43 protein-coding genes are annotated in these 53,266 nt (G+C 45.3%); 37 read left to right on the top strand and 6 right to left on the bottom strand.

Annotated elements, in window-relative coordinates; all coding sequences use genetic code 11:
- From ACZLMD_RS06440 to ACZLMD_RS06430, 3 genes are all read left to right on the top strand, one after another.
- On the top strand, positions 1-896 hold an 896-nt coding region (locus ACZLMD_RS06440), incomplete at its 5' end, for a helix-turn-helix transcriptional regulator (protein WP_489495382.1).
- A 12-nt stretch (positions 897-908) separates the two neighbouring features.
- Entirely contained in the window at positions 909-1,547 is a 639-nt protein-coding gene (locus ACZLMD_RS06435; protein WP_489495381.1) for an MmcQ/YjbR family DNA-binding protein, read from the top strand.
- Positions 1,537-2,169 (top strand): GyrI-like domain-containing protein, encoded by a 633-nt coding sequence (locus ACZLMD_RS06430; RefSeq protein ID WP_489495380.1) that lies wholly within the window; start codon positions 1,537-1,539, stop codon positions 2,167-2,169. Before ACZLMD_RS06435 ends, ACZLMD_RS06430 begins: the two co-directional genes overlap by 11 nt.
- 296 nt (positions 2,170-2,465) lie before the next feature.
- Here the strand turns inward: ACZLMD_RS06430 and ACZLMD_RS06425 are convergent, their stop codons facing one another.
- The gene (locus ACZLMD_RS06425; RefSeq protein ID WP_118560703.1) at positions 2,466-3,164 is read right to left on the bottom strand and encodes a TMEM165/GDT1 family protein; all 699 of its coding nucleotides are present in this window, start codon (positions 3,162-3,164) and stop codon (positions 2,466-2,468) included.
- 715 nt (positions 3,165-3,879) lie between these two features.
- On the opposite strand from ACZLMD_RS06425, the gene ACZLMD_RS06420 reads away from it, so the two are divergent.
- Together ACZLMD_RS06420 and ACZLMD_RS06415 are read left to right on the top strand one after the other, a co-directional pair.
- The gene (locus tag ACZLMD_RS06420; protein ID WP_118560701.1) at positions 3,880-6,282 is read left to right on the top strand and encodes a glycoside hydrolase family 94 protein; all 2,403 of its coding nucleotides are present in this window, start codon (positions 3,880-3,882) and stop codon (positions 6,280-6,282) included.
- A 124-nt stretch (positions 6,283-6,406) separates the two neighbouring features.
- Positions 6,407-6,919, top strand: a complete 513-nt coding sequence (locus tag ACZLMD_RS06415) for a hypothetical protein (protein WP_455057635.1) — start codon at positions 6,407-6,409, stop codon at positions 6,917-6,919.
- 231 nt (positions 6,920-7,150) lie between these two features.
- Here the strand turns inward: ACZLMD_RS06415 and ACZLMD_RS06410 are convergent, their stop codons facing one another.
- Positions 7,151-7,933, bottom strand: a complete 783-nt coding sequence (locus ACZLMD_RS06410) for a PocR ligand-binding domain-containing protein (protein ID WP_118560697.1) — start codon at positions 7,931-7,933, stop codon at positions 7,151-7,153.
- Between the two features lie 186 nt (positions 7,934-8,119).
- On the opposite strand from ACZLMD_RS06410, the gene galA reads away from it, so the two are divergent.
- From galA to ACZLMD_RS06330, 16 genes are all read left to right on the top strand, one after another.
- Complete coding sequence (galA, locus tag ACZLMD_RS06405) at positions 8,120-10,876, top strand: beta-galactosidase GalA (protein ID WP_489495379.1); 2,757 nt, start codon at positions 8,120-8,122, stop codon at positions 10,874-10,876.
- Positions 10,877-10,923: 47 nt separating this feature from the next.
- Positions 10,924-12,213, top strand: a complete 1,290-nt coding sequence (locus ACZLMD_RS06400) for an L-aspartate oxidase (RefSeq protein ID WP_489495378.1) — start codon at positions 10,924-10,926, stop codon at positions 12,211-12,213.
- The gene (gene nadC, locus ACZLMD_RS06395; protein ID WP_022305545.1) at positions 12,206-13,060 is read left to right on the top strand and encodes a carboxylating nicotinate-nucleotide diphosphorylase; all 855 of its coding nucleotides are present in this window, start codon (positions 12,206-12,208) and stop codon (positions 13,058-13,060) included. Before ACZLMD_RS06400 ends, nadC begins: the two co-directional genes overlap by 8 nt.
- A 95-nt stretch (positions 13,061-13,155) precedes the next feature.
- Entirely contained in the window at positions 13,156-14,082 is a 927-nt protein-coding gene (gene nadA / locus ACZLMD_RS06390; protein WP_118560742.1) for a quinolinate synthase NadA, read from the top strand.
- A gap of 22 nt (positions 14,083-14,104) precedes the next feature.
- Positions 14,105-15,151 (top strand): [FeFe] hydrogenase H-cluster radical SAM maturase HydE, encoded by a 1,047-nt coding sequence (gene hydE / locus ACZLMD_RS06385; protein WP_489495376.1) that lies wholly within the window; start codon positions 14,105-14,107, stop codon positions 15,149-15,151.
- Between the two features lie 173 nt (positions 15,152-15,324).
- Positions 15,325-18,177, top strand: a complete 2,853-nt coding sequence (uvrA, locus tag ACZLMD_RS06380; protein ID WP_489495374.1) for an excinuclease ABC subunit UvrA — start codon at positions 15,325-15,327, stop codon at positions 18,175-18,177.
- Between the two features lie 30 nt (positions 18,178-18,207).
- Positions 18,208-18,792: a 5'-deoxynucleotidase gene (yfbR, locus tag ACZLMD_RS06375; RefSeq protein ID WP_022305541.1), complete on the top strand. Its 585-nt coding sequence runs from the start codon at positions 18,208-18,210 to the stop codon at positions 18,790-18,792.
- 86 nt (positions 18,793-18,878) lie between these two features.
- On the top strand, positions 18,879-19,643 hold the full coding sequence (locus ACZLMD_RS06370) for a class I SAM-dependent DNA methyltransferase (RefSeq protein ID WP_022305540.1): 765 nt from the start codon (positions 18,879-18,881) through the stop codon (positions 19,641-19,643).
- Between the two features lie 113 nt (positions 19,644-19,756).
- Complete coding sequence (gene hslO, locus ACZLMD_RS06365; protein WP_022305539.1) at positions 19,757-20,635, top strand: Hsp33 family molecular chaperone HslO; 879 nt, start codon at positions 19,757-19,759, stop codon at positions 20,633-20,635.
- 15 nt (positions 20,636-20,650) lie between these two features.
- Positions 20,651-22,912, top strand: coding sequence for a hypothetical protein (locus ACZLMD_RS06360; RefSeq protein ID WP_482521503.1), 2,262 nt, complete (start codon positions 20,651-20,653; stop codon positions 22,910-22,912).
- 44 nt (positions 22,913-22,956) lie between these two features.
- A complete protein-coding gene (locus ACZLMD_RS06355) occupies positions 22,957-23,946 on the top strand; it encodes a hypothetical protein (RefSeq protein ID WP_482521504.1) in 990 nt (329 codons plus the stop codon).
- Between the two features lie 17 nt (positions 23,947-23,963).
- The gene (locus ACZLMD_RS06350; protein ID WP_482521505.1) at positions 23,964-26,405 is read left to right on the top strand and encodes an ATP-dependent Clp protease ATP-binding subunit; all 2,442 of its coding nucleotides are present in this window, start codon (positions 23,964-23,966) and stop codon (positions 26,403-26,405) included.
- Positions 26,406-26,477: 72 nt separating this feature from the next.
- Positions 26,478-26,891: a hypothetical protein gene (locus ACZLMD_RS06345; protein WP_022305535.1), complete on the top strand. Its 414-nt coding sequence runs from the start codon at positions 26,478-26,480 to the stop codon at positions 26,889-26,891.
- A gap of 3 nt (positions 26,892-26,894) precedes the next feature.
- On the top strand, positions 26,895-28,265 hold the full coding sequence (gene radA, locus ACZLMD_RS06340; RefSeq protein WP_022305534.1) for a DNA repair protein RadA: 1,371 nt from the start codon (positions 26,895-26,897) through the stop codon (positions 28,263-28,265).
- 66 nt (positions 28,266-28,331) lie between these two features.
- Positions 28,332-28,691, top strand: a complete 360-nt coding sequence (locus ACZLMD_RS06335) for a hypothetical protein (protein ID WP_482522913.1) — start codon at positions 28,332-28,334, stop codon at positions 28,689-28,691.
- A 48-nt stretch (positions 28,692-28,739) separates the two neighbouring features.
- Positions 28,740-29,204, top strand: coding sequence for a pyridoxamine 5'-phosphate oxidase family protein (locus tag ACZLMD_RS06330; RefSeq protein WP_482522914.1), 465 nt, complete (start codon positions 28,740-28,742; stop codon positions 29,202-29,204).
- A gap of 159 nt (positions 29,205-29,363) precedes the next feature.
- Here the strand turns inward: ACZLMD_RS06330 and ACZLMD_RS06325 are convergent, their stop codons facing one another.
- On the bottom strand, positions 29,364-30,521 hold the full coding sequence (locus ACZLMD_RS06325; RefSeq protein WP_178413581.1) for a THUMP domain-containing class I SAM-dependent RNA methyltransferase: 1,158 nt from the start codon (positions 30,519-30,521) through the stop codon (positions 29,364-29,366).
- Positions 30,522-30,661: 140 nt separating this feature from the next.
- On the opposite strand from ACZLMD_RS06325, the gene ACZLMD_RS06320 reads away from it, so the two are divergent.
- The 5 genes from ACZLMD_RS06320 (at position 30,662) to ACZLMD_RS06300 (ending at position 36,151) form a co-directional block, all read left to right on the top strand.
- Positions 30,662-31,327, top strand: coding sequence for a response regulator transcription factor (locus ACZLMD_RS06320; protein WP_022305530.1), 666 nt, complete (start codon positions 30,662-30,664; stop codon positions 31,325-31,327).
- The gene (locus ACZLMD_RS06315) at positions 31,324-32,355 is read left to right on the top strand and encodes a sensor histidine kinase (protein ID WP_489495368.1); all 1,032 of its coding nucleotides are present in this window, start codon (positions 31,324-31,326) and stop codon (positions 32,353-32,355) included. The genes ACZLMD_RS06320 and ACZLMD_RS06315 overlap by 4 nt, the downstream gene beginning before the upstream one ends.
- A 124-nt stretch (positions 32,356-32,479) precedes the next feature.
- On the top strand, positions 32,480-33,307 hold the full coding sequence (locus tag ACZLMD_RS06310; protein WP_489495366.1) for a CPBP family intramembrane glutamic endopeptidase: 828 nt from the start codon (positions 32,480-32,482) through the stop codon (positions 33,305-33,307).
- A 5-nt stretch (positions 33,308-33,312) separates the two neighbouring features.
- Complete coding sequence (locus tag ACZLMD_RS06305; RefSeq protein WP_489495364.1) at positions 33,313-34,095, top strand: ABC transporter ATP-binding protein; 783 nt, start codon at positions 33,313-33,315, stop codon at positions 34,093-34,095.
- On the top strand, positions 34,070-36,151 hold the full coding sequence (locus ACZLMD_RS06300; RefSeq protein ID WP_489495362.1) for an ABC transporter permease: 2,082 nt from the start codon (positions 34,070-34,072) through the stop codon (positions 36,149-36,151). Before ACZLMD_RS06305 ends, ACZLMD_RS06300 begins: the two co-directional genes overlap by 26 nt.
- 4 nt (positions 36,152-36,155) lie before the next feature.
- Here ACZLMD_RS06300 and rsmH read toward each other — a convergent pair whose 3' ends face one another.
- Positions 36,156-37,214, bottom strand: coding sequence for a 16S rRNA (cytosine(1402)-N(4))-methyltransferase RsmH (gene rsmH, locus ACZLMD_RS06295; RefSeq protein WP_489495360.1), 1,059 nt, complete (start codon positions 37,212-37,214; stop codon positions 36,156-36,158).
- A 316-nt stretch (positions 37,215-37,530) separates the two neighbouring features.
- Here rsmH and ACZLMD_RS06290 point away from each other — a divergent pair, with 316 nt between their 5' ends.
- From ACZLMD_RS06290 to ACZLMD_RS06275, 4 genes are all read left to right on the top strand, one after another.
- Complete coding sequence (locus ACZLMD_RS06290) at positions 37,531-39,291, top strand: ABC transporter ATP-binding protein (RefSeq protein ID WP_489495358.1); 1,761 nt, start codon at positions 37,531-37,533, stop codon at positions 39,289-39,291.
- 3 nt (positions 39,292-39,294) lie between these two features.
- Positions 39,295-41,055: an ABC transporter ATP-binding protein gene (locus ACZLMD_RS06285; protein ID WP_489495356.1), complete on the top strand. Its 1,761-nt coding sequence runs from the start codon at positions 39,295-39,297 to the stop codon at positions 41,053-41,055.
- Between the two features lie 32 nt (positions 41,056-41,087).
- Positions 41,088-41,930: a Cof-type HAD-IIB family hydrolase gene (locus ACZLMD_RS06280; protein WP_118560669.1), complete on the top strand. Its 843-nt coding sequence runs from the start codon at positions 41,088-41,090 to the stop codon at positions 41,928-41,930.
- 73 nt (positions 41,931-42,003) lie between these two features.
- Complete coding sequence (locus ACZLMD_RS06275; RefSeq protein WP_489495353.1) at positions 42,004-42,942, top strand: glycosyl hydrolase; 939 nt, start codon at positions 42,004-42,006, stop codon at positions 42,940-42,942.
- Between the two features lie 109 nt (positions 42,943-43,051).
- Here ACZLMD_RS06275 and ACZLMD_RS06270 read toward each other — a convergent pair whose 3' ends face one another.
- Complete coding sequence (locus ACZLMD_RS06270; protein WP_489495351.1) at positions 43,052-43,792, bottom strand: AraC family transcriptional regulator; 741 nt, start codon at positions 43,790-43,792, stop codon at positions 43,052-43,054.
- A 248-nt stretch (positions 43,793-44,040) separates the two neighbouring features.
- On the opposite strand from ACZLMD_RS06270, the gene ACZLMD_RS06265 reads away from it, so the two are divergent.
- Positions 44,041-45,072, top strand: coding sequence for a glycoside hydrolase family 5 protein (locus tag ACZLMD_RS06265; RefSeq protein WP_489495350.1), 1,032 nt, complete (start codon positions 44,041-44,043; stop codon positions 45,070-45,072).
- A gap of 119 nt (positions 45,073-45,191) precedes the next feature.
- Positions 45,192-46,544, top strand: a complete 1,353-nt coding sequence (locus ACZLMD_RS06260; RefSeq protein ID WP_489495348.1) for an MATE family efflux transporter — start codon at positions 45,192-45,194, stop codon at positions 46,542-46,544.
- A gap of 144 nt (positions 46,545-46,688) precedes the next feature.
- Here ACZLMD_RS06260 and ACZLMD_RS06255 read toward each other — a convergent pair whose 3' ends face one another.
- Positions 46,689-46,865: a toxin-antitoxin system HicB family antitoxin gene (locus ACZLMD_RS06255; protein ID WP_022306948.1), complete on the bottom strand. Its 177-nt coding sequence runs from the start codon at positions 46,863-46,865 to the stop codon at positions 46,689-46,691.
- A gap of 191 nt (positions 46,866-47,056) precedes the next feature.
- On the opposite strand from ACZLMD_RS06255, the gene ACZLMD_RS06250 reads away from it, so the two are divergent.
- The 5 genes from ACZLMD_RS06250 to ACZLMD_RS06230 form a co-directional block, all read left to right on the top strand.
- Positions 47,057-47,395 (top strand): hypothetical protein, encoded by a 339-nt coding sequence (locus ACZLMD_RS06250; RefSeq protein WP_489495346.1) that lies wholly within the window; start codon positions 47,057-47,059, stop codon positions 47,393-47,395.
- 27 nt (positions 47,396-47,422) lie between these two features.
- Positions 47,423-50,578, top strand: a complete 3,156-nt coding sequence (locus ACZLMD_RS06245; protein WP_489495344.1) for a leucine-rich repeat domain-containing protein — start codon at positions 47,423-47,425, stop codon at positions 50,576-50,578.
- A 139-nt stretch (positions 50,579-50,717) separates the two neighbouring features.
- Entirely contained in the window at positions 50,718-51,170 is a 453-nt protein-coding gene (locus ACZLMD_RS06240) for a hypothetical protein (RefSeq protein WP_022306946.1), read from the top strand.
- Entirely contained in the window at positions 51,167-52,006 is an 840-nt protein-coding gene (locus tag ACZLMD_RS06235; protein ID WP_022306945.1) for a hypothetical protein, read from the top strand. Before ACZLMD_RS06240 ends, ACZLMD_RS06235 begins: the two co-directional genes overlap by 4 nt.
- A gap of 214 nt (positions 52,007-52,220) precedes the next feature.
- Positions 52,221-53,266 (top strand): ATP-binding protein (locus ACZLMD_RS06230; RefSeq protein WP_489495342.1); only part of this gene is annotated, 1,046 nt, incomplete at its 3' end.

The following is a 53,266-nucleotide window of genomic DNA, read 5'->3' as shown; positions in this document are numbered from 1 at the left end:
TTTTATCCATACTATTACAGACAGAAACGGTTACAGCTCCATACTTGTCGGAAATATTTGAAGTGTCGAGAAGAACAATAAACAGAGATATTGAAGATTTATGTAAAGCAGGTATACCAATCGTAACACGACAAGGAAAAGACGGTGGGATTTCAATTATAGACGGCTATAAAATTGACAAAACAATGTTGACCCGTGATGAAATGCAGGATATCCTTGCAGGATTACGTAGTTTGGATAGTGTGAATGGGACTAATAGGTATGGACAGTTAATGGAAAAGCTGTCAATAGGATCTTCTGATTTCTTTGTGGGAAATCAATCGGTGTTGATTGACCTTTCTTCGTGGTATAAAGATTCTCTTGCATCGAAGATAGAAATGATAAGAAAGGCAATAGAGCAGCATAAGGAGTTAGAATTCTTTTATTATGCTCCAAATGGTGAGTCGCAGCGAACAATTGAACCATATTATTTGATTTTTCGATGGTCAAGTTGGTATGTGTGGGGGTGGTGCAAAAGTAGAGGAGATTACCGACTTTTTAAATTAAATCGTATGGATAAAGTATATTTATCTAAAAACTGTTTTTCGGAGAGAACGGTTCCTCTTCCGGACTTGAAAGATGAACGAATATTTCCCGGTGGAATTAAAGTAAAAGCTTTGTTTGAGGCAGATTGCAAATGGCGGTTGGTAGAAGAATTTGGACCGGATTGTTTTAGAGAACAAAAAGATGGAACGCTTCTTTTTCAGGCAGATTATACGAATAAGGAAAATCTGCTTACATGGCTATTGACCTTTCGAGATAAGGTAGAATTGCTAGAACCCAAAACAATGAGACAAGAATTGCGACAAAGTATTCTGCAAATGAAGAAAAAATATGACAATACAATGGAAGGCTAAGGAGAAATGTGAATGGAATCAAGGTGTGGTATTTTATGTAGCAAATGTGACTGGCAAAAGACTGAAAAATGTAAGGGCTGTTCTAATATTGACAAACCTTTCTGGGGAGTTTGTCCGGTAAAGAGCTGTTGTGAAGAGAAAAAGTTGGAGCATTGTGGGGAATGTACGGATTTCCCATGCACACAATTAAATGAGTTCGCTTATGATGAAAAAGAAGGTGACTGTGGAGTCCGACTTGATCAGTGTAAAATCTGGTCTGCATTAATACAGATGCGATATAGTTGGATTGACGATTTCCTTATGAAGAAAAACGGCGTGACAAAACTACCACCACAGTGGAACTGGATCCGTTATGCGGTAGGTGGAAAAATGTTTGCAGCAGTGTGTCTTGGCGAAGACAATAGACCATATTATATAACTTTGAAATTAGAGCCATCAGAGGGTAGCTTTTTGCGCGAAGAGTATGAGGATATCATACCGGGGTATTACATGAACAAGCAGCACTGGAATTCAATAAATCCAAACGGTGAAGTCGAAGACGATTTGCTAAAAGATTTATTGGATAAATCGTATCATCTTGTGCTTGGAGGTTTTAGTAAGAAGAAACAAAAAGAGATTTTAGAAAGTGGGGATGCAAAAAATGGCATTTGATTTTAAGAAAGAATATAAAGAGTTTTATTTACCCAAGAATAAGGCACAGATTGTAACAATGCCAAGGATGAATTATATAGCAGTTAGAGGTAAAGGAAACCCTAATGAAGAGGGCGGACAATATAAAACTGCGATTGGTGTTTTGTATTCTGTTGCTTACACTCTCAAGATGAGTTATAAAACGGATTACAAAATAAAAGGTTTCTTTGAATATGTAGTTCCACCACTTGAAGGATTTTGGTGGCAGGATCATGTTGAAGGTGTAGATTATTCCAATAAGTCAGATTTTAACTGGATTTCTGTTATTCGGTTGCCTGATTTTATTACAAAGAAAGATTTTGATTGGGCGGTAGACAACGCTTCAAAAAAGAAAAAGATGGATTGTTCCAGTGCAGAATTTCTGAGTATAGAGGAAGGCTTATGTGTACAGATTATGCATATTGGATCATTTGATAATGAGCCTGAAACAGTAGCAATAATGGATAAATATTTGGGAGAAAATGGATATGTGAATGATTTCACAGATGAACGTCACCATCACGAAATCTATTTATCAGACCCAAGAAAAGTTGCACCGGAAAGATGTAAAACGGTTATCAGACATCCGATAAAGAAATTGTAATTGGCCCTATGTCAAGATTTAGTACAAGTTAAAATGAGTTTTTCTCATAATATTTCTTATGTCCGGTTATTTAGAGATCCTACTGATCTGTGTCAATTTTTTAGTCATATTTCACGGATCAACTGATTTCTCAGGCAAAATTCATATTTTATTTTCCGGACATAAGAAATATTATGGGCATACATCAATTTGAGGTATGGGAAGACTTAGTTATTTGAAGCAACCCTGATATACATGATCTTGTTGACTGATTGTTTCTTTGAATCAGCTTTTATTCATAATGCCTTGCGGACGGATCACTCGTTTGGCTCAGCCTTATCCCTGTGGATACGCTTCATAAAGACGAAGGTGCTTGCCAGGATGAAAAGCACCGCAATGATCATTGTCACAGGAAATACTGCCGGATGATTTTTGCCGAGCAGAAGTCCAAGTCCTTCGTGCATGGTGATATTTCCGAAGATTGCAAAGATAAAGAATGCGAGAGTATTTAACATACCGTCCGGAGTCTTGCTTTTCAGAAGATAACCGATCAGCATACCGAGGATGTCTGCGGCAAAAAGACCGATCGAGCAGGCGAGCCAGACTGTGACGGCGGCATTCATACCCTCATTGGCACCGAAGGTGATTGCGGTAAGCTGTGTTTTGTCTCCGAGCTCGGCAACGAAAAATGTACAGAAAACCGTCAGTGGTGCGAAGCGAGAGACATTTTCTTCTTTGGTCTCTTCCTCCTCGTCATCATCGCCCTTCAGAGAGGTGATGGCAAAAAACAGAAATGCGGATGCGGCAACAAGTCGGATGAGCCATGTTGGAATGATCTCGCTGACCAGACCACCCAGAAGAACGGCTAGTCCGTTTAACACAAGAATGGCGGCTGCTGTGCCGATAATGATGTCGCGCAGCTTGAAGCGCGAGGTCAGTGCAACCAGCATGAGCTGTGTCTTATCACCCATCTCAGCGATAAATTCGGTGAACATAATCTGGAAAAATAAAAGCATAAGAAATCTCCTTACGTATTGTGTGAGGAACCGGTGGTAAAAAGGACAGAGCCGGAGTTTGCGTTACGGACACTTTCCGATCCGGTAAAAAAGAGACCCATGGCAGTGTAAAAACACTGCCATGAGTCTCATCATTTAAAGTATTACCGGGTATCAATACCAGTATGTCGATAATACTATACATTTCAAATCGCCGGAGCGTTATGCTTGTCCGTGCACTCATGTACCGATTACTCCCTCGTGACATGTTCCATATTGTAACATAGTTGAAAAAAATCGTCAATAAAAAACAGTAAGCCGGGAAAATAGATTGAAATTCGTCAATTGTTGGGGCGTTATACCCGTTATACCCAGTTGCTGATGAAAAAGGTGGGTATAATAAAGTAGAAAGTTGTGAGGATTTACTATTCACGGAGTTACCACCACAGCCCACAGACCGCCGCAAAAGCAGCGGCTAGAGTCCGCCCAAAACAGGCGTCCTCTGTCTGCGGGTGTGGGTGGTAACAGCCTGCCCGGCTGATTTTCCAAATAAACTACCACTTGTAAGCAAGCTTACGTGGTAGTTTCCTTGAAAAATCTATCCGTGAATAGTGACAAGATATCAAAATACTGTTAGAAAATGTTTGTTATGTTGTTGATACTTTTGGGGTGGTGTCGTATAATGATAATATGAGAAAATGGTGAAAACCGTTAGTAGAAAGAGGAGGATATTTTCATGAATTATGGTTACTTTGATGAGAAGAACCGCGAATATGTGATCACCAGACCGGATACACCGGCTCCTTGGTGTAACTATCTTGGTTCTCCGGAGTATGGTGCGATCATTTCCAACAATGCGGGTGGTTACAGCTTTGTTAAGAGCGGTGCCAATGGCCGTATCCTGCGTTATCATTTCAACAGTGATGATACACCGGGACGTTACATTTACATCAGAGACGATGAGACTGCTGATTTCTGGTCTGCTTCCTGGCAGCCGGTTGGCAAGGACCTGAATGAGTATAAGAGCGAGGTTCATCATGGAACTGCTTATACTACAATGTTCTCTGAGTATGCGGGCATTAAGACACAGGCAGATTACTATGTGCCTCTCGGAAAGGTATATGAGGTTTGGAGATGTAAGGTGACGAACACAACGGACAAGCCTCGTAAGATTTCTGTATTTGGTTATGCAGAGCTTTCTAATGATGATAATTACAATCAGGATCAGGTAAACCTGCAGTATTCTCTGTGTACAACGAACACAGTATTCCTTGGCAACAAGATTCTGCAGCAGATCAATCTGAACTGGTACAAGGGTCCGGACGGAAGCAACGGCAAGGAACGTTTCTTCGGTATGGCAGGACAGAAGGTTACTTCTTACAATGGTGATAAGGAAGCCTTCATCGGTATGTATCACGATTATGGCAATCCGGTTGCTGTAGAGCGTGGTGAGTGTGATGGCGTTCTCAACTACAACGAGAACAGCTGTGGTGCTCTTCATACTGCACTGGAGCTTGCTCCGGGCGAGACAAAGGAGCTGGCTTTCGTTCTGGGACGTTATAAGGCTTCTGATGCGGACAAGATCCTTGCATGCTATGAGGATGTTTCCGTATGTGATAAGGAGATTGATGAGCTGAAGAAGTTCTGGCATGCAAAGCTGGACAACTTCAAAATCAATACACCAAGCCCTGCTTTTAACAGCATGGTTAATACATGGAATGCATATCAGTGCTTCCTGACATTTACATGGTCAAGAGCAGCATCCTTCATCTACTGCGGTGAGCGTAACGGATATGGTTACAGAGATACCGTTCAGGATATTCAGGGTGTCATTCATACGGATCCGGAGGCTGCACTGGACAAGATCCGTTTCATGCTGTCTGCACAGGTAGACAACGGTGGCGGACTTCCACTGGTACGTTTCGATCACGATGAGCGTGCCGGTCATGAGGGGACACCGGATGATCCGGATTATGTAAAGGAGACAGGACATCCTGCATATCGTGCAGATGATGCACTGTGGCTCTTCCCTACTGTATTTAAGTATGTTTCAGAGACAGGTAATCTTGCATTTATGGATGAGGAGATCACCTGGTCTAACGTGCCGGAGAAGGCAACCGTATATGAGCATTTACAGAGAGCGATCGATTTCTCTATGAATCATCTGGGACCACACGGTCTGCCGGCCGGTCTTCATGCTGACTGGAATGACTGTCTGCGTCTTGGTGCACAGGGTGAGTCATCCTTCGTTGCAATGCAGTTATACTATGCATTCTCTATTATGCGTCTCTTCGCACAGAAGAAGAACGATACCGATTATATCGCTTATCTGGACAAGACCCAGAAGGAGATCGGTGACAAGATCAATGAGCTGTGGTGGGAGGATGACCGTTTCAACCGTGGCTTTAAGGATACAGGGGAACTGATCGGTTCCAAGAAGGATCCGGAGGCAAGTATGTGGCTGAATCCACAGTCATGGGCTGTTATTTCCGGTCTTGCTACAAAGGATCAGGCAGAGAAGGCTCTGGAATCTGTTGACCGCGAGCTGAACACAGCATATGGTGCAAAGGTAATGGCTCCATCTTATGTGGATCATTATTTCGATGGCGCACTGGCTGGTCTGTTCCCTCCATCAACAAAGGAGAACGGTGGTATCTTCTCTCAGACACAGGGATGGATCATTCTTGCAGAGTCTCTGATGGGACATGGTAATAAGGCATTCCAGTATTTTGAGGAGAGTTCACCATCCTCTCAGAATGATAAGGCTGAGATCCGTAAGCTGGAGCCATATGTACACGGACAGTACACAGAGGGTGATGAGAGCCCATTCCATGGACGTTCTCATGTACACTGGCTGACCGGTACAGCATCTACCTGTATGGTAGGCTGCGTAGAGGGTATCTGTGGTATCCGTCCTGATCTGGATGGTATCCGTATCGCACCTTCTATTCCAAGCGATTGGAAGGAATTTACCATGGAGAAGAATTTCCGTGGAAGCAAGCTTGAGATCAAGGTTGAGAATCCAAACGGCGCAGAGAGCGGTTTCAAGGAGTTCTATGTAAACGGTGAGAAGTTCGAGGATAATTATATCCCGGCTGACAAGCTGACTCCTGTTACCGAGGTTCGTCTGGTAATGTAATTGATATATTTGAGTGATAGAGACTTCACACATGGCATCTGCTGTGTGTGGAGTTTTTCGTTATATAGGAAAATGTTCGAAATGAGGAGAGATATTTTGCTATATAATATTGAGGAGAAAGTGTATGAAACAACCTAAGATACAAATGTGGGAGCATGTGATCTGGACCGGCTATCCATTATTGCTGCTTGGAATGTTCTTCCTGCCGGTGCTGAGCCTGCAAGGCTGCTTTTCATGTATCCTTTGGACCGGGTTTAAGCTGGCAGCAGGACTTCTACAACGGAAGAATGTTCCTTCGCAGTTTATTGCTGTCGTATGTCAGGGGATGATCGTGGTTCTTTTCATGCTGGTGATCCTTCAGATCCGGAATATATTCCGGTGCAGAAAAGGGAAATATCAGTGTAAAGGGACTCTGGCTGTTCGCGGTGGTTTGGTGATGATCTATCTGATATTGTCCGTTATCTGTGTTTGGCGTGTAAAATATATGCAGAATACTTATACGATAGATCTGCAGACCTGCCATAGCGGAAAATGGTGCAGTATTGCTCCTGCAAGTGGAGGGATTTTTCTTTTGTTATATGTGTGTTCGCTGTTTGCTTATCGGAGAGTCAGGAAACGGCCGGAGAACAGTGAATAAAGAACGCACACTTCGCATATCAACGGTTCAAATGCAATGAGCGCATCTACATATTATTGAATACATGAAGCTTGGGGAATAAAAAAGGGATGCCTGTATCGTCTCAACGGGTTCGTTATAAAATCGAACGATCGGAGCGGTACAGACGTCCCTGTTTGTTTTGAAGATTTAATGATGTGCGCCAACAATTTACGGAAGCGTTGCAAATTCCGAAACTCTTACCGGAATGATCTACTCTTCGAATAATGCGGCAACTTCGTTGATCGACTTGGTTACCTCGGCAACAGACTTCTCGATGTCGCCGTAGATCGTAGCAGACTGGGAAGAAAGTTCACCCATGCTTTTTGCAACAACGGCAAAACCAACGCCGGCTTCGCCACTGCGGGCAGCTTCGATGGATGCGTTGAGTGAAAGCATCTTCTGCTTGTTAGCGATGGACTTCAGAGAATGTGTGTTGGAGTTGATATCCTGAATGATCTCTGTGGTATGCATTACTTCAGTGTGTAACTGTGAAAAACGGTCTCCGTTGATGTGACGGAAATATTCCAGATTAACAAGCTGGTTGACGATGTCACCAAGAAGCTCTGCTGCGGCACGAATCCGCTTCTCGGAACTGATCGGAACCTGATGGAGCGCGGCAACATAAGCGTCCTCGTCAATGCCAAGCTCTCTTGCCGTCTGACGGAACTGCTCATCGTCCGGCTCGGAAGGAAGTACCTGACCACCGATGATCGCACCGACCTTCTCATCGTTTAACATAATGTCGAAGGCGAAATCCATGAGGCCGGCATGACAGTAATAGGTGCCGGTACATTCGTTGTCACACTTTACACAACGACGGTTGCCCTCAACGGAGTTGCGGGTATATTTCATGCAGAAATCCGTGAAATTGCTTCCTTCTGTGATGTATTCCCCGTTCTTGCCGACTGCGATCGCAGCGAGTCCGGTGGCATCGGAAAAAGCATCCTGAATCTTCTGCAGCTTGCTTAAATCCATAAAATCTTTTAATTCCATATGTATTCTCCTTTTCTCATTTATTTGCCGGTTACGGGCATTCAATGATAATTTAGATCACTAAGTATATTCTACTACAAATGGAGGATAAATGCAATTATTTACTGTCCGGAATCCTCTGTTTTCCTTGACGTTACAGTGGTGGTATGTTTTAATGATTAGAAGAAGATGCGGAGGTGTTTTTATATGAGTACAAGAGTTGCTTTGTCGATGGACAAGGACTGGAGTTTCCATCTGGGAGACGTGGATGAACCGGTCGAAAAAACTCATAGTTATATATATAATACTTCGAAAGCAGGAGCTTGTCCGGGTGTTCCGCAGGAGGACTTTGATGCAAGAGACTGGGAGACGGTCAATGTGCCTCATGACTGGGCGATCCGTCAGCCTTTCTCAGAGGATGGTGCTGCCAACTGGGGATATAAGCCGGGAGGAAAGGCGTGGTACCGAAAGGTGTTTGCAATTCCGGAGAAGTACAGGGACAAGGAGCTTACGATCGAATTTGAGGGGATTGCCTCACATGCAGTCGTGTATTTTAACGGATCTGTGATCCATCGCAGTTTTTCCGCATACACACCTTTTCAGATCGATATTTCGGACCGGGCGCATTTTGGGACGAGACCGAATGTGCTTGCGGTATTTGTAGATGCTGATGTCTGGGAGGGCTGGTGGTATGAAGGTGCCGGAATATACCGGCATGTATGGCTCAACATCAAGAATCCGATCCATATTCCGCAGTATGGTCTGTCGATCCGGATGGAGGAGATCGAGGAGAATACATGGAAGGTGAATCTGTTTACCAATATCTGCAACCAGACAGAGAAGGATACCGAGGTGCGGATTTCCACAACGCTGGTTGACCCGGATCAGGAATTAGAGGTCAATATCAATAACGAAGGCGTTGTCTGCGAAGCCGGGGAGGAGTCACAGGTTGAGACGGAATTTACGATTGAGGATCCGAAGGTATGGGATATCGAGGAACCTAATATATATGAAGTGATCACGAAGGTGTTTGTGGAGGATGAACTGGTTGATTCGGACAAGACGATCTGCGGCTTCCGCACGATCGCAATGGATCCGAAAAAAGGTTTTCTGCTGAACGGACGTCCGGTGAAGCTGTTTGGAACCTGCAACCATCAGGATTTTGGAGGAATCGGTGTTGCAGTGCCGGATGCACTTCATGAATATCGGATCGAACGATTGAAGGCGATGGGTTCCAACGCATATCGCTGCGCCCATGGCATGCCTCACAAAGAGTTGCTTGACGCGTGTGATAGAATGGGAATGTTAGTGATTGATGAGAACAGAAATTTTGAGACATCGGAGGAGGGGCTGACACAGCTTCGTACAATGGTTTTAAGAGACCGGAATCATCCGTCAGTGATCATGTATTCGATCTTTAACGAGGAGCCGCTGCAGGGAACAGAGGAAGGCAGGAGAATGGCACAGACCATGCGGGATGAGATCCGTGCACTGGATGATACCCGTTTTGTGACCGGTGCGATGCATGGCGGGCTGGACGCGGAGGAAAGTGCCGTGGATTCTCTGGATGTGTGTGGCATCAATTACCAGACAGATCAGTATGACTCGTTTCATGAGAAGCACCCGGACATGCCGGTGTTTGCAAGTGAATCGACATCTGCTTTTTCCGTGCGCAGCTGTTATGAGGATGATGATGAACGCCACCTGATCAGCTGCTATGATGAACGGTGTGCAGACTGGGGAAGTACCGTGCGTCAGACCTGGAAGGATATCATGGTGCGTGATTTTATGGCGGGGGCATTTATGTGGACCGGTTTTGATTACCTGGGAGAGCCGACCCCGTATACATGGCCGTCCGTATCCTCTTATTTTGGACTGATGGATACCTGTGGCTATGCGAAGGATGCGTTTTACATGGCGAAGGCGATCTTTTCCAGAAAGCCCGTGTGTCATGTGCTGCCGCACTGGAATCACCGGGGCAGAGAGGGTGAGCTGATCCGGGTGATGTCTCACACCAACTGTGATGAGGCGGAACTGATCGTGAACCGTAAGTCCTACGGCCGCAAGAAGATCAATCTGTACGAGCAGGCAGAGTGGGAGGTTCCATATCAGCCGGGCTACATTGAATTGATCGGTTATAAAGATGGCGTGAAAGCTGCCCATGATGTGAAGATCACAACCGGGGAGCCGGTGCGTCTGAAGATCGTGCCATGGCACAGAGGCATGTATAATGATGGAAGAGATGCCATGCCGGTTAATATTTATGCAGTGGATGAGAAGGGCAGAGGAGTGCCGGATGCTTCCTTTGAGATAGATATCTCGGTGGAGGGCGGTGTGATCCTTGGAACCTGCAATGGAGATCCGACCTGTCATGAAGATTTTGGATCCGGTCACAGAAGCTTGTTTAACGGACGGTGTCAGGCAATTGTGCAGGCTGAGGAGGGAGCCGGTCAGATGGTGATCTCTGCAGTTGCGCCGGAGGTTGAGTTTGGAAGCTTGATGATCCCTCTTTCCACAAGGAAAACGGAGCCGTTTGTAGAGAGCATCCGTCAGCAGTATCTGACCGGTTGGAAGATGACCTCAGAGTTGTTTGCCGAGAAGCCGGATGTCAATATGCATGTGGATGAGTTTGATATGAATACCTGGATGGATGTGCAGGTCGATGAGAAGTCGGGAACACCTGCAATCTTTGAGGATCAGGAAGGCAAATACGGCATTTACCGGATCCGCACGAAGATCCCGGAATCGATCAACGGAAGACTCCCGGTGCTGCATTTTGAGAGTGTCTGGGGGGAATGCAGTGTGTATATCAATGGTGAGCTTCGTGGGGAAACGGCACGGGAATGGCCGGGACCGCTGGATGTGGAGCTTAGGGAAAAGGATACCGGAACAGCAGAGATACGTGTTCTGGTCAAGAGCCTGAATTTTAATGCAGGGCTGCATTCCATGGTAGTATTTCGATAGAGAAGAATGAAAAAGAAATGAACCTGAGAAAGGAATATTTAATAAAAATGAACAGACAGACAGATGTTGTGATAGTTGGAACAGGTGCGGCAGGATTATTCTGTGCACTTAAGCTGCCGGTGGAGTATCAGATCCTGATGATCACCAAGGATGACGTGGATCAGAGCGATTCCTTTCTGGCACAGGGCGGTATGTGCATGCTGCGCGGCGAGGAGGACTATAACAGCTATTTTGAAGATACTATGAAAGCAGGACACTATGAGAATAATAAGGCATCCGTCGATGTCATGATCCGTTCCTCCAACCGGATCGCAGAGGATCTGCTGGGCTATGGTGTGGATTTTGAACGGAATGGCGATGAGCTTGCATTTACAAGAGAGGGTGGTCATTCCAGACCGCGTATCCTGTTTCATGAAGATATCACCGGCAAGGAGATTACAAGCAAGCTTCTTGCGAGAGCACAGGAGAGAGACAATATTACGATATTGGATCATACGATGATGCTCGATATCATTGACGGAGAAAACGGCTGCGAGGGACTTGTGATCCGCGAGGCGGACGGCAGCCTCGGCACGGTACAGGCGGGCTATACGGTTTTGGCGTGCGGAGGTCTTGGCGGACTGTATCAGCACTCGACGAATTTTCGGCATATCACGGGAGATGCGCTGGCGATCGCAATTCGTCACGGGATTGAGATGGAGCATATCGATTATATTCAGATCCATCCGACGACATTATATTCAGAGAAACCGGGACGACGTTTTCTGATCTCTGAGTCTGTGAGAGGCGAGGGGGCGATCCTTCTGAATAAGAACGGAGAGCGGTTTGTGGATGAGCTTTTGCCGAGAGATGTTGTTACGGCGGCAATCCATAAGCAGATGGCGGAGGATGATATGCCGTATGTGAGACTTTCGCTGGAGCGTATTCCGGAGGAGGAGATCCGCAGTCATTTTCCGAATATTTGCCAGAGATGTCTGGAGGAAGGCTATGATGTAACGAAAGAGCCGGTTCCTGTAGTGCCGGCACAGCATTATTTCATGGGAGGTATCAAAGTTAATCTTTCGAGCAGAACCTCCATGGATCGGTTGTACGCCGTCGGGGAGACCTCCTGCAACGGTGTTCACGGAGCAAACCGTCTGGCAAGCAATTCCCTGCTTGAGTCGATGGTATTTGCAGACCGCTGTGCGGGTGAAATCACGTCGTCTGAGCTTCCGGTGGCAAAGGATGTTACGGACCGTGTTGACTGGAGCCTGTATCAGAATCTGGAGCAGTTAAAGGAACAATACAAGAACATTGTTTTAGAGGAAATAGAAAAGGAGAAAAAGAGACATGAGTGATACAACATTTATGAAGATGAATGCGGACAGATATATCCGTATGGCGTTGGAGGAGGACATCACCAGCGAGGACATTTCTACGAACTGTGTCATGCCCGAATATCAGAAGGGACAGGTTGATCTGATCTGCAAGCAGGACGGAGTGATCTGTGGTCTGTGGGTATTCCAGCGTGTTTTTGAACTTCTGGATGATACGGTGACATTTGATATGAAGGTAAAGGAGGGCGATTTCGTTCACGCAGGAGATCTGATGGCAGTCGTGACAGGAGATATCCGCACTTTGTTATCCGGTGAGAGAACAGCACTGAATTATCTTCAGAGAATGAGTGGTATCGCTACTTATACTCATGAGATCGCACAACTTTTAGAGGGCAGTCACACAACACTTCTGGATACCAGAAAGACGACGCCGAATATGCGTCTGTTTGAGAAATATGCTGTTAAGGTTGGCGGAGGAAGCAACCACCGTTACAATCTGTCGGATGGTGTGATGCTCAAGGACAATCATATCGGTGCAGCAGGAAGTATTACAAAGGCAGTCAGAATGGCGAAAGAGTATGCGTCCTTTGTACACAAGATTGAGGTCGAGGTGGAGACACTGGAGCAGGTTAAGGAAGCGTGCGAGGCGGGTGCGGATATTATCATGCTGGATAATATGACACCGGATAAGATGAAGGAAGCGGTCAAGCTGATCGCTGGACGAGCGCTGACGGAGTGCTCCGGTAATGTGACAAGAGAGAATATCAAGAACATGATCGATGTGGGAGTGGATTATGTATCCAGCGGTGCGCTGACACATTCCGCACCGATCATGGATATTTCCCTGAAGAATCTTCATGCGGTTTAAGGAGACGGCATGAAAGGCATATGTTAATGGAGAGGCTTAAGATAAGCGTGTAGAGCAGGAGACGAATGACAGCATTCGGCCGGAAAGAGGAAAAGATGCAGGAGACAAATGTAGAACAGTTAAAAAAAGAGATACTTGAGTTAAAGGAAAAGCAGGATGCGGTTATCCTTGCGCATTATTATGTGGATGGGGAAGTACAGGCGATTGCGGATTATGTGGGAGATTCTTATTTCCTAAGCAAGCTGGCGATCGAGCTGAAGGAGCAGACGATCATTTTCTGCGGCGTATCCTTTATGGGAGAGAGTGCCAAGGTTTTAAATCCGGGCAAAAAGGTCGTTATGGCAGATGAATTTGCAGACTGTCCGATGGCGCATATGGCAGAGGTGGCAAAGATCGAGCAGGTCCGCAGTGAGTGGGATGATGTGGCAGTTGTATGTTATGTCAATTCAACCTCGGAGTTAAAGGCACATTCGGATGTCTGCGTAACCTCCTCCAATGCGATCAAGGTGGTAAGCAATCTCAAAGAGAAGAATATTTATTTCATTCCGGATGAGAATCTGGGACGTTATGTGGCAAAGCAGCTTCCGGAGAAGAATTTTATTTTCAATGACGGCTTCTGTCATGTACACAAGAGCATTCATGCCGATGAGCTTTTGAAGGCGAAGGCAGCACATCCTAAGGCGGAGGTGTTGACACATCCGGAGTGTACCGGAGATGTTCTGGAGCTTTCTGATTTTATCGGAAGCACTTCTCAGATTATTGATTATGCAACGCAGAGCGAGGCGCAGGAATTTATTATCTGTACCGAGATGGGTGTTTTCTATGAGCTGGGTCAGAAGAATCCGCAGAAGCGTTTTTATTCCGTGGGACACCGTCAGTTCTGTCCGAATATGAAGAAGATTACACTCGAAAAGGTCAAAAAGGCACTGGAGACATTGCAGCCGGAGATGATCGTGGATCCGGATATTGCAGAAAAGTCCTGCAGACCACTTGAGAAGATGTTGGAATTGGCAGCAAAGTAAAGGGACAGTGGAGGTTTCCGATATGTTTGATCTGATTGATAAGCTGGAAGATAAGGAGACTTTGGAGCGTGAGGAATGGATCACGCTCCTTTCTGCGTATCAGGACGATGCGCTCAGAGATTATGCCGCACAGAAGGCGAGAGCCGTGGCGCAGTCTGTTTACGGGCATGATGTATATGTCCGTGGACTGATTGAGTTTACCAATTACTGCAGGAACGACTGTTATTACTGCGGGATCCGCCGCAGTAATCCGGATGCGGACCGGTACCGCCTGACGAGGGAGGACATTCTTGCCTGCTGTGAGGAGGGCTGGGAGCTTGGTTTCCGGACCTTTGTCCTGCAGGGAGGCGAGGATGGATATTTCCGGGATGAATGGTATGAGGAGTTGATTCATGAGATTAAGCAGCGTTATCCGAAGTGTGCGGTGACGCTGTCAGTGGGAGAGCGTTCCGGGGAGACCTACCGCAGATGGTATGAGGCGGGGGCAGACCGTTATCTGCTGCGCCATGAGACGGCGGACGATGTGCATTACCGTTCCATGCATCCGCAGGAAATGTCGCCGGAGCATCGGAAGAAATGTCTGTATACGCTGCGTGAGATCGGTTATCAGGTGGGCTGTGGCTTTATGGTAGGCTCGCCGGGACAGGGACCGGAGCAGCTTGCACAGGATATGGAGTTTATTTATGAACTGAAACCGCATATGGTGGGGATCGGACCGTTTGTGCCGGCGGCGGGGACACCGTTTGCCGATAAGGCGCAGGGAAGTCTGGAACTGACGCTGTTTCTGTTAAGTCTGCTGCGTTTACAGGAGAAGAAGGTACTTCTTCCGGCGACAACAGCACTTGGAACAATCCATCCGCTGGGACGTGAGATGGGGATCCGGGCGGGTGCTAATGTTGTAATGCCGAACCTCTCTCCGGTTGCCGTGCGAAAGAAATATGCGCTGTATGATCACAAGATCTGTACCGGCGAGGAGGCGGCAGAGTGCCGTGGCTGCCTGAACCGCCGTATGGAATCGATCGGATACCGGATCGTGACGGACAGGGGCGACTCTCCGTATATCAGATAATGTGTGCGAAGGCAAAATGAAGCTTTTTCGATTTTTGCCGAAGCATTGTGATGTTTTGATTGACAAAATATACCGGATTTGGAAAATCGAACATATGTACTTGAAAAACGATTTAAAACATGCTATCATCGGCTTATGCAAAATGTGATGGATATAGAAAGGCATGGTTTATTATGGCAAAGCATGAGCAGTTAAAGAAATATATAAAGATACGAAAGGCAGCAGAGCACAATCTGAAGGAGATCGATCTGGACGTGCCGAGAGACGAGTTTGTTGTATTTACCGGACTCAGTGGTTCCGGGAAGTCTTCTCTGGCATTTGATACGATCTACGCAGAGGGACAGAGACGTTATATGGAGTCGCTGTCTTCTTATGCCCGCCAGTTTCTGGGACAGATGGAGAAGCCGAATGTGGATGCCATTGAGGGACTGCCGCCGGCGATCTCGATCGATCAGAAGTCGACGAACCGTAACCCGCGTTCCACGGTTGGTACGGTGACGGAGATTTACGACTATTTCCGCCTTCTGTATGCGAGGATCGGTATTCCGCATTGTCCGAAGTGTGGGAAGGAGATCTATGCGCAGACGGTCGATCAGATGGCAGATGAGATCATGGAGCTGCCGGAGGGGACGAGGCTTCAGCTTCTGGCTCCGGTTGTGCGTGGGCGCAAGGGACAGCATGTCAAGGTGTTCGAGTCTGCCCGCAAAAGCGGCTATGTCCGTGTTGTTGTCGATGGTCATTTGTATGAGTTATCTGAGGAGATTTCCCTCGAAAAGAATAAAAAACACAATATCGAAGTGATGGTGGATCGTCTTGTGGTTCGCGATGGTATTCAGAAGCGTCTGGTGGATTCCATCGAGAATGTACTGAAGCTGTCTGACGGGCTGATGATCGTGGATATCCCGGGAGGGGAGCAGATGAGCTTCAGCCAGAGCTTTTCCTGCCCGGACTGCGGAATCAGCGTTGACGAGCTGGAACCGCGTACCTTTTCATTTAATAATCCGTTTGGTGCCTGTCCGGTCTGTCACGGTATCGGTGTGAAGATGGAGTTTGATGAGGCGCTGATGATACCGGATCCATCGCTGAGTCTGGCGGATGGTGCGCTGACAGTGCTTGGCTGGCAGTCGGCAAAGGATACGACAAGCTACTGCAGAAGTATTCTGGATGCGCTGGCAGATTCCTATGGATTTGACATCAATACGCCGTATGAGGACCTGCCGAAGGAGATATGCCACATGCTCATGCATGGAACCGATGGACGTGTTGTCAAGGTTAAGTACCGCGGTCAGCGTGGTGTCGGTGTTTATGATGTCGCATTCGAGGGCGTGATCAAGAATGTGCAGAGACGTTACCGCGAGTGTGGTTCCGAACGTATGAAGAAGGAGTACGAGAGCTATATGCGTATCACTCCGTGTGCAGAGTGCGGCGGTAAGAGACTGAAGCCGGAGGCTCTGGCAGTGACGGTCGGAGATAAGAATATTGCAGAGGTAACAGAGCTGTCGATCAGCCATCTGATGGAGTTTATGCAGGGGCTGGAGCTGACACCGCATCAGCTTGCAATCGGTAAGCTTGTTCTCAGAGAGATCAAGGCACGTTTGCAGTTCCTGCTGGATGTCGGTCTGGAATATCTGACACTGGCGAGAGCGACCGGCACCCTGTCCGGTGGTGAAGCACAGAGAATACGTCTGGCGACACAGATCGGCTCCGGTCTGGTCGGTGTTGCATATATATTGGATGAGCCTAGTATCGGCCTGCATCAGAGAGATAATGACAAGCTGATCCAGACACTCAAGAAGCTAAAGGATCTTGGCAATACCCTGATCGTGGTAGAGCATGATGAGGATACGATGTTTGCGGCAGATTATATCGTGGATATCGGACCGGGAGCCGGAACGCACGGTGGTGAGGTGGTTGCTGCCGGCAGCGTAAAGGATATTATGAAATGCAAGGATTCCGTGACCGGTGCTTATCTGAGCGGACGGATCCGGATTCCGGTACCATCTGAGAGAAGAGAGCCGACCGGCTGGATCACAGTGCGGGGAGCAAGAGAGAATAATCTGAAGAATATTGACGTGTCCTTCCCGTTAGGTGTCATGACGTGTGTGACCGGTGTTTCCGGCTCCGGTAAGAGTTCGCTTGTCAATGAGATCCTGTATAAGGAGCTGGCAAGAAAGTTAAACCGCGCCCGCTTTGTGCCGGGCAAGCATGACTGCGTGGAGGGGCTCGCACAGTTAGACAAGGTTATCAATATTGATCAGTCACCGATCGGCAGAACGCCGCGTTCCAATCCGGCAACTTATACAGGTGTGTTTGATATGATCCGTGATCTTTTTGCATCCACCCCGGAGGCGAAGGCACGCGGTTACAAGAAAGGTCGTTTCAGCTTCAATGTCAAGGGTGGTCGCTGCGAGGCATGTCAGGGCGATGGTATCATCAAGATCGAGATGAACTTCCTGCCGGACATCTATGTGCCATGCGAGGTCTGCAATGGCAAGAGGTATAACAGAGAGACGCTCGATGTGAAGTATAAAGGGAAGAGTATCTTTGAGGTGCTCGACATGACGGTGGAGGAGGCACTTGGCTTTTTCGAGCCGATTCCGTCTATCTATCGTAAGATCAAGACGTTGTATGATGTCGGACTTTCTTATGTGAAGCTGGGACAGCCATCGACAACTCTGTCCGGTGGTGAGGCACAGCGTATCAAGCTGGCAACCGAGCTGAGCCGCAGAAGCACAGGTAAGACCGTGTATGTGCTGGACGAGCCGACGACAGGACTTCATTTTGCGGATGTCCATAAGCTGATCGATATTCTGCATCGTCTGGCAGAGGGCGGCAATACCGTGATCGTGATCGAACACAATCTGGATGTGATCAAGACGGCAGATTATATCATTGATATCGGTCCGGAGGGCGGTGACCGCGGAGGTACTGTGATCGCACAGGGGACGCCGGAGGAGGTGGCAAAGATGCCGCAGTCCTACACCGGAATTTACATTCAGAAGATGTTAGATAAAGCTCGGGAATGATCGAAGGATACAAAGAAGGGGGAGGAGACAATGGGATTGGAGAATACGTTTTTTGCAATTGTCACACGAATGAAGTTTATCAGCCGATGGTCTGTGATGCGTAATTCCTACACGCAGAATGATAGTGAGCATTCGATGGAGGTGGCGATGATCGCCCATGCGCTTGCCATCATAGGCAATAAGAGACTTGGAAGGGACTATCATCCGGAGCGGATCGCCGTGATGGGGCTGTATCATGATTTTACAGAGATCATCACCGGCGATCTGCCAACACCGGTCAAGTATCGCAATGATAAGATCAAGTCAGCTTTCAAGGAGATCGAGGAGGAGGCTGCTCAGGAGCTTTTGGAGCGTTTGCCGGAGGATTTGCGCGGAGAGTATGCCCCTTATCTGCAGGAATCTGAGTGGACACCGGAGGAGTACAAGTTAGTCAAGGCTGCTGATAAACTGTCGGCACTGATCAAGTGCATTGAGGAGCAGAAGGCAGGCAATCAGGAGTTTCAGAAGGCGAAGGAGGCGTCAGAGGCATATCTGAGGGATATGAACTGTCCGGAAGCAGATATTTTCTGTCAGGAATTTCTGCCGCATTATTATAAGACTTTGGACGAATTGTAGGTTGCGGGAACCATGCATGTATGCTAAAATTAAATTAACTATCTGGAATTTCAGGTGAAACAGCGACAGTGAGTGGAGACGAGAAGATGAGTGATAATTCATACAACGAAAATGCCTATAATGGATTTGCTTATTGTTATGATCTGTTTATGGATAATATTCCGTATGACATGTGGGCAGAGTATCTGTATAGCATCCTTACGGAATATGGTATTACCGAAGGAACACTTCTGGAGCTGGGCTGTGGTACGGGAAGCATGACGGAATGCATGATAGCAAAGGGCTACGATAGTATCATAGGTCTGGATTCTTCTGAGGACATGCTGATGATGGCGAGAGAGAAGAATCTGCCGGGTGTGTTGTTGATACAGCAGGACATGAGAGAACTGGAGCTGCCTGACGAAGTTGATGCCGTTTACTGTGTGTGTGACGGAATGAATTATTTATTGGAACCACAGGATCTGCAGAGAGTGTTTACACGGGTGAAGCGCTTTTTGAAAGCCGGTGGTGTTTTTGTATTTGATATGAAAACAGACTATTTCTACCGGGAGATATTAGGAGACCGTATGATCGCAGAGAACCGGGACGATGCCAGCTTTCTCTGGGAGAATGAATATCATCAGGATACCGGCATTAATGAGTATCTTCTGACGGTATATCAGTTGGAGGATCCGGACAACGATCTGTTCTCAAGATGTGATGAACTGCATTATCAGAGAGCATATGCTACGGAGCTGGTTCAGAGCTTGGCAGAGGAGGCAGGTCTTACCTGCAAGGCAGTGTATCAGGCATTTACACGGGAACCGGTGAAACCGGACAACGAAAGGATTTACTATATTTTTCAAAATTAACCATATGATGCGTGGATCAAAAGCAGACAGCAGTGATGTGATCCGGGGCATCCGTTGGGGAGAAATAATATCATTTGCCCCAATACATTATATAAACAGGAGTGACTAAAGAGATGACAGAATCAAAGGATTATATTGTTAGAGCGACAGCGGCGGATCAGCAGCTTCGTGTGTTTGCCTGTACAACAGGCAATCTGGTCGAGGAGGCAAGAAAGATTCATGACCTGAGTCCGGTGGCGACAGCCGCTTTGGGAAGACTTCTGACAGCCGGCAGCATGATGGGCTGTATGATGAAGGGAGATAAAGACGTTCTGACACTTCAGATCGAATGTGGGGGACCGATCGGTGGAATTACAGTGACGGCAGATTCAGCAGCCAATGTAAAGGGCTATGTCAAGAATCCGCAGGTAATGCTTCCTCCGAACAGCAAGGGTAAGCTTGATGTGTCAGGGGCAGTCGGACCGGGATTTCTGAATGTAATCCGTGATATCGGACTCAAGGAGCCATATAATGGACAGACCCATCTGGTGTCCGGTGAGATTGCAGAGGATCTGACTTATTACTATGCAGCCAGTGAGCAGGTGCCGTCTTCGGTAGGACTTGGCGTGCTGATGAATAAGGACAATCATGTCAGACAGGCGGGAGGATTTATTATTCAGGTTCTTCCGAATGCGGAGGATGCGGTGATCGATCGTCTGGAGAAGCGTCTGGGCGAGGTTGACTCCGTGACGAAGCTTTTGGAGGACGGAATGTCTCCGGAGGATATTGTACGATATCTGATGGACGGCATGGATGTGGATTTTCTGGATACGATACCAACCCAGTATCATTGTAACTGCTCCAGAGAGAGGGTATCCCGTGCAATTGCAAGTATTGGACGTAAGGATCTTGAGGAGATGATAAAGGATGGGGAGCCGGTAGAGGTCAACTGTGATTTCTGCGGCTCACACTATCTGTTTGATACAGAGGATTTAAAGCAGATGCTGAAATAAGAAATGAGGGAGAACATGGACAGAAGGTATAAGGGACTGATTATTGCCGGTGTGTTTTTGTTGGGCGTTGTCACATTCTGCAAGATACAGCAGAGAGGAGATATCACATATGCCACAGCAGTGGGAACCGTGCGCACGGGAAAGACTCTGGATGTCCGGAAAGGACCGGGAACTAAGTATGCCTGCGTCAAGAGTGGCAGTACAAAGGTCAGCCTGAAGAATGAAGAGCGGGTGACGATTCTTGCACAAAACAAAACCTGGTATAAGATACGCGTGAAAAAGGGCAGCCGGAAGACAACCGGTTATGTGCCGATGAAGAATCTGGCAGTCATGAGCGGTGACATGGAGACAGAGGTATACGGTAAGGCATATCCTTCGGCTGTGCTGGTCAGAAGCCGGGCAGTGAAAAGCGGCAGTCTGATGCGTGTGAATGGGGCAGCAGTCCGTCTGTCCAAGAATAAAAAGGTTCGGATCCAATCTGAATCTGTGATGTACGGCGTGAAGTATTACAAGGTATCCTTCAGCTATGATGGAGATCAGATGCAGGGCTATGTGCCGGCGGATTCGATCCGTGCCGAGTACAAGTCTGCTATGCAGGGAGTGATCACCACATCCAGACAGGTTACACTCCGCCGTAAAGCAGGATCTACAGAGATCGTGAAGGCAGTAGACGGCACTTCGATCGTTATGACGAATGGAACAGAGGTGCTGATGCTTTCCGAGAAGATCATTTCCGGTGTGAAGTACATATGCGTTGACGTGACCTACAACAAGAAGACGTACCGCGGCTATGTGACAGCGAATCTGGTGCGTTTCCTGACGATCAAGAGAGAAGATGTCGTAAATGGCGAGCAGGAGAATCTGTTTGTTGAGAAGACGACGCCGACTCCGGCAACAGCAGCTCCGGCAACAGCAGCTCCGTCAGGAGAGTCCTCTTCAGATTCCTCCTCCGGAAGCACCAAGGTGCTGACTGATACCGAGTTTAAGAAGGAGATGGTTAAGCAGGGCTTCCCAAGCAGTTATATTACGGCACTGCAGGCACTGCATGACAAGTATCCGAAGTGGACGTTTAAGGCTTATCAGACAGGAATTGACTGGTCTACTGCTGTAGACAATGAAGGGAAGGTCGGACTGAATCTGATCTCTAACAGTAAGTCCGGTGCATGGAAGTCCCAGGAGGAGGGGGCGTATGATGCATCCACCGGTACTTATATTCCGTTTGATGGCTCAACATGGGTGACAGCATCCGAGAAGGCGGTCCGTTACTATATGGATCCGAGAAACTTCCTGACAGAGAGCGGTATCTTCCAGTTCGAGAGTCTGGCATACCAGAAGGATGTACAGAACCAGAGTGGTGTTGAAAATGTATTAAAGAATACACCAATGTACAAGGCATCCTACGAATATACCGATGATGCCGGTAAGGCTTCAACGATTACATATTCCAGAACCTTTATGGATGCAGCGACACTCTCCGGAGTCAGTCCGTATCATCTTGCATCCCGCGTGAAGCAGGAGGTTGTTACCGGCCCGACAAGCATGAGTTCTTCGGTATCCGGTACCGTCAAGGGATATGAAGGTATTTACAATTTCTACAACATTGGTGCCAACAACAGCACAAAGGCCGGCGGAGCCGTGGCAAACGGCCTGTCATGGGCTAATAAGGACACGACATATATGCGTCCATGGACCACAAAGTATAAAGCGATTGTTGGTGGAGCACAGTATTTAGGCAGTAATTATATCAATATTGGACAGAATACATTGTATCTGCAGAAGTTCAATGTAACTGCCAATAACACATATAACCATCAGTATATGGCAAACATCGAGGCACCGTGGAGTGAAGCATTAAAGACAGCGGAAGCATATGGCAGTGATAAGGCAGATATGAGTCTTGTATTTTCAATTCCGGTATATTCCGGCATGCCATCTGAGATTTGTGCAATCCCATCCGGGGAGACACAGCAGAGTACGCAGACGGTTCAGACCGTCAGCAGCAACAATTATCTGAAGACACTATCCGTTAAGGGATATGCATTCAGTTCTCCGTTTAAATCCGGAGATGACGGGCATCAGACTTACAGTCTCAAGATTGGCAAAACAGTCGGATCGATCCGGATTGATGCAAGTCCGGTCAGCACGACAGCAAAGGTGTCCGGTCAAGGCAAAAAGAAATTAAGCAAAAAGAAAAAGACAAAGACATATGTTGTGAAGGTAAAGGCTCAGAGCGGCGATATCAGAAAATATAAGATCAAGGTAAACCGTAAGAAATAGACCATAACATATAGCATGGTTCCGGAGAGGTAAGAGGTGCAGCAATGAGTGGCAGATTCCGAAGATGGGGGATGATAGCATTTGTGGTATTTGCAGGTTTCATCTGCCGTGAGAATACCGCACAGGCCGCGATGGCACAGATCAGTCTTCAGAAGTCGGCGGATGAGATCGTAAAGTCGGATATCTTTTATGTTGTTATTACGGTGGCGGCAGATGAGGAGATCAATGGCTTTGATGGATATTTTTCCTACGATCAGGATATCATGCAGTATATTACCGGAGGCAGTGTTTCAAGCGGTAATGACGATGAGATCCATGTGAAGGATCTTGACAGGGAGACGGGGACGAAGAAAATCAAGTATTCTCTGCAGTTTCGGGCAAGAAAAGCAGGAAGCTGTACAGTGGCATTGAAGAAGTGCAGGAAGATACAGACTGCGGATGGCAGTGTAAAGATGTCGATCGGTTCCGCTTCTCTTGGAATACAGGTGTTAAGCAGAAAGGAATATAAGGCACGTCATACAGAGGCACCGTTTCCGGCGGATGCTTCGGACAATCCGGAATCACCGGCTTCGGATACAGATGAATCGATACAGACAGGAGATATCGGGGGAGATGAACCGACAGCCGAAGCAGCAGGTACGCAGGAACCGCCGGATCAGGGAATAACATCGGAAACCGGCATGGCAACAGGGCAGCCGGATCAGGGAATGATGCAGGGAAACAGTTCGACAACAGAGCCACCGGCGGCGACAGCAAGTGCATTGCCGGGGGATGCCCGGAATACACAGGGCTTTCTGGGCTTGACAAAGGGAATCTGTATTGTGATCCTGTGTCTGGCACTGGCTGGCTTTGTGATGGTCATGATACTCCTAAGGAGTGCATTAAAGCCTGTCGATGACTGGGGAGAAAATATGGAAGATGACAGCACTGTGGAGAGCGAGCCGGAGGAAGATATTCCTGAAGAGACGGAGCTTTCTATGGAAGAGATAGAGAAGCGGCTGGAAGAGAAACGCCGCTGGTTGAGAAAAGAGTAACAGGAGGATTTGAGAGGATGCAAAACCGTTTTACGAAAAAGGCACAGAAGGTGCTTCGTGATGCAGGAAAGGTTGCGCAGGAGCTGGGGCATAATTATGTGGGGACAGAACATCTGCTGGTGGCATTGATCCGCAATCCCGGTGTGGCATCAGAGGTGCTTAAGGCAAATGGTGTGGAAGAGCAGAAGATCTTGGATCTCATTGACGAGTCCATTTCCGCACAGAGCAGTGTGCTTGTGGCAGACGAAGGGGAGTTTACCCCGAGAACCCAGAAGGTTTTAGAAATAGCGCAGGAAGAGGCTTCAAGAATGGGGATTGCCGATGCAGGAACAGAGCATCTGCTGATCGCATTACTAAAGGAATCGGACTGTATTGCTGTTCGTCTGCTCAACACAAAGGGAATCAATGTACAGAAGCTTTATGTGGAAGCACTGACTGCGTCCGGACAGGACATGAACACCGCCAAGAACGAATACATGAAGCAGAAGAACAGAAAGAATAAATCAACAACGCCGATACTGGATCAGTACAGCCGTGATCTGACGGCACTGGCAAGAGAGGGAAAGCTGGATCCGGTGATCGGAAGAGAGCGTGAGATTGAGAGAATTGTTCAGATCCTAAGCCGCCGTACGAAGAACAATCCGTGTCTGATCGGTGAGCCTGGTGTCGGCAAGACGGCAGTTGTGGAAGGTCTTGCACGGAAGATCATCGAGGAGGATATTCCGGAGATCCTGCACAATAAACGTGTACTGACGCTTGATCTGGCAGGCATGGTAGCCGGTTCGAAATACCGCGGTGAGTTTGAGGAGAGAATCAAGCGTTCCCTCAAGGAAGTGATGCAGAGCGGTAATATTCTGCTGTTCATCGATGAGATCCACACGATCATCGGTGCAGGCGGTGCGGAGGGCGCGATCGATGCCGCCAATATTCTGAAGCCTTCGCTTGCGAGAGGAGAGCTTCAGCTCATCGGAGCAACGACCAGAGAGGAATATCGTAAATATATCGAGAAGGATGCTGCGCTGGAACGCCGTTTCCAGTCTGTTGTGGTAGAGGAGCCGACCGAGGAGGAGGCAATCGAGATCCTTCGCGGACTGGCACCGCGCTATGAGGAACATCATCATGTAAAGCTGACGGATGGTGCGGTGACAGGGGCAGTCAGACTGGCAGCCCGCTATGTCAATGACCGTTTTCTGCCGGACAAGGCGATCGATGCGATTGATGAGGCATGTGCCAGAGCCGGCTTGAAGAGATATATGATATCACCGGAGCTTCGTGGTCTCGAGGAGGAGCAGGTTCAGCTCGAGAAGGAGAAGGAGCAGGCAATCCGCAGCAAGGACTACACACATGCCGGTGAGGTCAAACGCCGGCAGGAGCAGTTAGAGCACAAGATTGACAAGATACGTAAGGAGCAGGAGAAGCACAGAGGTGCGAAGGAGCTTCAGGTGACAGAGAACGAGATTGCCGCAGTGATCGCTGACTGGACGAAGATACCGGTACAGAAGCTTCAGGAAGAGGAGATGGAACGTCTGCGTCATCTCGAGGAGATCCTTCATGAGAGAGTGGTCGGACAGGAGGAAGCCGTTTCGGCAGTTTCCAAGGCAGTCCGCCGTGGCAGGGTCGGTCTGAAGGATCCGCGTCGTCCGATCGGATCTTTCTTGTTCCTGGGACCAACCGGTGTTGGCAAGACAGAGCTTTCCAAGGCTCTGGCAGAGGCTGTTTTTGGCAAGGAGAATGACATTATCCGTGTAGACATGTCTGAATATATGGAAAAGCACAGCGTCTCCAAGATGATCGGATCGCCGCCGGGATATGTCGGTTATGAGGATGGAGGACAACTCAGTGAAAAAGTACGCCGTCATCCATATTCCGTTATCCTATTTGATGAGATCGAGAAGGCGCATGCAGACGTATTTAATATTCTGCTGCAGATCCTGGAGGATGGTCATGTGACCGATGCACAGGGACGTAAGGTCAGCTTCAAGAACACGATCATTATCATGACATCCAATGCCGGAGCACAGCGGATCATTGAGCCGAGACATTTGGGCTTTGGAGTGCAGGAGGATGCAGAAGCCGACTATCACAAGATGAAGGACGGCGTGATGGAGGAGGTCAAGAAGATCTTCAAGCCGGAGTTTATCAACCGAATTGATGAGATCCTTGTGTTCCACACATTGACGAAGGAGAATATCGAACAGATCGTCCGTATTATGCTTAATACACTGAATAAAAGGACGACTGCGCAGATGAATCTTACCATGGAAGTTACAGAGGAAGCGGTTGCGCATCTGGCGGAGAGCGGCTTTGATAAAAATTACGGAGCGCGTCCGGTACGAAGAGCAATCCAGACACAGCTTGAGGATGCACTGGCAGATGCACTGCTTGATGGAACGATCGCAGCAGGAGACAAGATAAAGGTAGACTGTAAGGATAAAAAGATCATATTTTCAAAACTTTAGCAGTAGAAAAAATACGCGAATTATGGTATGCTAGACATACGATAAAAGCACAAAATACGGAGGGATAACAAAATGGCAGTGATTACAGAATTGATCCGCAAGGAAGCAGATGGCACACTCAGCTTTGGCAACTTCGACTTTGATACCAAGCAGAAGAAGTCTGATTTTGAGTACGAGGGCGATATGTACAAGATCAAGACCTTCAAGGAGATTACCAAGCTTGAGAAAAACGGAATGTTTGTCTATGAGTCCGTACCGGGTACTGTTGTTACGAACATGAAGAGCACAGAGAACGAAGTGGTATTTAATGTAGAGGGCTGGGAAGATTCTTCAATTACACTGGAGCTTGAGCCGGAGCAGGAGTATAAGGTATTGGTTGACAATGCCGATATCGGAAGAATGAAGACAAATCTGGGCGGCAAGCTGAATATCAGCGTAGAACTCAATCCGGGACAGACCTCACAGGTAAAGGTGGAAAAGTTATAATATATGGCAAAAGCGAAAAAGACAGCGTATTTCTGTAAGGAATGTGGGATGGAATCCTCGAAATGGCTGGGACAGTGTCCGGGCTGTGGTGCCTGGGGAAGCTTTGTTGAGGAGCCGGTGGTGCGCACATCGACCGGAAAGGCGGTGGCGCACAAGGAGAGCAGACAGCCATCGAAGCTTTCGGAGGTTGAGTTTTCCGAGGATACAAGGATTGCCAGTGGTATTGAGGAGCTGGATCGTGTACTGGGCGGAGGGATCGTTGTGGGATCCCTCGTTCTGGTAGGCGGTGATCCGGGTATCGGTAAGTCCACACTTCTACTGCAGATGTGTCAGAAGCTGGTACAGCAGGGGAAGAAAGTCCTCTACGTGTCCGGAGAGGAGTCTGAGAAGCAGATTAAGATGAGGGCAGATCGGCTGGGGGTGTTTCAGTCGGATCTGCTGGTGATGAGCGAGACGGATCTGGATATTGTAGCGGAGACGATTACCAGAAGTACGCCGGATGTTGTCATTATTGATTCGATACAGACCATGTACCGCGAAGAGATCGGTTCGGCACCGGGAAGCGTGGGACAGGTCAGAGAGACGACAAGTACTCTTCTGCGTCTTGCCAAGGGCATGTCGATCTCCATTTTCATTGTGGGTCATGTGACCAAGGAGGGTGTCGTTGCAGGACCGAGAGTGTTAGAGCATATGGTGGATACCGTGCTTTATTTTGAGGGGGACGGAGGAGCGTCCTATCGTTTTCTGCGCGGCGTCAAGAACCGTTTTGGGTCAACCAATGAGGTGGGCGTTTTTGAGATGCGCGGTTCTGGTCTTGCTGAAGTGGCGAATCCATCTGAGTTTATGCTGCAGGGTAAGCCGGAGGATGCACCGGGATCTGTCGTGGCATGTTCTATGGAGGGAACCAGACCAATCCTTGTGGAAGTACAGGGGCTGGTATGCCAGACGAATTTCAATTATCCGAAACGAACAGCGGCAGGGATTGATTTTAACCGTGTGAATCTGTTGCTGGCAGTTCTGGAGAAGCGCCTCGGAGTGCGCATGAGTGACATGGATGCTTATATCAATGTGGCTGGCGGTATGCGGTTGAATGAGCCGGCGGTTGATATGGGAATTGTGCTGGCAATCTTATCCAGCTATCGCAATCAGGTCATTGACGGACGGACGATCTGTTTCGGAGAGATCGGTCTTGTCGGAGAGGTTCGTGCGGTCAGCATGGCAGAGGCAAGAGTGCAGGAGGCGGCAAAGCTTGGTTTTGAACGCTGTATTCTCCCGGAGGTCAACAGACGCCAGCTTGATCTGGATCAGATGGATCTAAAGGGACTGAAGCTTGTTGGAATTTCCAATGTGTATGAGCTTCTGGAGATCCTTTAATGTAGAATCAACGAGACAAAACATCATGCTTTGTCTCGTTTTCCTATTTAAGAAATGAGGAGAAGTATGGAAGAAATGAAATGGAAGGACACGGAATCGACGACAGAGCGGGTCGTGGAACGCATGGAGACCTCGATGTGTTCCATGGAGCAGATGTCGTTTGATGCCATCAACATCACTGATTCTCTGGTAACATTGACCAGTAAGGCGAGAGAGTATGCAGCCACGATGAAGAATGGGGATGTCAGCCAACGCGAGGAATCGTTCGAGCAGATCGGCAGGATTCTTGATCAGGTGCTTGAGAATGCATTTCAGATCAATAATGTGTCCCACGAACTGGAAAAGGAAGTATTATATCAGAGAGATACCACAGACAGCATCCGTCAGATCATTGAATTTTTATATGCGGTGAACAATGACAAGTAGAACGGCGGAGGCAGGATCAAACAGCAGGAGGAGAATATGTTTCGACCAATGAGAAGATTTAAACAGCAAATTTCTGAGGAGGAGTGCATTGAGGTGTTGACACAGGAACCGAGAGGAGTGTTATCCTTTGTTGGAGATAACGGTTATCCGTGCGGAATGCCAATGGATCACTGGTACAACAAGGAGGACGGAAAGCTGTACTTTCACGGCACGAAGGAGGGCTACAAGATCGACTCCTTAAAAAACTGTGATAAGGTTTCTTACTGCGTATATGATCAGGGCTACCGTGAGGAGGGAGATTGGCCTCTTCATATCAGAAGTGTGATCGTATTCGGTAGAATGCATTTCGTGGAGGATCCGGCGGAAATGGAGGAGATATGCCGGACATTGTGTACGAAGTTCTCGGAGGATCCGACCTATCCGGAGAAGGAATGGACGCGTGGAAAGGATCATGTATTGTGCTTGGAGCTGGATGTGGAGCATATGACCGGTAAACTGGTCAAGGAGTCATAAACATATAAAAGGCAAAAGCGGGGTAATCCGCTTTTGCCTTTTGGTTATTTATATCGAAAAATGCTCGTAACGAAGTATGATGCTCTTTTTATTGCATCGGAAAATGCTTGTAACGTAGCGAAAAAGGGTAAAACGCTTGGTTTTGCCTCTTATATTTCATTACTGTGATTCACGGTTTCTGCGCGGCGGCTTCGGACCCATATACTGATAGAAATAGGTCTTCATCATGCCGTTATAGATCTTGCGGTTCTTGTCTGCCTTGCGTCCGAGATAACGCTCTGCCTGATCAAATGCAGTGATCAGATAGAAGGACCAGCTGTCCAGATGAGAGAATGCTTCGCCGATCTCACGGTAGAGGGCTGGCATGTCCTCTTCTTCCTCAAGACGTTTGCCGTAAGGCGGGTTTGTGATAACAAAGCCGTATTTCTTGCGGTGGCTCAGCTTAGAGACAGGGCGCTGCTGGAAATGGATCAGATGATCGACCTCAGCAAGTCTTGCGTTCTCCATAGCCGCCTTGATGGCGCCCGGATCAATATCATAGCCCTGGATATCCATCTCAACATCCCGTCGGATCTGATCCTCCGCCTCACCGGCAGCATCGTACCAGATTTTTTTCGGGATAATGTGTGTCCAGTTCTCGGCAGAGAAGGAACGGTTCATGCCCGGAGCGATATTCGCACCGATCATGGCTGCCTCGATCGGGAAGGTTCCGCTGCCGCAGAACGGATCGACAAGAATGCGGTCCCATTTCCATGGGGTCAGCATGATCAGGGCTGCCGCAAGCGTTTCTGTGATCGGAGCCTTTACGGTTGCCTGACGGTATCCACGCTTGTGCAGGGAGTCACCGGAGGTATCCAGACCGACGGTGACGACATCCTTCATGATCGTCACACGCAGCGGAAAGCTGGCGCCGTCCTCAGGAAACCAGTTGACATTATAGTTCTTTTTCAGGCGGTCTACCATCGCCTTCTTCATAATCGACTGAATGTCGGAGGGACTGAAAAGCTTACTTTTGATCGAGGTTGCCTTTGCAACCCAGAACTTACCATCCTCCGGAATAAACTGCTCCCACGGGAGAGCCTTTGTTCCCTCGAAAAGCTCATCAAAGGTGCTTGCCTTAAAGCTTCCGATCTTGATCAGGATACGCTCTGTGGTGCGCAGGAAGATGTTGGCACGCACAATTGCAGACTCATCTCCGGCGAAGGTGACCTTTCCGTCCTCCACCTGAATAATCTTGTATCCGAGATTCTGTATTTCACGTTTTAATACCGCCTCAAGTCCAAAATGACAAGGGGCGATCAGTTCATAGTCAGCCATAATAATCTCCTTTTCTGAGTAGATACTGGATTTCGGTGATATCTTATCATATAATGGGGTTTAGTACAATGATTTTCAGGCAATAAAGATTGAAAATATACTACAGCAGTAGAAAAAAGTAACAGAAAAGAGGTTGCGGGATGCATATTTTTGTGGCAGAGGATGAGAAAACAATTCGCAGAGAATTGACTATATTATTGGAAAATGCAATGTATCAGGTTACGGCTCCGGAGAATTTTGAAAATATACCGGATTGGATCACAGAGGCGTCACCGGATCTGATCCTGCTGGATGTGAACCTTCCGGGAATGTCCGGGTTTGATATCTGCACCTCGCTCCGGCAAAGGGAAAATACCTGTCCGGTAATCTTTTTGACCAGCAGGACTGATTCTATGGATGAATTAAACGGGATGCTCCGGGGCGGCGACGATTATATTACAAAGCCGTATCAGGCACCAATCCTTCTGGCAAGGATTGCTGCGGTATTAAAGAGAACCCGGGGCAATACAGAAAAGACAAGCTATTCTTATGAAAATGTGCGGCTGGATCTCTTGAAATGTACGATCTCCTGTGATGAGAAGGAGGTGGAACTGACCAAAAATGAAATGAAGATATTACACCTTCTTTTTATGCATGCCGGAAACTATGTGGCAAGACAGGATCTGATCGAATCTTTATGGGATAATCAGATCTTTATTGATGATAATACCCTCAGTGTTCATGTGACCCGGATACGGGAAAAGCTTCGGGAGCTTGGTCGTGATAATTTTATACAGACGAAACGAGGGATGGGGTATCGTATATGAGATGGAGAGATTATTGGAAAGATAAGGCGCTTTTTCTGATCTTTGAGGGCTGTTGTATGGCGGTTACCTGCATTTTTCTGAGGCTTACCGGTTATGAAAAGGGTAATGTTATCCTATTACTGTTGTTTTGGACATTACTCTTGCTGCTTTGGATGTGTCGGGAATATATGGAACGCAGGAAATATTTCAAAAAGACAGCAGAAATTCTGGAGAAAATGGATCAGAGGTATTTGCTGGGAGAGCTGATGCCGCCGTCATGGCGTCTGGAGGACAGGATCTATCAGAATATGATCCGCAGATCCAACAAATCCGTCATTGAGAAAATAAGAAAACTGGAGGCGGAACAACAGGAATATAAAGAGTATATAGAAAGCTGGGTTCATGAGATCAAGGCACCAATCACAGGCATCAGTTTGCTCTGTGAAAATGGCAGGAAAGAGGAGACCGGTGCCCCGGAGAGATTCCGGCAGATCAGCATGGAGAATGCAAAGCTTGAAAATTATGTGGATATGGTGCTTTATTATGCGAGGTCGGAGCAGGTCTATAAGGATTATCTGATTCAAAGCTGCCATTTGCAGGAGATGGTGTACGACGTTTTAGAGCGGAACCGCTTTCTGTTGATCCGGAATGGAATCCGGGCAGAAGTGAATTGTGATGAGGATGTTTTTACCGATAAGAAATGGTTGGGTTTTATTGTCAATCAGATCGTATTAAACAGTGTCAAATATAAAAGAGAGAACTCACCCTGCATTTCCTTTTTGGCGCAAAAGACAACAGATCATACCTGCCTGATCATTGAGGATAATGGGATGGGGATACAGGAAAAGGATCTTCCCCGCATTTTTGAAAAGGGATTTACCGGGGAAAATGGGAGAAACCAAAAAAAATCCACGGGCATTGGTCTGTATCTGTGTAAAAAGCTTTGTGACCAGCTTGGGCTGGAAATATATGCACAGTCAAAAGCGGGCAGCTATACCAAAATCATTTTACAATTTCCACAAAATAATTATATTTCAGAGGTGCGTTAAAGTCTTAGAGAAATCTTTCGAAATCGTAAGATTTCTTTAAGCTTTTTTTATATGAACACCGGCGGGGATGAAGTATACTTTTGGAAAGAAAAGAGATACAATTGGAAAGGCAGGTTGATAAAACGTGGAAAGAAAAAATAGTTTGATCAGTGATTTTCTTATTCCGGTGGGGTATACTGTTCTGGTTTATGCAATATGGGAAGGAATTGGATTTTTTGTATCTTTTGTTGTTGGAAAAATGACAGAAAATTGGACGAACTCTTTAAATAATACATACGTTGTTATGCTGTTACAGGAAATTTCGGTATTTCTTATAATGTATGTATTATTTCACAAAAAAGTGGATTTTGTGAGGGACGGCAAAAGTAGTGTTTCTCTGCTGTCAGCATTTGCAATGCTTATTTTCCCTCTGATTCAGATCGGCGATGATCTGATGGCAATTTTTTATGGAAAAAGAGTATTTTCTCTATTCTCTGGGAAAGGAATCCAATTTTTTGTGATTTGCTGTATCGCGAGTTTAAGCATTGGACTGATGGAGGAATTTGTCTGGAGAGGAATCATCTTAAATGGATTTTTATCCGCTTGGAAAGATAAGAAAAAAGGAATTTATTTTGCGGTATTGATATCTTCCCTTTGCTTTGGGCTTTGTCATTATATGAATCTGCTGGCAGGACAGGAATTTTTGAGTACCACAAAACAGGTAATATCCGCAGTGTGTATGGGAGTGTTTTTATCCGCGCTTTATTTGCAGACAAACCACTTGGTATTTCCGATTCTGGTACATGGATTATGTAATTTTTCCAATTTCCTAATGAATGAAATTCTTGGGTGGGACTATTCTGTCTGGAAATATGATGATATATTACAATGGATATTAGCCGGAGGATATCTCCTTACGGGAATGTATTTTGTTTATCGTTATATAAAAAAAACAACAGGAAAAGGATGGTGAGACATTTGAAGAATTGTATCAGAGTATGTGATGTGGAGAAATACTACGGCAATGGCCAGAATATTACAAAGGCTGTGGACCGGGTAAGCTTTCAGGTGGAAAAGGGAGAATTTGTGGGTATTATGGGAGCGTCCGGTTCCGGAAAGACCACCTTATTAAACATGATGGCAGCGATCGATCATGTGACATCGGGGCATATTTATTATGATGATCTGGACATTACAGAAATGTCTGCAGATCAGTTGTCGGAATTTCGCAAGGAAAACCTCGGCTTTGTTTTTCAGGAGTACAATTTATTGGACACACTGACATTGGAGGAAAATATTATCCTTGCTTTGACGGTACAGGGAAAAAGGAGAAAAGAGATTCAAAAAATCTGTCAGGATATGATGGAACTTCTGGAGATTGAGGATGTAAAGGATCAATTTCCGTATGAGGTATCCGGCGGTCAGAAGCAAAGATGTGCCTGTGCCAGAGCTATGGCAAATGACCCCTCTCTTCTTCTTGCCGATGAGCCTACCGGAGCGTTGGATTCCCATGCTTCCCAGGTACTTTTAGAGACCTTTTGCCGTTTAAATGAAATGCAGAAGGCAACGATTCTGATGGTAACTCACGATGCATTTTCTGCAAGCTATTGCAGCAGGATACTTTTCTTGCGGGATGGGAAGATTTTTCATGAGCTGATCCGCGGAGAAAGGAACCGCAGAGCATTTCTTCAGGAGATTCTGGATGTATTGTCGTTGATGGGAGGTGAATCGTCTCATGATACGAAGACTGGCTTATCGTAATATGAAGCGTTTTGCAGGGGATTATCAGATCTATATGATCACGCTGGCGGTTGTGGCAGCGCTTCTGTATGCATTTGACAGCTTATTCTGGGATAAGGAGCTGGGAAGGTTTGACCAGATGAATCAGATGATGATGATTATGGTGGGGCTTGCTACAGGCTTTGTTGTGATCATTACGGCGTGGTTGATTTACTATATTATCCATTTTATGATGGAAAGACGTAGCAGGGAGTTTGGAATTTATCTGCTGTTAGGAATGAAAAAAGGACAGGTTGCCCGTGTTTATATCCGGGAGAATCTGATGCTGGGAGGCATCGCGCTTTTTGTGGGATCTGTCCTGGGAGTGTTTTTTCAGCAGATCTTACGATCTGTGATTGATTCTATGGTACGGATTCCCTATTCCTTCCGTCTTTCGTGGGACTATCGTATCTGGCTTATGACTTTTGGATGTTATGCAGGCTGTTATCTGCTGGCATTTTTCCGATGCGGTTTTTCTTTCCGTAAAATGAACATTAATGAGCTGATGAAACAGGACCGGAAAAATGAGGAGATTGTGGAAAAGCATGAAGAATGGAAGCGGATCTTACTTCCCCTGGCAGTGATATTTCTGATCCTGTTCTGGGGGATGTTTACTCATTTGAATTCGACGGGGGAGATCATATTGTTTCTGATCGGCCTGGTTCTGACGATCTATCTGTTTTATACAGGAGTGTCTGCCTGGATCATCTGTTATGTGAGAAGGCATGGAAAGGGGATTTATCATGGACAGCGATTATTTTTGCTGCGCCAGTTTGCATCAAAGATCAGGACAATGCAGTTTACTCTTGGAACTTTGACATCATTGTTTACTCTGGCACTTTTGGGGGCGAGTGTGGCACTTATGTTCTGCGATTTTGAAAATACGGCGTTAAAGGCGAAGTTTCCGTTTGATGTGCTGATCTACAGTGATCAGGTTCAGGATGATTTTCAGGATGAAAAGGAGGTACTGCAGCAGGAAGCGGATGTAAAAGAAATGCTTCGGTATCATATATATACGGATCAGAAGGATCAGATAAATACCTGGATGCTGACGCATCTGGAGCAGTATGGTACCATGTATCAGAATAAAAATGGGAAACCTGACCGAAAACGGGTTACAAAAATGTTAGAAAATGATGGAACCTATTGCCGGTATGATACTTATATGGGACAGACGGATTATAACCGTTTAAGGAAAATGCTGGGATATGAGCCGGTACATTTTGAATCTGACCAATATATCGTACAGACCAAGAAACGTTTACAAAAGGACGTTGCTTCTATAGGAAAAGATCTTCATTTAACAGCGGCAGATGAAAAAACAGAGCTGACCTTTGCGGGAGTTCAGGCAGAGCCGTTCGCACAGGATGGTCATAACGGAGGAGATTATATCGTCGTGGTGGGAGACAAGGTGCTTCAGAGAATGAAGCCGTATTATTCTGAGCTTGCGGTGGATCTGAAGGGAGAGACGCCACAAGGGCTGGAGCAGAAGCTGGATGCCCTGGCAGATCCCGATGACCGTGATTTTTCCGGACATACTGTATCATCCTTATCCGGAAATAGCTGCAGCGGTTCCGATACGGTACTGGTTTATACTGCTACCAATCTGGTACGGGATAATCTGATACCGGAGTTAAAGATGCTTCTTGCGTCCATGATCGTTCCGTTGTTTTATATGGGTCTTGTCTTTGTCTGTGTGGCATTAACGGTATTGTCCGTGCAGCAACTTAGCGATTCGTCGAAATATAAATTCCGGTATGATGTGTTGGAAAAAATCGGTCTGTCCCCAAAACAGGTCAGATCACTCCTGCTGTGGCAGATGGCGGGTTACTATTTGTGCCCGGCACTACTGGCATTGGTGATCAGTGGAAAAATGGTTTTGTATATCAGTGGAATTTTTGTCCGTGGGACAGGCGTGTCAAGCCGTGTGTCTACCTATTTTGTAGAGGGAACCCTGCTGTTTATGGGAATCTATTTGGTTTATTTTGCGGTGACATTTCTCTGTTTCCAGAGATCAATATTTTTAAAAGAACGGTGAGCAGCTAGGCCTTAACCGCCCAGCGCATTTTGGTAGAGCGTGCCCGTGGGTTCTGTGCACATTCCTGTGCAGAAGGGCGTACCACATCCTTGGAGTATTCACTGTAGATACCTGCCTTATAACCGGTCTTGAGCGCCTTTTTTACCAGTTTGTCCTCTCCGGAGTGGAAGGTCAGGATGGCAGCTCTGCCGCCGGGCTTTAAGGCGTCCGGCAGCTTTTCCATAAATTCATAGAGAACCTCGAATTCATTGTTGACATCGATTCGAAGTGCCTGAAAAACACGCTGGCATGTCTTTTTGACCGTGTCCTTTCGATCCTTTTCCGGAAGGAAGGACAACGTTTCTTCGATGATCTGACGCAGCTTTGTGGTCGTATCCACATGATTGCCGCGGCGGATGTATTCGGTGATCGCTTTTGCAATCTCGTCGCTGTAGGGCTCGTCGGAGTTTTCGTAAAACATGCCCGAAAGCTCTTCACGGCTGATATGCTCCAGACGCGAGGCAGCGCTGATGCCTTCTTTTTGATTCAGACGTAGATCAAGAGGTCCGTCAATTTTAAAAGAAAATCCGCGCTTTGGATTATCGATCTGCATGGAGGAGACACCGAGATCCGCCAGCAGAAAATCGAAGCCGCCGGCTTCCCTTGCAATCTCATCAATCGTACAGAAATTCTGCAGCTTGATTGTCAGTATGTCCTCGCCAAAGCCAAGGTCTGCCAGACGCTTTCTTGTCCTAGCGGACTCCTCGGGATCGACATCGGTGGCGTACATATGACCTTCACCGTTTAACTGCTCCAGCATGGCGCGTGTGTGACCGCCATAGCCGAGTGTGGCATCAAAGCCGGTCTGACCGGGCTTGATCTGCAGAAAATCAAGAATTTCAGGCACCATGATCGAAATGTGCATTCCCGCAGGCGTATTTCCCTTGCGGATCACATGCTGGATCGTATCCTGATATTTTTCCGGATTTAATTCTTTATATTTCTCTTCAAAACGTTTTGGATATTTTCCTTTATAGCGGACACGGCGTTTGTGCGGTGTCTGCTGTTTATTTTCATTTTCCATGGTGATCTCCATTTCTGATCGTTTATCCCAAAGGGGCGAAGTGAAAACGCCCTCCGGAATGCAATAGTTGACTTTTGTTGCAAGCATAACACGGTGGTCATGGGATGTCAAATGAGAGGATATGTGCATTTTACCCCGCCTCTTTTTGAAGATACTGCTGTTTTGATCGGTGTTCTGGCAATTTCCAATTCCATGAATACAGCAGGAATGCAGCCAGGTTGTGACTGTCTTTTTGTGCAGAGTATTGTTTTTTTCAAAGATACACGATACAATAAAAGTTGTGTCTTTTGGGCAAATTACTTTTAGGAGGCATCTGATGAAAAAATTATTGAAGTATATTACGGAGTACCGGAAGGAATGTATTCTGGGACCGTTGTTTAAATTGCTGGAAGCATGCTTTGACCTGACTGTGCCATTGGTAATGTCATGGCTGATCGACCGCGGTATTTCCCAGAATGATGCACCGTATATCTGGAAGATGGGCGGACTTTTGCTGATTCTGGCAGCAATCGGTCTGACCTGTTCGATCACGGCGCAGTATTTTGCCGCAAAGGCAGCTGTTGGTTTTGCAACGAAGCTTCGCCATGCAGTATTTAAACACATTGAATCCTTATCCTTTACGGAGATGGATGAGGCGGGAACTTCGATGATGATCACGCGAATGACGAGCGACATCAATCAGGTACAGTCGGGAACCAATCTGGCTCTTCGTCTGTTTCTGCGTTCACCGTTTATTGTATTTGGTGCGGCAGTAATGGCATTTACCATTGATGTGAAGGCGGCACTTGTATTTGCGGTTGTGATCCCGTTGCTGGCACTGGTTGTATTTGGTATCATGCTGATCACCATGCCGATGTATCAGAAGGTACAGGGGCATCTGGACCGTCTGCTTGGTGTGACGAGACAGAACTTAAGCGGTGTCCGCGTGATCCGTGCATTCAACAAGGAGCAGGCAGAGCGGGAAAGCTTTGGCAGAGAAAATGACCTTCTGACAAGAATGCAGCTTTTCGTGGGACGTATTTCCGCACTGATGAACCCGGTCACTTACATTATGATCAATGGTGCGCTGGTTGCACTGATCTGGACAGGTGCGGTTCGCATTGACATGGGTACGCTCAAACAGGGACAGATCGTTGCGCTGATCAATTATATGTCCCAGATCCTTGTCGAGCTTGTCAAAATGGCAAATACGATCATTATGTCTACCAAGTGCGTGGCATGTGGAAACCGTATACAGGCACTGCTTGAGGTAGAAAGCAGTCTGGAGGACGGCAGTCAGTCCTTTGAGGAAAACGGACAGGAGGTGACGCCGGCACGCGTTGAGTTTGACCATGTTTCCCTGACATATAAGGGGGCCGGTGGAGAATCCCTCGAGGATATTACATTTACGGCGGAGCCGGGAAAGACGATCGGCATCATCGGAGGAACCGGTTCCGGAAAGAGTTCTCTGGTGCATATGATTCCGAGATTTTATGATGCGACAGAGGGAAGTGTACGAATTAACGGACAGGATGTAAAATCCTACCAGATGGATGATTTAAGACAGCACATCGGTATTGTTATGCAGAAGGCGGTTCTGTTCCATGGAACGATCCGCGAGAATATCCGCTGGGGAGCACCGGAGGCGACCGATGAACAGATCAACGAAGCACTTGAGCTTGCACAGGCGGCAGAGGTCGTTGCCGGAAAGCCGGAGGGGCTTGACTATGAGATCGAACAGGGAGGACGCAACCTTTCCGGAGGACAAAGACAGCGATTTACCATTGCGAGAGCTCTGGTGCGCAAGCCTTCAGTTCTGATCCTTGATGACAGTGCATCGGCACTGGATTTTGCGACCGATGCCAAGCTTCGAAAAGCACTGGCAGGTCTGAAAAGTACTTCAACGATCTTTATTGTTTCGCAGAGAACCTCTTCAATCCAGCAGGCGGACAAGATTCTGGTGTTAGACGATGGAAAGCTTGTTGGTATGGGAACACATGAGGAATTGTTAAAAAACTGCAGTGTATATAAGGAAATCTATGATTCCCAGTTTAAGAAACCGGAGGAGGCAACACCTTCGCAGGGAAAGGAGCGATAATATATGGCAGGGAAAAATGAACTGAGCAGAGATGACCAGAAGAAAACGCTCGTTAAGGTAATGAAATATATTAAAAAGTACAGAATGCTTGTGGTACTGTCTCTGATATTTGCGGCAGTGACCGTAGTAACTACCTTGTATCTGCCGATCCTGACCGGTAATGCCGTGGATCTGATGGTGAAGAAGGGAAAGGTAGATTTTGTCGGTTTAAAACCGATCGTGAGGACGATGCTGATCGTTCTTGTGATCACAGGAGTCGCGCAGTGGATCATGAATATCTGTAACAACTACATCACCTATCATGTGGTGCAGGATATCCGAAAGGATGCCATGGACCGGATTCAGATCGTACCGTTAAAATATCTGGATGGTCATGCAGCAGGTGATATTGTCAGCCGTGTGATCGCAGATGCCGATCAGTTTGCAGATGGTCTGCTGATGGGGTTTACGCAGGCATTTACCGGTGTTATGACGATCATCGGAACTCTCGGCTTCATGCTCTGGATCAATGGATGGATTACACTTGTCGTTATTCTTGTTACGCCGTTGTCCTTTTTTGTGGCGGGCTTTATTGCAAAGAAATCCTACAGCATGTTCCAGCTCCAGTCCAAGGCGAGAGGTGAGCAGACCGCGCTGATCGATGAGATGATCGGTAATCAGAGAGTTGTGCAGGCATATGGTCATGAAAAGCGTTCGTTGGAGCAGTTTGATGAGATCAACGGCAGACTGGAGAAGTATTCGCTCAAAGCCACTTTCTTCTCCTCAATTACAAATCCGGCAACCCGTTTTGTCAACAATCTGGTATATGCCGGAGTCGGTATTGTAGGCGCGTTCTTCGCAATTCACGGTATGCTGTCCGTTGGACGCCTGAGCAGCTTCTTAAGCTATGCCAACCAGTACACAAAGCCGTTTAACGAGATTTCCGGCGTCATCACAGAGCTGCAGAATGCGATCGCCTGTGCCGCCAGAGTATTTGAACTGATGGAGGCAGAGCCGCAGGAACCGGACAGCCCGGATGCGATCGAGCTTACGCAGGTAAAGGGAGCGGTAGAACTGAAAAATGTATCCTTCTCCTATGTGCCGGAGCAGAAGCTGATCCGGGATTTCAATCTTTCCGTAAAACCGGGACAGCGTGTTGCGATTGTTGGACCGACCGGCTGTGGAAAGACGACGGTGATCAATCTTCTGATGCGCTTCTATGATGTCAATAAGGGCGTGATCGCCGTAGATGGAACAGATATCCGTAACATGACGAGAGCCAGTCTGCGAAGCAGCATCGGAATGGTGCTGCAGGAGACATGGTTGAAGGATGGAACGATCCGTGACAACATTATCATGGGAAAACCGGACGCAACAGAGGAAGAGATCATTGCGGCTGCAAAGGCAACGCATGCACACAGCTTTATCAAGCGTCTGCCACAGGGCTATGACACGGTGGTGCGTGAGGATGGTGATAACCTATCCCAGGGACAGAAGCAGCTTTTGTGTATCACAAGAGTAATGCTGTGCCAGCCGCCAATGCTGATTTTGGATGAGGCGACCTCATCTATCGATACCCGTACGGAGATCCGTATTCAGAGAGCCTTTGAGAAGCTGATGAAGGGTAGAACAAGTTTTATTGTGGCGCATCGTTTATCGACGATTAAAAATGCCGATATCATTCTTGTCATGAAAGACGGTAATATTATAGAACAGGGCAACCATGAAAGTCTGCTGGCACAGAACGGCTTCTATGCAAATCTGTACAACAGCCAGTTTGCGTAAAGAATTTGAAATCACAAAAAGGAATTGGTAAAATGGACAAAAAAGTATTGGTACTTGATCTGGATGGTACACTGACAAATTCAGAAAAGAAAATAACACCGGAGACGAAAAAAGCACTGATGGAAATACAGGAACAGGGACACACGGTTGTGTTGGCGTCCGGGCGCCCGACTGCCGGCATTGAGCCTTTGGCAGAGGAATTAAAGCTCAAGGAAAACGGAGGATATATTCTTTCGTTTAACGGGGGAAAGATCACGGACTGCAGTACGGATGAGGTGATCTATCAGAAGACACTTCCGCCGGAGCTTGTGCCGGATCTGTTCCGGCTTGCAAGAAAGCTGGATATCGGACTTCTTTCCTATGATGAGGACAATAATATTATCACCGGCATGCATTATGATGAATATATCGATGTGGAGAAAAATATCAATCATCTTCCGGTAAAACAGATGGAGCGTGTGGAGGATTATGTGGACTTCCCGCTGAATAAATGTCTGGGAACAGCGGAGCCATCCGTGGCGGCAGAGGCCGAGAAGATTTATGAGGAAAAGTTTGGGGACAAGCTCTGCATCAGCCGCAGTGAGCCGTTTTTTTTGGAGATCACGCCGAAGGGAATTGACAAGGCAGCATCACTGGAGCGTTTCTGTCAGATGACAGGGCACAAGAGGGAGGATATGATTGCCTGTGGGGATGGCTTTAATGACCTGTCGATGATCAAATATGCAGGACTTGGTGTTGCGATGGAGAATGCACAGCCGGTTGTCAAGGAAGCTGCCGATTATGTGACGGCATCCAATGACGAGGATGGTGTGGCGAAGGTGATCCACAAGTTTATTTTGAAGGATAACGTGTCCGAAAATACGGACAGAATGTAACAGGAAATAATGTGTTGATGCCATAAATGCAGACTTACGGGTGTGGTCTGTATGGAAAAGGGGATGTAGTGATATGCAGAAACCGGTAAATAAGAATGCGTCGAAGGAAGCGGCAGAGCTTCTTCACTATCTGGAGAAAACAGCAGGACATGGAATCATTACAGGACAGCATACGCAGACGAATCCGATGGAGGAGATTTCTTATATCAAAGAGGTGACCGGAAAGACACCGAAGCTTCGCGGCTTTGAGCTGCTGGCATATTCGCCGAATATCAATGAAAAGGATGCCGGGGAGGCATGTCTTACCGAGGTGTACGAAAACAGGGACACATTAAAGACGGCAATGAAGTGGGCGAAGGAATCCGATGGGATTCTGACATTTTCTTTTCACTGGTTCTCGCCGCTTGGCGGAAGAGACAAGAGTTTTTATGCGGAGCATACGGATTTTGATCCGGAGAAGGTACTTGAGGAAGGCTCTCCGGAGCGGAAAGCGTTTTATCATGATATGGCAGTGATTGCCGGATATCTGAAGGAGTTTTGCGATGCGGGCATCCCAATTTTATGGAGACCGTTTCATGAGTCGGACGGGACATGGTTCTGGTGGGGGTCAAAGGGACCGGAGGTTGCCAGAGAATTATATCTTCTGATGTATGATTATTATGTCAATGAGTGGCATCTCGATAATCTGTTGTGGGTATGGAACTGCCGTCTGCCGGAGGGATATCCGGGGGATGCGTATGTCGATGTGGTTTCGGTGGACATTTACCTGCCGGAATATAAGCCGACAGACTATGCAGACGCATACGGGAAACTGATCAAAGCGACAAGCAGCGATAAGGTTGCGGCACTTGCGGAGGTCGGTTATATGCCGGATGTGGACTGCCTTGCGCAGTCACATACACCATGGGCATATTACATGACCTGGTCCAAGGAGTTTTGTATCGGTGAGCAGTACAACAGTAAGGAGAATCTTCGCCGGATGTATGACAGTGATTATGCGGTGACCGAATAATGTATCGGAAAATGCTCGTAATGTGGTGGGAAGCAAGGGCAAAACGCCGGTTTTTCCTCTTTATTACAGAGTGCCTGAAGTACAGGATGCCGGAAAAACAGTGGAAATTCTAGTGCCTGGAATAGTCAGTGAGATCTTCGTTTCGCCGGTACTGTCCCGGTGTGACACCATATTCCCGGTGGAAGCAGCGGATATAATGGCTGCAGGAGGCAAAGCCCAGAAAGGAACTGATATCGGTACAGCTAATGGTGCTGTTTTTCAACATATAGCAGGAGGTTTCACATTTTTTATGCAGGATATACTGTTGCAGGGTATATCCTGTTTCTTTTTTGAAAAGCTTCGATAAATATTCCGGGTGAAGTCCCAGTGCTGCTGCAACTTCCCGGCTGGAAAGAGGGTAGGACATATGTTTGACAATGTAATCAATGCCATGCCGGACATGATAGGAAAGGGCTTTCCCTTGACGAAGCTCATGCATGGCGTTGGTAAAAGCAGTGACAGCCTTCACCTTGATCCCGGCGAGCTCCTCCTGACTGGTACACTGATCCACCTTGCGGATCAAGAGGTCACTGAGGGTAAAGGACTGCTCCGGTTCCAGTCCCCCTTCAATGCAGAAACGGGTGATCATAGCGATCAGAATGACTTGATGATACTTCATATTCTGCAGAGGATTTGCAGATAATGTTCCCATATGTTCCCAGTTCTGATTGGCGATATCTCCCTGCAAAATGTCCGGATTGCCGGAGGCAATATCCCGGTAGAAGGCAAATTCCTCCTCCAGGGAGATATGAAAATATTCTTCCTCCTGCTGCTTGGCGAGGAGATTCCGGAGTTCCTTTTTGACGTTCATGGGTATGAAAGCTCCTTTCTGTGGAAAGTAATTTTATAATGCCATGGTTAAGCCGGCAGATAGTAATTTGGATGTAAACATATATTACTATCTGCTTTTGACCCTGATATCATATTATATCGGTATTATGATATATTTATCTGTTTCATAGTATCATATCTAACAAAATAATACTATGATGAAGTTGTAAAAAAGAAAACAGATTACGCTTATATAAATGCAGGAAAAAGAAAGGAAAGGTGATCACGATGAGAAAATGGATCGGATATGAAAAGGGTGTCAATCTTGGTGGCTGGCTGTCACAGTGTGATTACAGCAAAGAACGGCTGGAACATTTTATTGAGGAGGAAGATATCAAGCGTCTCAGTACATGGGGGCTGGATCATCTTCGTCTGCCAATGGATTACAATGTCCTGCGGGAGGAAAACGGAACATTTAAGAAGGACGGTTTTGACTATGTAAAGCGTGCTGTAGAGTGGTGTCGCAAATATGGGTTGAATGTCATTCTGGATCTTCATAAAACTGCAGGTTATTCCTTTGATAAGGGCGAGCAGGAGCATGGATTTTTTGCGGAGGAGAGCTATCAGGAATATTTCTATACACTGTGGGAGGAAATTGCCCGGAAATTTGCCGGATATGGAGATCAGGTTGCCTTTGAGCTTCTTAATGAAGTGACGGACGAAAAGACCATGGATGCGTGGAATCGCATTTCACAGGAATGCATCCGCCGTATCCGCAAGATTACACCGACGGTAAAGATCCTTGTGGGCGGTTATTGGAATAACAGTGTTGCCGCTGTGAAGGATCTGGCAATGCCTGCCGATGAGAACATTGTCTATAATTTTCACTGCTATGAACCGTTGATCTTTACGCATCAGGGAGCAGGGTGGATAGATACAATGCCTTCAGATTACAGGATGTCCTTTGATCATGACATGTCCGTATTTTGGGACAGAACGAAGGAATATCTTCCGAATAATATGATAATGCTGGAGCCGGCAAAGGACATTGCCCATGCTCTGGACAGCGAATTTTTTGAAAAGCTGTTTGCGGAGGCGGTCTCTGTGGCAGAGGAGAGAAATGTGCCGTTGTATTGCGGAGAATATGGCGTGATCAATCTGGCATCTCCGGAGGATACATTGAAATGGTATCAAAGCATTCATGCTGTATTTGAAAAATATGGTATTGGAAGAGCAGCATGGAGTTACAAGGAGATGGACTTTGGTCTTATTGATGAGCATATGGATCCGGTACGGGAGGATGTGATCCGGGAGCTGTAGTGCCACAGTATCTGAAAAAGAAATTGGTATGGGTCTAATATACAATTTTTGATGATATCCACACTTTCTATTTGATATAAATTGTGATACAGTGTTAGGGAATGTGGAGGCAAAACATCATGAAAACAACAGAGAAAGAGATGGATATGTTAAACGGAGGGATTGCAGGAAAATTAATTCTGTTTTCCCTTCCGTTAGCGTTTAGCAGTATTTTACAGCAGCTTTTTAATTCCGCAGATGTTGCCGTAGTTGGACGATTTGCAGGAGATCAGGCACTGGCGGCGGTGGGAAGCTGTGTGGCACTGGTAGGTATCTTTGTCAATCTGATCGTGGGACTTTCGGTGGGACCCAATGCCGTGTTAGCCAGCCTGATCGGTCAGAAGAAACGGGAACGGATTCCGGGAATGCTTCATACGGTCTTAACCTTTGGAGCAGCTTTGGGAGTATTTCTGATGCTCCTTGGCATGTTGACGGCACGGCTCGTTTTGGAAGCCTCCGGCACGCCGGAAAGTGTTATGGCAGAGGCTTTATTGTATATCCGGATCTATTTTTTGAGTATTCCCTTTATGTTGATCTACAATTTTGGTTCTGCGACACTTCGAAGTTTCGGGGATACCAGACGCCCAATGTATTATCTTCTGGCGTCCGGTATTGTGAATGTGATTTTAAATCTGGTTCTTGTGATCAGCTTCCGGCTGGGGGTATCCGGCGTGGCGATCGCTACGGTGATCTCCAATATATTGAGTGCATCTCTCGTGATCCATTGTCTTCATCACAGACGGGATGAGTTTCAATTTCGTTTTCATGATATGAGGATCAAATGGACCGATCTGAAAAAGATACTGATCATTGGAATCCCAGCGGGGATTCAGGGAGCGATCTTTTCTATTTCGAATGTGTTTATCCAGAGTGGCATCAATTCCTTCGGGGAGGATGCGATTGCCGGTTCCTCTCTGGCATTAAACTTTGAATACTTTACATATGATATTGCCAATGCATTTGCGCAGGCGGCAGTAACCTTTACCAGTCAGAATTATGGTGCCGGCAATTTTAAACGGTGCCGCAGGATCTTCTGGCTGTGTATGCTGTTTGGAATCGGTTTTACCGAGATATTGAGCGTTGTATTTATTGTGTGGAAGGGATTTTTCGTCAGTATTTATACCACAAGCCAGGCAGTTGCCGCTTACGGCATTATCCGAATGGAGCGTGTTTGCGCTCTGGAGGGACTCACAGCAACCTATGAGGTGGAAAGCGCCGCTATGAGAGGCATGGGCAGATCTCTGGAGCCGTCTGTGGTGACGATTCTCGGAACGGTAGTCTTTCGAATGATCTGGCTGGTAACGATTTTTAAGATGGTTCCGACCTTTGAAATGTTGATGAATGTGTATGTGGCTTCCTGGATATTTACGGGAGGCGTGCTGTTTGTAATCTATTATCTGTATAGCAGGAAGGCGTTTTCTGGAAAAGGGTAAATTATGGTTTTGTAAGGCAAAATGAGGTGCGTCAAAAAGATTAACTTTTGGGGCACCTCATTTTTGATTATAGTATTGTCTTTAATAAATTATATATTATTGACTTAGAATATAATGTATAATTATATACGAGATTATAATCTGTCATATATTTTCTTTATTATCATTCAAGTTGGATAAAGCAAATTCACAACATTGAACTACAAGTTCATTCATAGAGATATTTTCTTTTTGCGCTATCCGTGATAGACGTTCATTTAAATCCTTGGTTATGCGGAATGTTTTATTTACATACTCAGTCTTTTTTATTTTAAATTGCATTTAATCACCTCTATATTATATTAAATAAATAGACGCGCAATATGTATACTTTATATTTACACTTATAATAATAGGTGTAAATATAAAAGATATATTGACGTGCAATGTATACACATGGTATTATAACTATAAATGATAAAATATAAATGTTTCAAAGTGCAAAGGAGGAAAGTATAATGGGAAGATGCATTATGAAAAGAATAGGAAGTTTCGCATTGAGTGTTGTTTTGGTGTTCGCATCAGTAAATACTACAGCAGTGGCACAAAACAATGACAGTAAAGCAATAGGATCAAATTATTCTAAAGAGAAGGGGTGGAATGTTCAATATAATCCTAGACTGCCTGTGGATGAATTGCTTGGAAGTCATAAAAAAAGTGATGGAAATCATCTGATATTTGGTAAGAAAAATGGCAAGATTATAGCCATGGATGGACAATACAATTATATAAAAACCTTAGATATAGATAGCATCGAATATGCAAGAGGAAACATGCTACGAAATGCAATGGGAACAATGATCTGGTTATAGCGTTATAAAAGCCAGAAAGGTTTTTTTGTGGCAAAAAGGGATGAAAAGCTGGTATTGATTGATGAAAATTTGAATGAAAAAAATACAGATTATAATGCGATCTCTATTTTAAAGGAAAACAATTGTTATCCTATGGACGAGGTGATATACAAAAATCACTATTTATACATGGTTGCCAAGGCTGTTCAGGGGGTATGGTATTATGGCTTAATTGATGATGAAGGTAATGAAGTGATGAAACCACAGTTTACATATATTAACAATATAAATACAGATCAATGGGACCATGAAAATAGTATATGCAAGGTTGGAAGTCTTACTGAAGAAGGAGTGAAGTATGGTTTTAGCGATTTGGAGGGAAATATTATTGTAAAGCCGCAATATGATGATGTCACTGCGATTTGTTCATTATATAGCAGTCAGAAAGATTTTCGTTATATTTATATGAATCATGATTCGGATGGAAATGAAAAGTTTGGTGTGAAGGATTCTACAGGAAAGACTGTATTGGAAGATGGATGGGATGCGGTACACTTAGGTAATAATGAATTACAAAAATTGAGCAGTATGTTGTATAATAGTATATTATGGCCGACAGAAAAGATAAATGGAAAAGCAGTGACTCAGTATCAGCCGGAATACAGTTATAAAATACAGACAATAGATCCGAAAGAAATATTATTGGCAGATAATAAAGAAATTTCAGATACACAGGTATATGTAGATGGGGAACGGTGGTTTAGCAGTGAAAATATTTCCACTGCTTCTTCAAATGAATATTTATTTAGTGATGAAATCTATGATACAAATTGTATCTGCAAGTTAAAGAATAATACATCTAATTGTGAGTTATTGTTTTATGACAAAGAAGGAAACTTGACACAAACAAAGGGGTTATCTAAAGAGGAGGCGGCATCATTACTGCAAAAACGGAGGGAGAAAATCGTACAGAAGATATACGAAAAAAATTGCAGTATATGGATTGATCAGGAAAAAGAAAAATTGGTTCAAAAATTGAATGACCGTTGTACGCAGTATGGATATAAATTTATTGCATGGGACAAGGAACCGGAGATAATTGTTGAAAAGAATCTTAATGATGATTATGGAATGATTCAAGACTATATAATTTCGTTTACGGCCGAGGTGGAAAAGAACGGAGAAACAGATAAAGTGACATATCAATATCAATATGATGAAAATGGTCGTTATGTAGAAGGTGGTCTTCCAGTGTATGGGAAACCAGCTCAACCTATAGTTACGGGAGAAAGATCTTATATTGGATATTATAATGAAGACACAAAGGAACTGTTGGTAAAGGATTCTTCTAGTGTTACTTTGAAACAGGGGAGTATCTATTTAAAGGATGATCCAACAGAGAATATGGAAAAATGGAGCAATATGGTTGCAGGAGTATCAAGTGGTTTGCTGCAGTATTCAGGTAAAGTACATGATGTAACTAATAAATTAACATTTGATGATAGTTATAGCTCTTTTGTGAAAAATGGGGAGAAAACATTATATTATCACAAGAAAAAACAAACAGGAAAGGATAGATATAATAATATTCAGCAAGAATATGTATACGACAGAATTAATATTGATTGGGATATTATAAAGCGATCTACAATTGTTCCTGTTGCTTATAATGCAGAGGAAAAATATATATTTGATGATGAGCTAAAAAAATGCTATATATTGTCTGGAACCAATATCTCTTGTTGTGATTATGCGGACGTGGGGTTAAGTGATAAATATAATAGAAAGGTATCTCTTTATACAAAAGGTAATGTGTCTGCATCATGGACGGTAAATGAAGGAAAGCAATGGAAGGTATATTATAAAGATAATATTTATAAAGCTTTCACGGACGAAACATATCAGATAAAAGATTTGATGGAAATAAGTAAGTACATTTTTATTACCTTTTCTAATAGTGAAATGTCAGATTTGTATTATGTGATTGATAAAGTTGATAATACAGGTGAATGGATTGAGCAATTGCCGGAAAAATATCAAAATATTTCCGAATGTTATTATTTTCAAATGAATGATAAGGAGTATTGCTGGATCGCTTCGAAAGACAGCAAATGCAGGATCGAGAACCTCAAAGGGGAAGTTTTATTGGAAAAATTGCCATCCTATTTTATGGTTGTGAATGAATATCTGGTTATTGATATAGGAACAAAGTATAGATTGTTTAATGTGTATGATTCTGATTTGAATCTTATTGTTGGAAATGTCAGACCGAGTGATCCTATGTGTTTAGATGGGGGGATTCGACAATTATGTTATACAAAAGATGATGAGAGTATGTATATACTTTGGGACATTTCTAAAATGGAGTTGATAGATGTTGTTAAGGGTTATCCGTGGGGAAAAGATCCGTATATTGTAGGAAATCAGATTTTGTTACTTGATGATGACTGGAATAAGCAGGAGACAGAAATTCCTGAGACCGCTTCACCGTTGCAGAGCGAATCTCCGGCATCAGCGATTCCAACAGGAGGAGGGATAACACCGACTATTAGTCCAATATCAACAATACTACCTGTGCAGAGCGCAGAGACAACGGTGCGTCCGACAGAGAATCCAGAGAAGAGTCCGGAGACAACGATGCATCCGACAGAAAAACCAGTTAAGAGTCCAGAGACAACCTTATGTCCAACGGAGAACCCTTTGGAACATCAGGGGACAATAGTGTATCCATCTCAGAATCCAAAGGTGGAAAAGGCATACCAAATGCCAGACGCAGGAACGATATTATATGATCGCACAACAGGATATAGTTATAAAGTGTTGAATGTAAGGAAAAGTGTATCGTTTGAATCTGTAGGAAAAAAGAAAAGTATGATAAGTACAAGCATACCAGATCGGATAACATTGAATGGAACATCATATAAGGTGACTGAAATTTCCGACAAAGCATTTTGTAATTGCAAAAAGTTGAAGTCTGTGGTAATTGGAAAAAATATTACCCGAATTGGGAAAAAGGCTTTTTATAATTGTAAACAATTGAAAAAAATAACAATAAAAAGTACTTTATTAAATGGGAAAAAAGTGGGGACAAAAGCATTTTATGGTATTCATAAAAATGCCACCACGAAAGTCCCGTTAAAGAAATTGAAGGCGTATCGCAAATGGTTACCACAAAAGGGGATTTCTTTGAAATGTATAAAATGATCCAATCAGTAATATTAAAATGAATGTTTGATTCGGAGCCACAGCGTTATTTTTGATGCTGTGGCTTTTGGATATAGATAACTGGCTTTAAAATTAATTTGAGATATGGTATATTAAAACGAAAAGGAGGTGAAGTAGCATGTGGGATGATTATCTTGAAGAAAGTACAAATGTCGTAAAAAGCAACATTAAAAGAAATAAAATGATTACCATCTTGTCTTATCTGCTGATTTGGGCGATTGCAATGATCGCGTTCTGGTTTTTTAAAGACGATAGTAGTGCGATGGGGTATAGTTTATTATACCTTTGGGTTATTCTTCCTGTAACAACATTTTTTGTTTCTGTTATTATCGGGATTAATGACTTTTGGGGAATAAAAAAATGGGCCTTTACTGTCTTTTTTGGTATAATGTATATGCTTGTTGAATACGGTACATTCAAAATGGCAAATAATATTGCTTTTAACAAGCTGAATGCACCGGATTGGGGAATGATTGCAGGCGGAACAATAATTTCCGCAACGGGTATGCTAATAGGGTTTTTGTTTCATTTAATTGGAAGTGCTGAAAACAAAAAGAGGAGGTCTGTATGACAAATATTTTAAGTGCAAAGAGCGAAAAAGCAAACAGAGTGATTCGTAACTGTTCCTTTTGGGTGACAGCGATTCTGGTGATCGTGCTGCTTGCAGGCTGTACTGGGAAAAACACTGTAGATTCTATGTTTCAACTGGAAGAACCGCTTTTAACCGATCTGAAAATAAAGAGTAATTCTTCTTTTCAAATTGATTCCTATACAATTTCTTTAGCAGATGGAGTATATGATGAAAATACAAAATTAGGACTGCTGCTCTTTAAGGTGATAAATTCGGAGGGAGCCGTGGATGCGAATATTTCGTCATCGAATCAATTAGGCGGTAATACCTTTGGCAAACGATTTAGCATTGCCGTGATGGGATCACATGGCAGAACTGTATATGCGAAACGCGATGGAGACGACTTATATATTTTGTATCAATTTGAAGCAAAAGATTATATCAATGGAGATTTAAGCAACAGCGTTTGTCTGACAGATTTCGCACAGTTATCCGAAAATGGACAGCATGGCAAGGAGTATTATTTTTCATTAGATACCGTAGGAAAAGCTGAGAAAATTCAAATAGGGAAGACCAGAACCATGTATATTTCTGCTTTGGGATTTCTGGTTGAAGCAGAAAAACCATATACAATTAAAGACATGAAGCTTGTTATGAAGGATGGAAGCGAAATAGAAATTATTAATGATGACAATTATGTTTCATTGAGTTCAAGCAACGAGGACGGTGATAAAAAATCCTCGTATGTTTATAATCAGTTTTTCAAAAAATTTATTGATTGCTCGAAAGTAGATAAAGTTGTATGTAATGGACATACTTATTCGGTTGCTGATTAAAATTATTACGTTATTTTTTATTGCGCAATAGACAGAAAAAATTCATTGAATAAAAAAATATAGCACATATCACTGCGAAACAAAAAACGGTCAAAGATAGGATAAAGAAGTGCAAATACACAAAAAATAGTAATGACTATTGAAGTAAAAATAATTTAGTAGTAAAATTACATTACCAAAATTCGTGCAATGCACAAAAACAAGGAGCGGTGCTATGGAGATTAAGAGAGATTCATACCTTGAACAGTTGAAGATAAGAAAAGATAACGGAATGATTAAGATTATCACGGGAATCAGGAGATGCGGCAAATCATTCCTGTTATTTGTGTTGTTTAAGAAATATTTATTGGAAAGTGGTGTAGATAATGACCACATCATTGAAATTGCTTTAGATGGCATTGAAAATGAGGAGCTGAGAGATCCCAAGAAGTGTTATCAGCATATTAAAAATGCAATGAAAGATGACCGGAAGTATTATCTACTCTTGGATGAAGTACAGTTGATGCCACGATTTGAGGAAGTGCTGAATAGTTTGCTTCGTATCAGCAACATTGATGTGTATGTAACCGGCAGTAATTCTAAATTTTTATCCAGCGATATTGTAACGGAATTTAGAGGTAGAGGAGATGAAATCAGAATTTATCCGTTGTCCTTTGCAGAGTTCTATGCAGCTTTCGATGGAGATTATGATGATGCTTGGGAAGAATATATGATATACGGTGGTTTACCACAAGTGGCACAATTTTCTGTGGAACGCCAGAAGGCTGAATATCTTAAAAATATTTTTATCAATGTTTATATCAAGGATGTGGTAGAGCGAAATAGGATTCAAAATGTTGATGAAATCGGCACTTTGGTGGATATTCTTGCTTCTGCCATTGGAGCACCTACCAATCCGACAAAAATATCAAATACTTTCAAAAGTGAGAGAGGCATCAATTACAGCAATAAAACCATATCCAATCATATTGATTATCTGGCAGAAGCATTTTTGATTTCCAAAGCAAACAGGTATGATATTAAGGGCAGAAAATATGTGGGAGCAAACCTGAAATACTATTTTTCGGATATAGGACTTAGAAATGCCAGACTGAACTTTAGACAGCAGGAGCCTACTCATATTATGGAGAACATAGTTTATAATGAGCTGCTTGTGCGTGGTTACAATGTGGATGTCGGTATTGTGGATGTATTTGCAAAGAATGGTGAAGGAAAGAGGGTTCATAAGCAGTTAGAGGTTGATTTTGTAGTGAATCAGGG

The sequence above is a fragment of the Jutongia sp. genome (assembly GCF_057878315.1).
Note: the sequence above shows the minus strand (reverse complement) of the source record. Positions and strands in the feature narration are given on the sequence as shown.

Excerpts from the sequence above, each read along its gene's own strand:
- ACZLMD_RS06435 (WP_489495381.1), top strand. The coding sequence starts at position 909 with ATGGAATCAAGGTGTGGTATTTTATGTAGCAAATGTGACTGGCAAAAG.
- ACZLMD_RS06430 (WP_489495380.1), top strand. The coding sequence starts at position 1,537 with ATGGCATTTGATTTTAAGAAAGAATATAAAGAGTTTTATTTACCCAAG.
- ACZLMD_RS06425 (WP_118560703.1), bottom strand. The coding sequence starts at position 3,164 with ATGCTTTTATTTTTCCAGATTATGTTCACCGAATTTATCGCTGAGATG.
- ACZLMD_RS06420 (WP_118560701.1), top strand. The coding sequence starts at position 3,880 with ATGAATTATGGTTACTTTGATGAGAAGAACCGCGAATATGTGATCACC.
- ACZLMD_RS06415 (WP_455057635.1), top strand. The coding sequence starts at position 6,407 with ATGAAACAACCTAAGATACAAATGTGGGAGCATGTGATCTGGACCGGC.
- ACZLMD_RS06410 (WP_118560697.1), bottom strand. The coding sequence starts at position 7,933 with ATGGAATTAAAAGATTTTATGGATTTAAGCAAGCTGCAGAAGATTCAG.
- galA (WP_489495379.1), top strand. The coding sequence starts at position 8,120 with ATGAGTACAAGAGTTGCTTTGTCGATGGACAAGGACTGGAGTTTCCAT.
- ACZLMD_RS06400 (WP_489495378.1), top strand. The coding sequence starts at position 10,924 with ATGAACAGACAGACAGATGTTGTGATAGTTGGAACAGGTGCGGCAGGA.
- nadC (WP_022305545.1), top strand. The coding sequence starts at position 12,206 with ATGAGTGATACAACATTTATGAAGATGAATGCGGACAGATATATCCGT.
- nadA (WP_118560742.1), top strand. The coding sequence starts at position 13,156 with ATGCAGGAGACAAATGTAGAACAGTTAAAAAAAGAGATACTTGAGTTA.
- hydE (WP_489495376.1), top strand. The coding sequence starts at position 14,105 with ATGTTTGATCTGATTGATAAGCTGGAAGATAAGGAGACTTTGGAGCGT.
- uvrA (WP_489495374.1), top strand. The coding sequence starts at position 15,325 with ATGGCAAAGCATGAGCAGTTAAAGAAATATATAAAGATACGAAAGGCA.
- yfbR (WP_022305541.1), top strand. The coding sequence starts at position 18,208 with ATGGGATTGGAGAATACGTTTTTTGCAATTGTCACACGAATGAAGTTT.
- ACZLMD_RS06370 (WP_022305540.1), top strand. The coding sequence starts at position 18,879 with ATGAGTGATAATTCATACAACGAAAATGCCTATAATGGATTTGCTTAT.
- hslO (WP_022305539.1), top strand. The coding sequence starts at position 19,757 with ATGACAGAATCAAAGGATTATATTGTTAGAGCGACAGCGGCGGATCAG.
- ACZLMD_RS06360 (WP_482521503.1), top strand. The coding sequence starts at position 20,651 with ATGGACAGAAGGTATAAGGGACTGATTATTGCCGGTGTGTTTTTGTTG.
- ACZLMD_RS06355 (WP_482521504.1), top strand. The coding sequence starts at position 22,957 with ATGAGTGGCAGATTCCGAAGATGGGGGATGATAGCATTTGTGGTATTT.
- ACZLMD_RS06350 (WP_482521505.1), top strand. The coding sequence starts at position 23,964 with ATGCAAAACCGTTTTACGAAAAAGGCACAGAAGGTGCTTCGTGATGCA.
- ACZLMD_RS06345 (WP_022305535.1), top strand. The coding sequence starts at position 26,478 with ATGGCAGTGATTACAGAATTGATCCGCAAGGAAGCAGATGGCACACTC.
- radA (WP_022305534.1), top strand. The coding sequence starts at position 26,895 with ATGGCAAAAGCGAAAAAGACAGCGTATTTCTGTAAGGAATGTGGGATG.
- ACZLMD_RS06335 (WP_482522913.1), top strand. The coding sequence starts at position 28,332 with ATGGAAGAAATGAAATGGAAGGACACGGAATCGACGACAGAGCGGGTC.
- ACZLMD_RS06330 (WP_482522914.1), top strand. The coding sequence starts at position 28,740 with ATGAGAAGATTTAAACAGCAAATTTCTGAGGAGGAGTGCATTGAGGTG.
- ACZLMD_RS06325 (WP_178413581.1), bottom strand. The coding sequence starts at position 30,521 with ATGGCTGACTATGAACTGATCGCCCCTTGTCATTTTGGACTTGAGGCG.
- ACZLMD_RS06320 (WP_022305530.1), top strand. The coding sequence starts at position 30,662 with ATGCATATTTTTGTGGCAGAGGATGAGAAAACAATTCGCAGAGAATTG.
- ACZLMD_RS06315 (WP_489495368.1), top strand. The coding sequence starts at position 31,324 with ATGAGATGGAGAGATTATTGGAAAGATAAGGCGCTTTTTCTGATCTTT.
- ACZLMD_RS06300 (WP_489495362.1), top strand. The coding sequence starts at position 34,070 with ATGATACGAAGACTGGCTTATCGTAATATGAAGCGTTTTGCAGGGGAT.
- rsmH (WP_489495360.1), bottom strand. The coding sequence starts at position 37,214 with ATGGAAAATGAAAATAAACAGCAGACACCGCACAAACGCCGTGTCCGC.
- ACZLMD_RS06290 (WP_489495358.1), top strand. The coding sequence starts at position 37,531 with ATGAAAAAATTATTGAAGTATATTACGGAGTACCGGAAGGAATGTATT.
- ACZLMD_RS06285 (WP_489495356.1), top strand. The coding sequence starts at position 39,295 with ATGGCAGGGAAAAATGAACTGAGCAGAGATGACCAGAAGAAAACGCTC.
- ACZLMD_RS06280 (WP_118560669.1), top strand. The coding sequence starts at position 41,088 with ATGGACAAAAAAGTATTGGTACTTGATCTGGATGGTACACTGACAAAT.
- ACZLMD_RS06275 (WP_489495353.1), top strand. The coding sequence starts at position 42,004 with ATGCAGAAACCGGTAAATAAGAATGCGTCGAAGGAAGCGGCAGAGCTT.
- ACZLMD_RS06270 (WP_489495351.1), bottom strand. The coding sequence starts at position 43,792 with ATGAACGTCAAAAAGGAACTCCGGAATCTCCTCGCCAAGCAGCAGGAG.
- ACZLMD_RS06265 (WP_489495350.1), top strand. The coding sequence starts at position 44,041 with ATGAGAAAATGGATCGGATATGAAAAGGGTGTCAATCTTGGTGGCTGG.
- ACZLMD_RS06260 (WP_489495348.1), top strand. The coding sequence starts at position 45,192 with ATGAAAACAACAGAGAAAGAGATGGATATGTTAAACGGAGGGATTGCA.
- ACZLMD_RS06255 (WP_022306948.1), bottom strand. The coding sequence starts at position 46,865 with ATGCAATTTAAAATAAAAAAGACTGAGTATGTAAATAAAACATTCCGC.
- ACZLMD_RS06250 (WP_489495346.1), top strand. The coding sequence starts at position 47,057 with ATGAAAAGAATAGGAAGTTTCGCATTGAGTGTTGTTTTGGTGTTCGCA.
- ACZLMD_RS06240 (WP_022306946.1), top strand. The coding sequence starts at position 50,718 with ATGTGGGATGATTATCTTGAAGAAAGTACAAATGTCGTAAAAAGCAAC.
- ACZLMD_RS06235 (WP_022306945.1), top strand. The coding sequence starts at position 51,167 with ATGACAAATATTTTAAGTGCAAAGAGCGAAAAAGCAAACAGAGTGATT.